We start from the raw sequence: 57,671 nt of genomic DNA, 5'->3' as shown, positions 1-57,671 counted from the left end.
AATCCGAATTCCTTCTCGTTGTGTGGGTTTTCGTAAGTGCGAATGTGGCGCAAGCATGCTGTTCGTACTACTGTGCCAATGGCGGACGTACCTTTCGGAAAGGCCGAACAATGAAGCTGGATGGCATTTCGAGTTTCGTGGCTGTCGCCGAAGAGGGCTCGATCAGCGGGGCGGCACGCACGCTCAGGCTGTCAAAATCGGTCGTGAGCGAACGTCTGGCGGAATTGGAACGCAGCCTCGGCGCTACTTTACTCCACCGTACGACACGTCGCGTTTCGGTGACGGAAGATGGCGCTGCCTTTCTCGAACGCGCCAAGCGCATCCTGCGAGAGGTCTCTGAGGCAGCGGCGGATTTGTCCGAGCGGCGTGGAACGCTGGGCGGTCCAATCCGCATTGCTGCGCCTGTTACCTTCGGGCGGATGCACCTGGGACCGGCTCTGTATCCGTTCCTGGCTGCCAATCCCGAAATTGAGATGTCGCTCGAACTCGACGATCGGCGAGTCGATATTGCATCAGACGTTTACGATGGCGTCGTGCGCCATGGGGCGATTGACGATTCGAGACTGATGGTCTGGCGTTTGGCGCCAAGCCGCCGTGTCCTGGTGGCCTCCGAGGCCTATCTGTCGGTCAACGGGATGCCTGCAACAACTACCGAACTCGCTGCCCATGAGGGTTTGTTCTACACGAACCGGGGTGTTGCGGATTGGCGTTTCCTTACGCCTGGAGGCATTGAAATCGTTCGTGCACGCATTGGATTCAGAGTGAACAACGGCGACATGCTGCGAGATGCGGCAATCGCCGGTCTCGGTATTGCACTCCTTCCGCTCTTCATCGCAGGACCGGACATTCGCGATGGGAAGCTCAAGATCGTCGATGTCGGCGTTCGGCCGGATGCGGAATTCGTCTTTCTTGCGCACCCCGAGGGTCGCCGTCCTTCGGCAAAACTGCGCGCACTGGCGGCTCACTTGAAAGCGTCGTTCGGGGACCCGCCCTATTGGGAGGATGGCGTGGGTTAAGGGACGCATCATAACGGCCCCGCGCGCCTGCGCCTCGTCAGAGAGTTATATATACTAACCCGATGAAAAGTTACGTATTGATCGTCGCGGTGGGCTAGGGTGGAATAGATCGAATATCTTCATCGATCGGCCGGTTTAACGTAAGTACGGTTGCCGGCCGGGCGCGGACAAGCTGGGTCAATACAGCTCGCCGCTGAATTGTCATGGTGATCGAAATTCCGAATGTTGAGCTGGAGTGAATCCGGCGCTTTCATGGATTTGTCAGGCCCTGAACACGCACATTATAGGTTCGTACGGTGCCACGCTGATTTTCAGCGTATGCACGTAGCGAGCCTGCAATTCCGGTTTTGATGAAGGCTTCGAACATCGTCTTCGCATCTTCAAGGACCGAAACCTGCGTCGAGAGGTAAGCCTGGTCGAACTCACTTTGTGAAGCGGTTTCTAAAGCTCTCATCTTCTCGGCATATTCGGCGCTCAGGTCCGTCGGGACCGAGGTACCATCCTTTTTAGCAGCATCGCCGAGATCGACGAGCGCTTTCTCATGGTCGCGCATGATGTCATTAGCGAACATTTTCGTCGCGTCATCCTGCGCGCTTTTAAGCGCCAGCCTGCTTGCCTCCACCTCAAACTGATTGAAGGAAGCCGCCTCGGCAGTGAAGTCCGCGGGTGATTGCGCGTTCGAGAAAGCGGGCATTAACATCGAAAGACATAGAGCGGCGCAGCAGGCATGGAATGGCTTCATGTTAAACTCTCCCTCAATGACTATTGTGGTCAGGGCGTGTGTTCTGGCTGCCCGGCAGCGCATTCCTGTCAGCAGGCCCCGCAGGTGCTTGGTCTTCCGTCTGCCCCCTGTCTGGTGAATTTGACGGTGCTGTATCCGGAGTCGTCCTGACGAAGTAGACGGCCACGATCATCGCGAGAGCCACAGCCGCGGCTCCTACCAAGGGCCATATGGTTCTATAGTTCATATCAGTCTCCGCTTCCGGTTACTTTCCGTCGTAAAGCTTATGAACCTTGCGAGCTTGTTCTTGTTGCTCCTTGGCGGATAACCTGCGCTGACGCAGCAGGACATAAACGACCACGGCGCCCAGCAGCAATGGGCCTCCAGCGACAACAACCAGCCAAAATACATCCGCCATAATCCGTCCTGTCAGTTCATGAGGTTGGTGCCACGACGAACCACTGACCAGAGCCAATGTTCCTGGAAATTTGGAAAGCAAGCAGATGGGACAAAAATCGCCTGTCGGATGAGGCGCTGAAGCAACGCTCAGACGGTGGATTTCATCGCGGAAATTTCGCCAGCCCTTTGGCCAAGATCGGTCCGGTCGGTCTGCCTGTCGGCGATCCTCCCGCTTGTTCGAGCGTGATCTCGTATAGCTGGTTGTCACGCGGGGTGGGCAATGCGGGTCCATCAAGGCGAGCCGAGCGAACGCCTTTCAGCAATCCGAGCGAAACAGGCCCAATTTCTCGAGACGGAAGCGTCCAAACCTCTATCGTCTTATCGTTCGGCACCGCAAAGTCGGCCAGTATACGGATCATCGCCCGTTCATCGCCAAAGTCCTCGACAACCGCCTGAATATCTCCAGCCTCATTGATCAAAACGGCGACGACAAGCGGCTCCGCCTTGTGAATGAGGCTGTATCCAAGACCGATGGCAAGCAACAATGCGGCGGCAATTGACGAAAGCGCAGCGATCTTCCAGCCTTTGCTGTTATTGTCATTCGCGAGCGTGGAAACAGACATGTAGCGGGTCGCAGGCTGCGAAGTCAGCCCAGATTCAATGCGATGCCACAGGTTCTCGTTGACGGTTGCCGGTGTGATAGCGGTGTCGAGGGGCAGGAAACGCTCACGGCTTGCAGCAATCGCGGCCTTGAGTTCGGAATCTCGTTCCATGGCGTCCTCGATTTCCGCGGCGGCGGTGCTTTCGGTCAAGCCCAACACATACTCGTCAGCGAGGTTCGGTATATCCTTGCGGTCGTAGATCATCCCATGCACTCCCGAAGCGTCAGAAGCCCGCGCCTGATCCAGGATTTCGCTGTGCCAAGTGGAATGCGCAGCCTTCCGGCGATCTCGCCGTGAGAATAGCCTCCAACATAGGCCATCAGAATACCGTGCCGCTTTGTCTCATCGAGCGATCCCAGGCATTCGTGCAGGCGCGATTGTGTGTCCAGACGGTGCCACGCACCCATGATCGCGTCTGCCTGTTCGGCTTCCTGAAGCGCGTCTACCTCTTCGACCGAATGTTCAAGTTTGCCATCCCGCAGGAGATTGAGCGCTCTGTTTCGAACAATGGCATAAATCCATCCGCGCGCGGAGCCACGGTCCGCACTGTATTGATAAGCGTGGGTCCATATTCGGATAAAGGCTTCCTGCACGACCTCTTCGGCAAGTTCGCGACGTCCAACGATGCGTTGCGCCACGGCGACCAACCGCCCAGCCTCCTGATCGAAAATTCGGCGTAATGCCGAACGATCACCCTTAGCGCAGGCAGCAAGCGCCTTATCCAGATCGTCCGGCCCGGAACCCATTAATATCCTTCCATGATCCAGCGGTGAAAATCGTCAGCTTTCACGAACTATACCCATCCGGCGATCAAATGGATGCATCCTGAGAATTATTTTTACGACCTGCATCCATTCGCCTCCCTTGCGGTGTCTTCAATGGTGAAGGGTCAAGCGCCGAGTGCCTGACGCCTTCTCGAATGTTGAACGCACGGGAGAAAGACATGAAGACCATCCTTTTCGCACTGACCGCCTCCGCCGCCTTTGCTGCCATGGCATCGACAGCCTTTTCGGCACCCGTTCTCGGGCTGACGAGTGACAAAACACTTGTCATGTTCGATACCGCGAAGCCCGCCGTTACAAAGACCATGGAAGTAACTGGCGTCGATAAGCTCGTCGGCATTGATTACCGCCCCGCCAACAAGACAGTGATCGGTGTTACTGCGGACCATCGTATCGTTACCATCAACCTTGAAAGCGGTGCTGCCACTGATCTCGCAAAAATGGACAAGACGCTGACGGTGACACAGGCTCCGATCGTCGTCGATTTCAATCCGGTGGCTGATCGTCTTCGTTTCATGACTGGCACCACCAACCACCGTGTCCATCCTGACACCGGTGCAGTGACGGTCGACGGCGTCCTGGCCTTCGAAGATGGTGACATGCACAAGGGCGAGACGCCGAACATTGTCGCAGCCGCCTATACCAACTCCATCGGCAAGCCTGAAAAGACCGCAATGTACAATATCGATGCGACGATTGGCGCCTTGATCCAGCAGACCAAGCCGAATGACGGCACTTTGAAAGCAATTGGCAAGCTGGGTTTCAAAGACAAGCCAGCCACCTATGCTTTTGACATTCAGGGCACGGAAGCCGGAAAGAACACTGCCTATCTCGCTGCAAACAAAATGCTTTACACCGTTAATCTCGACACCGGCAACGCTACCGAAGTAGGCGCTATCACCGGCACGGACAACGAAGTCCGCGACATCGCTGTTCTTCCCGAAATGTGACACAGGAAGACGGGCGGAGGCCGATGACCAGCAATCTGCCTCCGTCCGATTACTCTTCGAGTAATCAGGCCTCAATTGTCCTTGCGAGCTCGACCTGTCAACGGTCGAGCCGAGCCTTGCAGGTTTTTGCCGACCTCAGGACAAGATCCAGGTCTGCGGCACTCGCGATGCAATCCTCAACATGCGAGAAGTGCTGGCCATTTTTGTCGAGAGTAGCCCGAATCATGGCGCCGTTGCGATCGCCGCAATTACCAGCTGTACAAATACTTCGTATCCCCCGTTTGCTAATTGCCGCCGGCTTGCGCGCCTGGAAAGTGACGGAGCTTGGCATTCGACCTGCGGCATGGGTCAAGACCTCACTGGTGCCAGGCTCGCTTACCGCGGAGCGATATCTCCGCCGCGCGGGCTTCCTGCCGATCTGGAAGCTTTGGGTTTGGGGGTGGTGCGAATGTCACCCGCACCGTGCGAGGATCGGCTTTGAGGAAAAAGGCCTCCTTCCGTTCCGGTCGAATAAGTCCCACCCAAATTTGGGCACTAAGTCCCAATCGATGAACCCCTCCGCATAATGAGTGTTGATTGTTTGGAAGTTGTCGCTCGAGGAACTCCAGCCGGGAACGATCCGAAGAACTCGACACAAGCCAATCATGGGCGCATTTCGCGCCCGGCGTCTCGGATACGCAATCGGTCGCACAGCATCTGATTGCAGAACGTAAAGAGGATAAGATGGACCAGAGCTTACGACCTGAGCCTTACACCGTTGAGCAACTTCAACAAAAATACTCTCTGAGCATTTCGAAGGCAGTCGACATTCTGGATCACTGTAACGGAGACAGGGCCCTGATCGACAAAATGTTGAAGAGATGCCACCAGAAGCAGCTCGATGCTCATCCGAAAAGCGATACGGACGGGAGCTGCTGACGCTTACTTTTGAGACCACGTTGCTTTTTTGGTCGCGCTGAACCAGCGGGAAAGTGCGGGGTTTCTTCACATTGTTTTACGCGCGGCTCTTGTGCAACCACCACGTCAGTCGCTTTCAGACGGCGATTATTTCAGAACAAGCGGGTTCAAGACTATCCCAGGTCAGTTCTCAACCGAGCCAAACTCTGGCAGCCTGTGCAGAGATAATTGGTTCGCGTCCATTCCGGCAGGACGGCAGATATGGAGAACGGAGTGCGTACAAGAAGAAACATGCTTAAGTACCTCTTCACCTTTCCCATGGTCGGACGGCCCGTGGTTGCGTTGATCGCTGTCCAATTCTTGCAGGCCGCTGGTGTTCGGGTTGCTGTCGCTCAAGGCAATGGCGGCGGCAACGGTAACGGGAATGACGGCGGTAATGGCGGAGGAAACAACGGCGGCGGCAATGGAAACGGAAATGGCGGTAACAGCGGCGGAAACGGAAGCGCAAACGGTGGCGGCAACGGCAACGGCGGCAGCAATGATGGCGGACATGGAAATGGAGGTGGCAAAGGGAACGGAAACGAGAGCGGAAGCGGGAAAGCACCAGATCCTGGAGCAGCCGGAAATTCCGGTCAGAACCGGGCTGGCGTTCAGCAGTCTGGCCAGGCTCTCGAAGTGCGTCACGCCAATGGCATCACCGAGACTTTACGAAAAGGCCGGTATTCGATGCGCGACAATAAGGGCCGTGTCATCGTTGATCGGCTTGCGACGGTCAAGGATCGTTTAAGGTTTCAGGGCTCACGCTGAGCAGAGATACGATCTCTCCAAAGAAGTGCCGCCTCCGTGCGATTGCTGACCTTTAACTTGGCAAAAATCCTTGTCACGTGATGCTTCACCGTTTTCTCGTGGAGACCCAGTTTGCGGGCGACAAGCTTGTTGCTCATTCCGATGGCGATGAGGTCCATGACTTGCCGCTCTCTTCTGCTCAGATCCTGACGCTGCTCGACCAGTTCCGATGCGGCCTTTCTTTCAGCCAGCAACTTGGCGCCCAGTTCGGGTGGAATGTAACGCCCGCCGTCTGCGATGGTCCGCAGCATCTGTACCAGCTCACGAGAGCCGACACCTTTCAAGGCGTATCCCGCCGCGCCCGACTGGATTGCTGTCTGAAGATCATCCACGCTCTCAGATGCTGTGAGAATGAGAATTCGAATGGACGGAGACAGGCTCAATATGGATTTGATCGCCGCTAGGCCGTTGCCGGGCATCGAGATATCCAGAAGGATGATGTCCGGCGCTAATCTGGTTGCAAGGGCTAGTGCGTCGTCGGCGTTTTCTCCTTCGCCCAAGACGTCGAAACCACACTCTTTCAGGCTCTGCGATACACCCGAGCGAAACATCGGGTGATCATCAACGATGACGACCTTTATATTTTCTGTCATGGATCGCTCACATCGACGGTGTTCAGTCTCATGGTGAGGTGCGTTCCGCGTGCCGATGTCTGCACTTCGAAACGGCCTCCCAGACTTTCAATTCTTTCTTTAAGGCCTGACAACCCGATGCAATCGGGTCCAATCTCGTCGAACGAAAAACCACTGCCGCCGTCTGAAACAGTAGCGACGATCTCTGTGCCTTCCTGTCGGAGTGACACGCATTGATTTGTTGATGCTGCGTGGCGCCAACCGTTGTTCAGACCCTCCTGGACGAACCGATAAACGCAGATTTTAACGGGAACTCCGACTTGCGCGTTCACATCCTCAATTGAGGTCGTTATTCGCGTACCAGCACGGGACTGATGATGTTCAACTGCCCGACCAACAACGTCTTCGATGGGCAGATTTTCTATATCCGGCAAAACAAGGCCGCGGCAGATGTTGCGGATATCCCGGATAGCTTCATCCAGACTGGCCTTGATCGATGTCGTCTCGGATTCTCGTTCATTCCGACTTGTCTGGTCACTGACGAGCTTCTCGCTGTCCACCCGAAGTGCTGCGTAGGCGATGAGCTGTGCAGGCCCATCGTGCAGATCGGCACCGATCTTGCGCAACAGCCGCTCGTTCAAGGCCACCGTGCGCTGCGATCCTTTCTGCACGCGACGCGCCAGGTCCTCGATCTCACGCAGTTGATGCCGGATCATCCTGCTGCCCTTGAGCACAATTGTGGAAAGAACGGCGAAAAATGCAGAGGCAACCGCGATGACGACGATCCAGCTCTTCCAGCGCGCTCGCGCCAGGCTTTTTTCAAGATCCGTTGCCCGCTCATAAAACTCTGCGACGGCAACCACCTCTCCGGACCATGGCTGCAACACGGGATTATATATCTCCAGGAGGGGTTCCCCGAGCGCTCGCTCCGCGTCGCTCTCTGGGTCTCCTGCCTCTTCGAAATTTGCGACGAGCTCGCCGGCGAACGCTTTTGTCCTGTTTTCGCCAGGCGGCACGACCATGTTCATCAGCCGCTTGTCGTTCGAGTAGATAATGGTTCCGTCTTTTGTCCACAGCCGGAAGGAAACCAGTCGTCTGCCCAGTGCACCCTCTCCCAGAGTTTCATCCAGCGTTCGTTCGATGGAATCGTCGAGTTTTGTCGCGCGGGTAAGATCCGGCAGGATAGGTGCAATGATGCTGTCGACGTAAAGCGCGGTTGTCGAGCCTGCATTCCTTGTTACAGTCTCAACAATCTGATCTGTCACCAGCAATCCAATCAAAACCGTCGCACCCAACGTAACAAGACCGCCGGCGAGGAAAAACTGTTGGGCGAGTGACAATGAGCCCAAGGTCTTCGATGAAAGACGAGTGATTGTGCGACCTGACATAGTGACACGCGTGCCTGTGACTTTGCCGCCGAGGGTCAGCCCAGCGAACTTCAGACAACAGTAAATTATGATCCCGAGGACGGAAAGCGAAGCCTGAAGGCATGAAGATTTTTATTTCTGAAAATACTAATTTATTCCCCTAGGAAAAGGCCTGCCGGGAAGAAAGCCCGGCAGGCAATGCCATCAGTTGATAACCTGCACGACTTTGCGCGTGGTCGGTTCAACGATTACTCGCTGCTTGTTGACGATGGCATAAGAATATTTCGGTTCGTCCGGAACCTGATGAATGACCACAGTCGAAGGAAGCGGCTCGCCCACAACGACCTTTTCCTTCACGACAACTGTCTCGGCCGGCATCGGAGCCTCCCGAACATAGGTAACGACGCGCGGGGGCGGCGGATCGATAGCTGTGCCTGCGACGGCGCCCACGACGCCACCAACGGCTGCGCCGACCGGGCCGCCTACGATTGCCCCGGTAATCGCGCCGCCAGCGGCGCCGGTTACAGTCGATTCCTGAGCCTGAGCTCCGCCGGCGACCAGTATTGCGAACGTCAGGAAAGAAAGCTGTTTCATCTGCATGGGTGTTCCTCCTTCGGGCAGAATTTCTACAGCCAAACAATATTTTTCGATCTGCATCAGTTCCGGGCATAGGACTTTGTGCCCTGTCTGGAACACTTTCCGCGCAATTTGCTTGAAATCCCACCTGCAACCGCAGGCAAAAAGCAACACTTGCCAAGGTGGAATGATATGAAAACCCGAGTCCTCGCAATGACGGCTGCAATGATCGTCATGGGCACGTCGAGCGTTCTGCACGCGCAGACCGTCGTGATCAGCCCGGAACAGGAAGTTGTGATCCAAAAATACGTGACTGCGCACACGGTCACCTCAGTGGATGTGCCAAATGTCGATGTCGTGGTTGGCACTGCCCTTCCGGAAACGGTGGAGCTGCACAGGATTGATGCACCGGATGTCACCTACAGCTACGTCGTCGTTAACGGAAAGACCGCGATCGTCGATCCCGGCACCCGCAAGGTCATCAGGATCATGAACTAAGCCGGTAACCCGGGCGATCGATGGAGGCGAGATGTCACGTCGTCGTTCATCGATCCTGCAGGCTGTAAGATCATCTACGTTTTTACGATCTGACAGCTTTCCCGGCCACTCAGCGTTGGTCGCGGTGGCGCGACCAACAATTTGATCGGCTACCCGTGTGCCGAGCGGCACGAAATTTTCCGTCCTGCTGCTCTGGCGATATTTCGATGCTTTTTAGTGATGCGCCATGCAAAACGTTATCGTCGGCTCCCTACTGTTTCTCTGCTCATTACCCGTTGTTGGCGGTGGAATGAGGATTGCGTCCGATCTCAGGTCGCAGTCCCGGCCACCTGTCATTCTTGATGTAAATGAGGAGCCCTTGTGGACCACGCAGGTCAAGCGTGTTGATCCAAATGAGCAAGCCTATGAGCGTTTACCGGCTGACGTTGATGACGCGCTCCTCGCTTCCAATGATGTCCCGCGAAGCAAGCCATCCATAGAAGATAGCGGTCTACCGCTTGGAAAAGCGACTGAGATTGATGTTGCGGAGCACAAATCAGATGAATGGTGCTCCCGCAAATACCGGTCTTATGTGAAGGCCGATAAAAGTTACCAACCCTTCAGTGGCGGGCCACGCAGGCGCTGCGTCCCACCGATAGATCTGGTCGAGACGGAGAAGCGACCGCAAATTGCCTCGCTGAACGACGACCATGTTGCCTGGTGTATGAGCCGGTATCGGTCTTACCAGCCTGAGGACAATTCTTATCAGCCGTTTTCAGGTCCGAGGAGAAAGTGCCAATCCGGTCTAGAAACGCCAGATCAGCGCTACCGGACAACTCTACTCGCCCAACAGGTTCCCAATTAGACAGACGACCTCTGCCGTCCTCGATGGCGGCTCTTTCAGTAGGCCAGCCAGCCAAGAAATTGCCGATACTCCAACATCATTGTCTGAATTCCATTGGTTGTCTCCTTCCCCTCGCCGTTGCGTGCTGTCATGAGGGCGTATTGAGGAGGAGGGAATGCCGATGCGCCGGGCGAAGGCCACGCTGAAAGTGCTTGCTGAGCCAAATTGGCGCTGTTCGGCTACATCCTTAACTGCAGGTTCAGCGCTAAACTAGCAGGTATTTCACCGGTGAGCCCTGGTGCTGACAGTTGCAGTCGGGAGCAATGGACGGTCGGTCGAAAACTGGTTTGCCGATCATGGTTGCCCCTCATTATGGCTTCGGCTCGATGTCACTGCTCAAGCTGTGAAACCAGCGCCTGCATGGTCACACGCAGTCCGTCAGGATCGTAATTGATCTCGACGCCCCCGGTTCCCAGAAGGCCCATGCGGATCAGCTTCGATCCAAACCCTTTTGCCGACGGCAGTTCCACCGGCGGGCCGTCCTGTTCGTTCCACTCCACAACAACCATGCCATCGCCACCGACGGGCTCAACCCTCCAGGTCACGATGACCTTTCCACCGTCGCTCGACCAGGCGCCATATTTCAGGGCATTGGTGCCGAGTTCGTGCATGAGAAGGCCAAGGCTGAGCGCAGTCCGCGGCCCGATTTCAAGGTCGGAACCTGACAGACGGTAACGATCCGGAAGAGAGAGTTGTCGAAGTGCGGTATCGATCACGGTCATCATACGCGCCGATGACCAGTCGTGAGTGAGCAGTACTTCATGCGCTTTTGAAAGTGCGTGCAGTCTGCTGACAAACGCTTCGACGGGCGCTCTGTCGGTGACGGGCCGAAGGGTCTGGGTCGCAATTGCCTGAACCATCGCCATCGTGTTCTTCAGCCGATGGCTTATCTCATGGTTGAGAACCTGCTGTTCCTGTTCCGCACGTATCCGCGATATTGCTTCGCGGGTGCGATCGGCAATCGTCCGCACGAAATCCCGTTCTTCTGAAGAAAATTCGTGCGGCTTTTCGTAATGCACAAACATGACGCCGACGAAAGCGCCCCGCTCAAGAATAGGGACGTTGACGAGGACGGAGATGCCCAGCGAGTTCAAAAGCTCCGCTGACGCCGAGGTTCTTGGATCGGCCGCAACGTCAGCTATGATGACCAGTTCGCCACGCTTCAGGTCTTCAATATAGGAACCGTAATCGCGAAATTGATGCTGGCCGGCAACGGTGAACATCCCGGGCGCGCGCCAGTCCGGCAGCATCTCCACGGTCTCGGCGATCGGATCGACGATGCCATAACCGGCTCGCGTTGCCCCTTGCAGGTTTCGAGCCATGATTTCCGCTGCTGCGAAAGCGACCTCGGCGACCGAGTCGAGTTCGCGGATCTTTTCGCCCAGCTCCAGAAAAGCGAGCTGCCGGTCTTCCGACAGCTTTTGGGCTGTCGCGTTTCTCGCAACCTTGATGAAGCCGGAAAGATGGGATGAGGAGTGATTGGGCATCGGGCGTATGGTGCCGTCAAGAAACACCCGCGTCCCATCGGCGGCAAGATGCCATCGGCGATCAAGTGCAACACCGTCGCGGCCCGCCGTTTCGATCTCAAACTGCGGAATATTCGCCGCCCGATCTTCCTGTGTAAAAATTTCTTCGAACGGTCTGCCGAGCATCTGCGCTTCCGACCAGCCGAAAGTCTCCTCCGCGCCGCCGAACCAGCTGGTGATGCGTTGGTTTTCATCAAGCGTCAGGATGATGTAATCCTTGGCGCCTTCGACGATCAGTCGCAGCTTCGTCTCGCTGTTGCGTAGCGCCTCCACCGCCCGCATCCGATCGGTGACGTCAACGAAGATGATGACGAATTTATCGTTGCCAGTCGCCTGGACATAGCCGTCGAACCAGCGATTCAGGGAGCGAATCTTGCGAGTGAAACGCTTGCTTTGCCTGGTCTCCATCGCTTCGGCGACATCGGAAATCCATTCTTCCTCGAAGTCGGGGAAGACATCCCGCATTGTTCGGCCCGGGACACCATCTCCGGGCAAGCCAAGGAGAACACTCCAGGCCGGGTTGATTGTATCAAACCGCCAGTCGATGATCGATCCTTCAAGATCGCGGATCACGGAGCCGACGACGATGCCTTCTTCCAGCTGTTGAAAGAGTGTTCCCCATCGACGCTCGGAGAGGAAGGTCGCAATCTGATTGGAGACGACGCGCCCGATCCGGCTCAGCAACTCCAGCTCGCTTTCGGTCCAGTTTCGCGGCTCTCCGTCGATTGCCGCGAGCGCACCGATTACCAGGCCATCCGGCATGGTGACCGGAACACCCATGTATGAAATCACGCCGAGATCGGTGATGGCCAGATTGTCCCTGACGAGGTCGTGGAGCGTCGCATCCCCGATAATGAGGGGTATCTTGTCGCGAACCACGTGCTGGCAGAAGGAATGCGTCAGCGGCGTTTCTGCCGCCTCGGCCCATTTTTCCGGAAGGCCGAGATGGGCGATGAAGACCTGCCGGTGCTCATCAAGAATGGAAATCAGTGCCACCGGAGATTTCAGCCCGGCTTTGACAACCTCGATAATATCCTGGAATTCGGATTGGCCCTGAACATCAAGCAAACCAGAATTGCGAACGGCTTCAATGCGTTCAGATGGTGAGTTCAAGGTCAATCCCTAATCACGGATGCGTTTCACGCCGACAGAGCGGCGAGCAAACGGGGTGACAAAACGAGGCTTGGAGGCGCGGTGACGGACTGGTGCTCACCGTTCACAATGGTGTCGATGAATTCCAGCGCATTTTGCAGTCCGTTCATGGTGTAAGGTTTTTCGATCGCACCAAGGGCGCCCGCAAAATCCTCAGGAATCCGCTTCAGATTTCCGGAAACGAAGACATAGGGAATCGAACGGGACGCAAGATGACGGCCGACGTCGATACCCGTGGGACCGTCCAGCAACTGAATATCCACAAAGGCGAACTGTGGCGAGGACTTTTCGATCAAGGATAGAGCCTGCTTGCTTTCGGCGGCGACGCCGACGATCTCGTGCCCGGCCTCTTCGACCTCGCTCTCAAGCTCCATAGCCAGCAAAGCCTCGTCTTCAACAATCAAGATTTTCACGCGATATCCTTTCAGTCTTTTACAGAGAGCGTGACCCGCACGTCAGTACGGCGACCATCGACGGTCCTTACGATCGTTGCACGCAACTGCTTTAGTGACGCTTCCAGCATCTTCTTGCTGAAGGCGGCTTGTTCGCTATCCACTTCCACCGGGACAACGGTGTCAACGACCCGGATGAGGAAGTGACCGTTGAGTCGCTTCACTTCCAGATGCAGTTCACCACCGCCTTCTTTCAGTCCCCGGCCAATCGCGTCTCCAATGAGTTCGTTGATGATCAAGGCCAGAGGAGATGCCTTGGTTGCTGGAACCACGACCTCGTGAAGGTCTGTCGTGAGACTGATATCGGTCCGTTTTAAGGCACCGATCTTGTCCAGCATCAGGGTGTTGGCGAAATCCGCCACGTCGAAATGGCCAACATCCTCATCGTTCAGAAGTTTGCGCTGAACGGTGCTCAGTGCTTCGACGCGGTTCAGCACGGACATCAGTGTCCGCTCGACGACCTCGTTGTCTGTCATTCGCGCCTGGAGCTTGACGATGGAAGCGATCGTCAGAAGATTGTTTTTCACGCGGTGGTCGACCTCATGCACGAGCGCGGTTTTTGCGCGCAAGGCCTCGGTCAGATCGGCCGTTCTGAGCGCCACTTCTTCCTCGGCAATGTGCCGGGCGCGGGCGAGTTCGGCTTCCTTACTCTTGATATTGGTGAAGTCGAGCTGCGAGGCGAAAAAGTAGATCACGGCTCCGGACACGTCGCGCACCGGGCTTACGAAAAGTGCATTCCAAAATTTGGATCCATCTTTCCTGTAGTTGAGGATATCGACGGCAATGTCTTTTTGCGATGCAACGGCGTCACGAAGTTTGGTGACGGCGTCCGGATCGGTCTGTGGTCCCTGCAGGAGTCGGCAGTTGCGTCCAATTAGCTCGCCAACCTCGTAGCCGGTGAGGGTGCAGAACGCTTTGTTGCAGAAAATGATGGGATTGTCCGGCTGCCGTGGGTCCGTAATCAGCATCGGCATGCGGGTGGCCTTGAATGCGGCCGCAAACGGATCTTCTGATGCATGCGCTGACACAAGACGCTCACCGGCGTCTTTGGCGTCCTGCCGGGAGTTCTGGTTGTCGATCATTCAGCGCCCTGAGAATTGTACGCCGATGAAATGGGCCACTTCCGATTTTGTTCCAATGTCGCGGAAAAAAGAGCCCTTCTCCGATGCTCCAACGGACTCGCTTCTTATGACGCCTGCAACAAGCTGCCGGTACACAGGACCAATTGCAGGGGCGTTCCCCTGACGGGATTTGTCGCTCCAGGCCAAGACACCTGGTTTCCAAGCCAGGTTGGGGACGCCGTCACGCCATCTCAGGATGCGGGGATGCCGTCCCCTGAGCGACGAGCGGCGCAGAAGACTTAGAATGCGGGTGGGAAGCGTTAAGTCGCCGGGCAACAATATCGTGGTTGAGCCAAAGGACGGGACCCGCGGGTTCAGACGATTCGCCAAAGATCAGTTGCCCTGTTGCAGTCACAACGAGACTGCTCAGGAGATCACTAATCATCGTCTTGCCATCCCGATGCATCCGGGTGATCTCGTTTGACGTGCCGATGGTCAAATCGGCCTGTGCCTGGCTGTTTGCCATGGGCCATGCCGAAAAATCATAGAATGGACGCATGACCTCGCTGGCCTGCATGTCGGTGATCTTCCGCAAAACATCGTTCATGGTTAAGCCGTCCATGAGTAACTGCTCGCAGGCCTGCCATTGTTCGTCGGCCCATTCGCTCCCGTTTTCCTTCTTCAACGCAAGCAGCAGTGGTATCAGGGGCAGCTCGATACCGGTGAACACGTCGGACGAATTGGTCCGGATTTCAGGGCAGTTGTAGACGGTTGCCTTAATGCCTTTCGCCCAGGCATCCTCGGCGATGCCTTCGAGACGCATCTTCGCATATCCCTGGGTGTAGTTGGTATAGGTTTGCCAACGATAGCTCCCATCGATCAGGACCGCCGATCCGTGATAACCATAGGCCGTATATCGCACTTGTCCGCCCGAGGCTTCGATGCGCTCGCGGATCGCTGTGCTGAAGTCGATGAGATGGCGAAAGGTGTTTGCAGAGACGTCGTCAAAATTCTGCAGAATGAGTTTTCCCATATCGCTGTCGAGCAGCGTCTGAGAAGACATGTGGCGGGGGCCAGTTCCCTTGTAGATTCGATTGGCGACGACCAGGAATGTCTTCGCCTTCGGAATGCCGCCGGCCATTGTGTGGGCGAAGAAAACATTGCGGCCATTAGCGATCATTCCGTCCAGAGCGGTCATGACCTTTGACAGCGACGCCTTGAAACGCGCAGTGGCAATGTCTCGACATTGCTCCAGATAGTCCCAGTCGAGCCTGTCGTGTTCCCAGCTCTCAAGCGTCATCTTTGCCAGAAGATCGGTGGGCGTTGGGCCGTCTGCTGGCGCATCGAGATCGAAACCCGCCATAAGCGGTATGTTGATGATCCTACCGCCCAACTGGGCCTCCGCAGAAGACAGTTCCTCGGCGTCGAGCGGCCGCAGGGCGTTATTCTCGTCGCGCCGTCCGACGGTGATCCCCACGATCTCCATTCCAGCCCGTCTGGCTTCGTCTAGCAGGCCGGTGGCATACCCGCGACCGAACAATTCGCCGAAGAGTACGAAAACATCGCCCTTACGGAAGATCGTGTTTTCGGAAAGACGATTCAACGCAACCGGATTTTCCATACTGTCAACTCTTTGCTTCGCGTTTCGTCGAGCAGGTGCCCATACGATCTGAGCAAGACATGACCGCATAGTTCGCCGATGGGAACTCATTTTCGGTGACTGCTCATTTCAAAACGTGAAGAGCCGCGCAATCCGAAAACACCTCGGGATTACATCCGCCTTTCGCCGCGGTTGCTTCAGTACGAATTAGCGACAGCATTGCCGGCGAAGAGTTGGGAATGATACCCATATTGCCGGTTTTCTATACGCAGACAGATTTTCGCTAAGCGGTTTCAGCGCGTTATTTCTCGGCGGCCGCCAACCTGCTCTTTTCACGAGTACTCGGAAGCGCCGTCTATAAACGGCTGTCCTTGACACAATCGAATTATAGGCGACCGGCCAGTTCCCTTGCACGTTGCTCTCGATCACCTGAACCGACTTTGGCGCGGCCGTATATTCGCCTGGCGAATGATGAATGGAAAAAACATTCATTTGATAAATCAGGCGGAGGCCGGAATAATACTTTACGAGCCAACGTGGCCAAGGCGGTTCATCGCTCAAAGAAATCAATAAAAAAGGGAACGAAATGAGGAAAAGTGCGGTTTTTCTATGCTTGGCGGCCTGCGCCAGCTTTGCGGTTTCTCCGGCTATTGCGAAGGATATTAAGGTAGGATTGAGCGGCACCGTGACATCGGTTGATCCGCATTTTTATAATGCCTCTCCAAACAACAGTATCGCCATGCAGATATTCGACAGGCTGACCGAGCGGACAGCCGAAGGGCAGCTTGTCGAGGGCCTTGCAACGAAATGGGAGGCCGTTTCCGAAACCAAATGGCGTTTTACCCTTCGTGAGGGCGTAAAATGGCACGACGGAAAACCCTTCACCGCCGATGACGTTGTTTTCACGCTCAGCCGCGCTGGAAATGTTCCAAATAGCCCCGGCGGGTTCGGCGGTTTCATCAGAAATGTCGCAAGCGTCGAAACCGATGGAAATCTTGCGGTCCTCATCACCACGAAGGCACCGGCGCCTACCCTTCCGGGCGATCTTGCCAATATAGCGGTCATATCCCGGCACGTCGGGGAGGGCGCGGACACAGCAGACTACAATTCCGGAAAAGCGGCAATCGGCACCGGCGCCTTTCGCTTCTCGACTTTCAAGCAGGGCATCGAAGTTGGGCTGGAGCGCAATCCAGACTGGTGGGGCAAGAAAGTGGTCTGGGACCATGCGACCTACCGCATGATCTCCAGCGCCAGCGCGCGCACCACGGCTATTCTGGCGGGTGATGTCGACATTATCGACGCCCCCGCCGCAACCGATATCGCGCGATTCAAGTCGACAGCAAATCTTTCCTTCGTCTCCACGCCCGGTCTGCGCGTGATCTATCTGGCGCCGACGACCTCGGGAGAGAGCTGGAAAGCCAATGTAAAGGGGCCGAATGGTGAAGCGCTGGAGACAAACCCGCTTGCCGATGCACGCGTCCGCAACGCTTTGTCCGTGGCGATAAACCGTCAAGGTATCGTCGATAAGATCATGGAAGGTACAGCCACGGCATCCGGCCAGTGGCTGCCCAAAGGTGCCTTCTCCTACACCGACGACATTCAACCACCGAAGCCGGACGCGGCAAGCGCCAAGAAGATGCTGGCCGATGCTGGCTTCCCGAACGGTTTCCAGCTGACGGTTCATGTGCCGAACGACCGCTATCCCAATGCGCCTGCCGTCGTTCAGGCCGTCGCGCAGATGTGGACGCGCATTGGCGTGAAGACGAATGTGGAGGCCCTTCCATGGACCACCTTCTCTTCGCGTAAATCGGAATTCTCCATGAAGCTGCTGGGGCTCGGTAACGCCACCTATGATGCAAGCTCCATGTTGGTGAACGTTATCGGAACCGTTGATCCGAAGCGTGGACTGGGTGCTTCAAATGACAGCGGATACTCCAATCCGGCACTCGATGATCTCGTCGCGAAGGCGATGACGATTTACGACGACAAGGCTCGCGAGACGGCCCTTGTGGAGGCGGTCAAGGTTGCGGTAAATGACGGCGCCATCATACCGCTTTACCAGCAGAGCAACGCCTGGGTTACGCGCAAAGGCCTGTCCTATGCACCGCGGATCGATGAGCGTACGCTCGTGAAGGATATATCCGAATAAGTCTGCCTGACGGATCGGAATTGTTTCGATCCGTCACCGTCACCTCCTGCGCGCAGATGAGCGGCTTTTGCAAGAAGGCAAAGCCTGAAATGCGGTATATCTGACAGCGCCCGCATGTCGAAATCGGCGGGCCTGCGCCACATCATCAATGTTTTGAGGGTATCATGACCCTATGGATTATCCAGCGCCTGTTGCAAGCGATACTGGTCGCTCTAGCAATGGCCGTGATCGTGTTTGTTGGTCTTCACCTGATAGGCAGCCCGATCGAAACCCTGCTTCCGGCGGAAGCCACGCATGAAGACCGCCTGCGGCTGATCGCCGATCTCGGCCTTGATCGCCCGCTTTACGAGCAGTTCTTTCTGTTTCTGAAAGGCGTACTCCAGGGAAATCTCGGCATCAGCTATGTCTACAAGGAGCCGGCTGTCGAGCTGATCCTGTCCCGCCTGCCGGCCACGTTGGAGCTTGCCTTTGCGGCCGTCCTGCTGTCGCTCGTCTTCGGCGTGCCCCTCGGCCTCATGGCGGGTTGGAAGCCCGAGAGCCCATTTTCCCGCATGATCATGGTCGGTTCGATCTTCGGTTTCAGCCTGCCGATTTTCTGGATAGCCATTCTGCTTATCATGATATTCAGCGTGCAGCTGGGCTGGCTGCCGAGTTCCGGTCGCGGTGCAACCGAAACCCTGTTTGGCATTCCATGGTCCTTCGTCACGCTGGATGGCCTCAGGCACATGGTGCTGCCGGCAATCAGCCTTTCGCTGTTTAACATTTCCATGGTGACGCGCCTGACGGAAGCCGGTGTCCGCGAGGCCATGTCCAGCGAATATGTGCGGTTTGCCAAGGCCAAGGGCCTTTCGCCACGGCGCATACTCGGCATTCATGTCCTCAAGAATGTCATGATACCGGTCGTGACCGTCGTCGGGCTCGATATCGGCCAGACAATCGCCTTTTCTGTTGTCACTGAAACGATTTTTGCCTGGCCCGGCGTCGGGAAGATCATCATCGACAGTATCGCCGCGCTCGATCGCCCCGTGATCGTGGCCTATCTCATGCTTGTGGTCATCATGTTCGTCATCATCAATCTCGTCGTCGATGTCACCTACAGGCTGCTCGATCCGCGTATTCGACTTCAGGGAGAGTGACGTGCAAGCTATCCCCGTCTCCGCAAAATTCCGACCCGGGCTGCAATTCCTGCGGCAGTTTTCACGCTCACCGCTTGCGCTCATCGGCCTCATCCTGATCATACTTATTGCCCTTCTGGCGATCTTCGCTCCGATGTTATCGCCTCAAAACCCCTACGACCTGATGCAACTGGACATCATGGATGGCCGCATGCCGCCGGGATCGGAGGCTTCCGCTGGCTTCACCTTCGTCTTCGGCTCGGACGATCAGGGGCGCGACATGCTCTCCGCCATTCTCCACGGTCTGCGGATCAGCCTGATCGTCGGTCTCGGATCGGCGGCTATCGCCTTCGTCATCGGCACCGCTTTCGGCCTGACAGCCGCTTATGTCGGCGGCAAGGTGGAGACGGCCATGATGCGCATTGTCGATCTTCAGCTCTCCTTTCCCACGATCCTTTCGGCGCTCCTCATTCTTGCGCTGCTCGGGAAAAGCGTCGGCAACGTCGTTTTCGCCATCGTGCTCGTGGAGTGGGCGACCTATGCCCGCACCGCCCGCGGCGCCGCGCTGACCGAACTGCGCCGCGAATATGTTGAAGCGGCAAGGTCGTTGCGCCTTCCCCACCGGAATATCCTGTTTCGCCAGCTTCTGCCGAACTGTCTGTCGCCGCTGGTGGTGCTGCTGACCATGCAGGTCGCGCGCGCCATCACGCTTGAGGCGACGCTCAGCTTTCTTGGCCTTGGCGTGCCCGTTACCGAACCGTCGCTCGGGCTCCTCATTTCCAGCGGCTATGAATTCATGTTGTCGGGCACCTACTGGATCGCGCTTTTCCCCGGAATAGCGCTGCTCGTCACCATTTTTGCGATCAACCTCGTCGGCGACCGCCTGCGTCAAATGCTCGATCCGAAGGCTGCACAGAAATGACCGCCATGCTCGAAATCAAAGGTTTGAAAACCGAAGTCGTAACCGCCGAAGGCCGCGTCACCCTTATCGACGACATCAATCTCGACCTCGCGGCGGGTGAAGTTATGGGCCTTGTGGGAGAATCGGGATCGGGGAAATCGGTAACCGGCCTGTCGATCATGGGATTGATGGATAAACCAGCGCAGGTGACGGGTGGCCAGATACTTTTCAAGGGCAGGGATCTGCGGACGGTCTCTGAACGGGAGTTTCGCTCCATTCGCGGCAACCGGATTGCCATGATTTTCCAGGATCCGATGTCCACGCTCAACCCCGTGCTGCGTATCGATACGCAGATGATGGAGGTGGTGCGTGCCCATGAAAAGATCAGCAAGCAGGTGGCCCGCGAGAGGGCGCGTGATGCCTTGGGCATGGTCGGCATTCCAAGCCCTGAGGAGAGGCTGAGCGCCTATCCGCATCAATTCTCCGGCGGCATGCGACAACGAGTGGCCATCGCCATCGCACTCTTGATGTCACCGGATCTCATTATCGCCGATGAACCGACCACGGCGCTTGATGTCACCATTCAGGCGCAGATCCTTTCGATCGTGCAGAAGCTCGCGCGCGAAAAGGGAACTGCCCTCATCTGGGTGACACACGACCTCTCGGTCGTCGCTGGCCTCGCCGACCGCCTTTCGGTCATGTATGCCGGCCGCATCGCCGAACAGGGCAAGACGGCCGATCTGCTTCGACGCCCCATGCATCCCTATACAAATGGCTTGATGGCGAGCCTTCCCGCGCACAACAAACGCGGTTTCAGGCTCAAACAGATATCGGGCACGACGCCCTCCGTTGCCAATATGCCGAAAGGTTGCGCCTTTCACCCCCGCTGTTCGTCAGCCACCGAGCTCTGTCTCAGTCCACCGCAGCTTGAGCCCGTAGAAGCCCGACTTCTTCGCTGTTTTCACCCCGTCATGGAAGGAGCGCCAGCATGAGCAATCGACTGGAGGTACGTAACGTCAGCAAGCGCTTCAGCCGCAAATCCGGCCTGATCGAACGTGGCGCCGAATTCATCGGCCTGAAATCCCCCAATCCCGTCGTCCGCGCTCTGGATGATGTTAGTCTTACCGTCGCAGAAGGCGAAGTCGTCGGCATCGTCGGTGAATCCGGCTGCGGGAAGTCGACGCTCGGACGGGTGGTGGCTGGTCTGCTGCAGGCGTCAGACGGAACCGTGCTCTTTCGGGACAAGCGCCTTCAGGACATGCAGGGCGACGAGGCGGAGACGGCGCGGCTGAAGGTCCAGATGATCTTTCAGGACCCGTCCTCCTCCCTCAATCCGCGGCAGCGGGTGCGTGAGATCATTGGTGCTGCGCCACTGCATCATGGGCTGACCACGGCGCGGGAGCTGGATGACTACGTCAACCAGCAGATGGCGCGCGCCGGCCTTGATCCGTCACTGGCGTCCCGCTTCCCTCACCAGTTCAGCGGCGGGCAGCGCCAGCGTATCGGCATCGCACGCGCGCTTGCGGTTCAACCGGACATGCTGATCTGCGATGAGTCGGTCGCGGCTCTCGATGTGTCGATCCAGGCGCAGATACTCAATCTTTTTCTCGACCTCAGAGAACAGCTGGACCTGACTTATATCTTCATCAGTCACGACCTATCGGTTGTTGAGCATATCTCCGATCGCGTGGTGGTGATGTATCTCGGCCGTGTCGTGGAAGAGGCGACCGTGGAGGAATTGTTCGCCCATCCCAATCATCCCTATACCCGCGCCCTTCTTCAGGAACGACCAAGCCTCGATCCCGTGCAGCGCAGCTTTACCGCCATCGAAGGCGAAATACCAAGCCCGCTTTCACCGCCGTCAGGATGCCACTTCCACCCCCGTTGTCCGCTGGCGATGGAACGCTGTCGTGTCGAGCGGCCGGAGCTGCGTTCAGTCGGTTCGCACCACAAGAGCGCCTGTCATCTGAACGACTGACGTCGGCAAATCCAAAACCAAACCGCAAAAGGAAGAAATATGTCTGTTTCAGCACCTCTGGAACATTTGTCTGCCGAGCAAGGCCAGGAATTTCCGTCACAGGAATGGAAGCAGGTCGATAATCCTGCCAACCACGGTCTTTCCGCCGATGCTCGCTCGAAAGTCGATGCGGCTCTGGAAGCCTTGCCGACCACCTCGTTTATCGCGGTTGCCGGCGGCGAAATCCTCTATAGCTACGGTGATATTTCCGAGGTGAGCTATCTCGCCTCGACCCGCAAGAGCATCCTGTCGATGCTGATGGGCAAAGCCGTTGCCGAAGGAAAGATCGATCTTGATCTGACCATGGCAGACCTCGGCATCGATGAGGATCACGGCCTGTTGCCTATCGAAAAGACAGCGACGCTGCGGGACCTTCTGATCAGCAGTTCCGGCGTTTACCATCGGCCTGGGAGTCCCGGCAGCAATACCAAGAACATTCCAGAGCGCGGCTCCAAAAAACCCGGCACGTATTTCCATTACAACAACTGGGATTTCAACGTGCTCGGGGCCGCTTTTGAACAGTTGACCGGCCGCAGTGTCTTCAAGGCATTCGAGGAAGATTTCGCAGGCCCGATGCAAATGCAGGATTTCGACCTTTCTCGCCAGCGGATGATGGGTTACGAGGGCGCATCGCGATACCTTGCCTATCACTTCTTCCTGTCCGGGCGCGACATGGCGCGGCTGGGGCTTGCGATGGTCCGACAGGGTCGTTGGGGCGACACGCAGGTGATGCCGACCGAATGGGTTGCAGAAAGCACAAAGATCCGCGTTCCTGCGGAAAGCATGAATGAGAGCGAAAAGTCGCGGATTGCCGGCTACAGCTATCTCTGGTGGATTCCCGTGGTGACGGATGAGACGCCGGAATGGCAGGGCGCCTGTGTTGCCGCCGGCCATTTCGGGCAGTTCATCCTGTGCCTGCCAGCGCTCGACATGGTTTTCGTCAACAGGAGAGCAATCCCTGATCATCTGGCGATTGCCCGCAATGACGGCAGCTTCAAGGAAGAATTGCCGGCGGTGACCATGGAAAATTTCCTTGGCGTCGCCGATCATTTCATCCGCGCAAAGTTGACGACCGGATGATGCTGCAAGGCCGCTGATCCATCAGGGCGCGTCCCCGATGAAACAGTCGGAAATCTGCTCCCGCAGCCACTGGCTTGCCGGATCGCGCTCCTTTTCGGCAAGCCAGATCATGCTGGTCGACTGTTTTTCTTCTGCAAAGGGAGATTCCAGCAGCAACAATTCGTGCGAACGTTCGAAGAGTTTCGCAACGCTTTCCGGCATGATCGCCACAAGATCGCTGCGGGCTATGATCGCCACCGCTGCAGAAAAATGCGGCACGACGGCAACGACTCTTCGCTCAAGCCCCATGGCGTCCAGCCGCTCGTCGATCCAGCCACGACGGCTTGGCGCGGAGGTGACCTTGACGTGTCCAAGCGACAGCAGCGCATCCAGCGTCAGCGGCTTCTGCGCCGCCGGATTGGTGGCCGACATGATGCAGACGCGCCTCTCCGTAAAGAGTGAGGTGCAGCGGTAACGGGCCGGAAAATTGTCCGCCGTCATGACGGCGACATCAATCGTGCCTTCATCGAGATGCTCCTGTACGACGGGGAGGAAGTTTCGATTGTTGGCTACACCCGTGCGCGGCATGTGAATGACTTCCAGCACACAATGCTTAGCCCTCGCCTGCACACGTTCAATCAGGCGAGGCATCAGGACGACGGAGAAATAGTCGTTCATTCCGATCCTGAAGGCGCGGTGCGATGTTTCCGGTTCGAATTTGAGATGTGACAGCATCACGGTTTCGGTATCTTCGATGATACGCCGCACTGCCGGAAAAATCTCCGCGCAGAACCGCGTCATCACGAAACCACCTGACGTTTTCCGGAACAATTCATCACCCGTGATGGCACGAACGCGCTTCAGCGCATGGCTCATGGCGGGTTGGGAGAGACCGATATACTCGCCTGCTGCCGTCATGTTGCCTTTGACGACGAGGGCGTAGATGACCTTGAGTAGATTGAGATCGATGGATCCCAATGAAAATCGCTGCATGCGAACCTGCCTTAGCCTTCAAAACGTGCATGAACACAATGGCATGGACCGCGCCTGGCGAAAATAGGCGGCACCCCTTCGCTTGCGGTCTCAGGCGTTGGCTGCTTGCTGCCGCAGCTCGGCTCCTTCGAGACATGACAATGTGCCTCATGCTGGCCTCCTTGCGGATCAGTCAACGCAACACCGCCCGGCATCCCGGTTTTATTCTCTGTCCCGCACGTTTCCCAGCCACCTGAAGATCGTTGGTGCATACAGTCCGCCGGCGAGAAACGCCGCCAGCATGACCAGCGATACGCCGAGCTGGATGATGTCGAACCTGACCGTTCCATCTGCGACGAACCACCCCGTAATGATACCCGCTATCGCAAAGGGAAGACGTGCCAGGATTGGAAACCACATTTTCAGGCTCCTATTGCCAGATGATCAGGAGAGGTGCCCCGCCGCCCGCGCGAGCCAGGCACGCTCTTTGATCCTTTCAAGGCGTGGTCCGGTTCTACCACGTCATCTTCAATCCCAACTTCCCGTTCCAGGCGTACTGGTCGGCGTCGAAAGTCGTGCTGAAGTTGACGTTTCCATAGAGCGATGTGCTTTGCGATAGTCGTGTTGTGCCGCCAATCCCGATTTCGAGCCAGGTTTCCTTGAGGTCGCTTGCGAAGGCAACCGGGCCGTTGGCGGACGATATGTCCGTCTGCGCTTCCGCCGCGAATTCGTGCCACAGGCTCGCGCGGCCCCACACCGTATAAGATCTCTGGGACGTTTTATCCGTGTCGTCTGCATTCCAGGATCGCGCGAGCCGCGCTCCGATCCTGCCTGTAACCGAGTTCGACGTGTCGAAGTCGATATCGGCCGCCCCGTCGTTGAAGTCCCCCATCCGGATCGTCTGCAGCACCAGCTGTGCCTGAGGTTCGATCTGCCAGCCGTCCGCGAGATGAAAAGCACGCCCAGCCTCCAGCGATGCGGCAAGACCCACGCCATCGGCGTCCTGTTCCGGAAAGCCAATTGCCGTGCTGCGGTTCGATCTCGTATTGAAGCCGTACCAGGTTCCCTGAAGCACGCCGTCCAGATACCAGCCGTCGTCTGCCAGACGGGTCCAATATCCGCCGAGCGTGACGGCGTCGAACTGGTTGCGACCTGCGCTCCGCTCTTCGAAAATCCGGTCCTGGGTCACATCCATGATGCCATGACCGTAGGCAAGGTATAAACCCGCGCGATCGGTCAACCCGTTGGCTTCATTGGAATAAAGGTCCAATCCCGCCTGAAACGCAGCGAAGCGATAGTCGAACTCAGGCGCACCGTCATATATGCCCCGCGGATCGCCAGAGCGATGTCCCCAGTGGCCGATCGCGCGCATCCATGTACGCGGTTCGGTCGATTGCGACAGGGCATCTTCGGAGCGCTGACGTTGCTCCTCGTCACCAACGCGCTCGTGAAGCGTATCTATCATATGCCGACCGTAAATGGCCGCCATGGTGGGAATCGCCGCATAGAGCGACACCTCGGGGCGATAGTCGGGCAGAGGGTCAGGTCCGGGAGGCGTGGGATCGGGGCCGGGTGGCACAGGTGCCAGTTCCGAACGAAGATACCAGTTTTCGGCCGCAGTGCCGTCCGCCGCTCCTCTGAACAGGGAATATTCGTAAGGTCCTGCCACGACGGGTCCGGCGAGCGTAAAGGCCTGTGCACCGGTGTTGCCTCCGTTGATGGCGTCGACGAGAGAGGATACCGTTTCCGGTTGTGAGCGCTCCGCCGCCCCCTGTATTGTTCACTGACACACCGGTGCTGCCCGATGCCGTCCCGCCGTTTATGATCAACCTGTCGGAAGGAGATGTGTCATCCTCGAGATAGGCGTTAAAGCCGATACGCCCATCAATTCCGCCATATGCGCCGACCGAGAGCGTCTTGTAGCTCGGCAAAAGCAGCGGATCGGAGGATGGCGCCGAAAACTGGATCAGACTTTCGGTGTTCGACAAGGCGGTCAGGTTCGAGGATCCTGTGATGGTCCAGATGCTTCCGTTCGTCAGCGAGACATCGGAGGTGCTGCCTGTAGCCGTCGTCGCCGAACCCGTCAGGCTGCTGCGGGACGCGTCGAGATCAAGCGACCCTCCGCTTCCGACTTCTATCACTCGGCTATTGCCGATCATCGTTGAACCTGAAAGGTCGAGATCGAAGGTGCTGCCAGCACCCCATGCCAGAATGGCGGATGAATTTTCCGCTTCCACCAGCGCATTGGTAAGCGTCGCCGCGTTCGCGCCGCCCGCGCTCCAGAGCGCTCTCGCTCCGGTTCCGACCGTTCTTATGGAGCCACCTTCCATTACGACGTTGCTGCCACCGAGAAGATAAATCCCGTAGGCGGATGTGCCGGAGGTGACCACGTCCGTGTCAGTCAGTTGGATTATCGCCCCGGATGCGGTCTGAATGCCTATTGAACTACTCGAAAGCAACGAACCGTTCAGGACGAGTGTCCCTTGATCAACATATGCTCCTTGTTGTGCTGATGTCACCATGGCCCCGTTGCCGACGATAGTCGAACCCGGATTGACCCATAGTGCGAGCCGGGTATTCGTCTCGACGACACTGTCGGTCAGGGTGACCACGCCTCCTGTGAACGTCGCCACTCCGCTGCCGACGAGTACTCGCAGAGTGCCGTTCGTGAATTGGATCTCACCGCCTGTTCCCGCGATAAGCCCATAGCCGACACTTTCTGTCAGGACGTCGGTGCCTTCGGCGACAACCATACTTCCAAGTCCGGATGCGACGATGCCGTCAGCCTGGTTTCCGAACGTGTGGATCGAACTACCGTCGGTCAGGAATATCTGGCCCCCAGAAAGCGCTTGCGCACCGATCGCGCTCCCGCCCCTTGTCGTGATCGTCACGGGCGAGATGCTCTCTATTACGCCGCCGTTGCGGGCGCGAAGCGCAATGCCGTCGTCACCGCTTATGGTGCCCATGTCTATCGAGCCGCCGGTCGTCACGATTGTTCCCGGTCCGTCGGCCAGAACCTGCTGAGCCGTGACGGGTTTAGGCAGGGAGGCCGCGAAGATTATCAGAACCGTGGCGACCCATCGGCGTTGCGATGCGGATGATGAGGGCGCTACCATCGCGTTCAAGATATTCAGTTCCATCGCCAGTCCCTCACTTCCGGCATGTCCTCGCCGAACTGCTCCACGTAGGTCCGATGCTCGACCAACTTCGCCTGAAGCCTTCCAATTGTTTCGGGAGCCTTTTCCGCCAGCCCGGGTACTCTGGCGATCGCCTCCAGTGCGAGATGGAACCGATCCAGCCTGTTCAGGACGGTCATGTCGAATGGAGTCGTTGTCGTCCCTTCCTCAATGAAGCCCCTCACATGGATGTTCCGATGGTTGGTACGACGATAGGTGAGCCTGTGTATGAGATAGGGATAGCCGTGATAGGCGAATATGACGGGCTTGTCGGTTGTGAAGATCCTGTCGAACTCTTCGCTAGAAACCCCATGTGGATGTTGCTCCGGATCCTGGAGAGCGAGAAGGTCGACCACGTTGACGGTCCTGATCCTGAGCGCCGGAATTTCCCTGCGCAATATCGAGATGGCGGCAAGGGTTTCCATCGTCGGCACGTCACCGGCGCAGGCCATGACAACGTCCGGTGCTACTGAATCGTCTTCGTAGCTCGCCCAATCCCAAATACCCATTCCCGCACGGCAGTGCTCGACAGCCTCTTCCATCGACAGCCACTGGGGAGCGGGTTGTTTTCCAGCGACGATGACGTTGATCCGGTCATAGGTCTTGAGGCAATGGTCTCCCGCCCAGAGCAGCGTGTTCGCATCCGGGGGTAGATAGATTCGGACAATGTCTGCCTTCTTGTTGGCGACAAGATCGACGAAGCCGGGATCCTGATGGGAGAAGCCGTTGTGATCCTGCCGCCACACATGGGAAGTGAGCAGGTAATTGAGCGAGGAGACCGGCTTGCGCCATTCCAGCTCCCGCGAAACCTTCAGCCACTTGGCGTGCTGATTGAACATGGAATCCACGATGTGGATGAACGCCTCATAGCATGAGAAGATGCCGTGGCGGCCCGTCAGCAGATAACCCTCAAGCCAGCCCTGGCAAAGATGTTCGGACAGAACCTCCATCACTCTTCCGTCTCTGGCGAGATGGACGTCGTAGTCTTCTATCGCCTGCATCCAGACGCGCTGCGTCTCCTCGAACACGCTGCCCAGCCTGTTGCTTTCGGTCTCGTCGGGTCCGAAAACGCGGAAGTTTCGGTCGTCGGCGTTGAGCTTGATCACCTCCCGAAGGTAGTGGCCGAAAATCTCGGTCGATTGCACCTGGTTTTCGCCCCGGCGGGTGACGTCCACCGCGAAGTCACAAATAGGCCTCGTCTTCAGCTCCTTGCGCAGAAGGCCGCCATTTGCGAACGGCGTCGCGCCCATGCGTTTCAGCCCTGCGGGTGCAAGCGATCGCAGCTCGTCCTTCAGCCGCCCGGAGTCATCGAACAGATCTTCGGGATCGTAACTCCGCATCCAGTCTTCGAGGATGGCGCGATGGCCGGCATCTCCCCGGCAGTTGGCCACCGGCACCTGATGTGCGCGCCAGAAGCCCTCCACCTTCTTGCCGTCGACCTCCTTCGGTCCTGTCCAGCCCTTGGGGCTCCGGAGAACGATCATCGGCCATCGGGGAACGCCTGGAGGGTCCGCCTTGCCCCGGGCCTCCCGCTGAAGTTCCCCGATGCGGTCGAAAGCGTCGTCCAGGACGTGCGCCATCCGTTCGTGCATCGGTCCCGGCTCGTGACCTTCGACGAATACAGGTTCGTAGCCGTAGCCCTTGAAAAGGCTCGTCAGATCCTCGTCGCTGCTCCTTCCCAGAATGGTAGGATTGGCGATCTTGTAACCGTTAAGGTGGAGGATCGGCAGCACGGCGCCGTCCCGGCGCGGATTGAGGAACTTCGAGGAGTGCCATGCGGCGGCAAGGGGGCCGGTTTCCGCCTCGCCATCGCCTACCACGCAGGCCGCGATGAGGTCGGGGTTGTCAAAAACGGCCCCGAAAGCGTGGACGAGCGCATATCCCAGCTCGCCGCCTTCGTGAATGGAACCGGGGGTTTCCGGTGCAGCATGGCTTGGAATTCCTCCGGGAAACGAGAACTGCTTGAACAGCTTCCGCAAGCCTTCGGCGCTTTCCGGAACGTCCGGATAGACTTCGCTGTAAGTGCCCTCGAGATAGGTGTTGGCCACCATTCCCGGCCCGCCGTGACCGGGGCCGCAGATGTAGAGAATGTCGAGATCGCGCGCTTTTATGATCCGGTTCAGGTGGGCGTAAATGAAGTTCAGGCCGGGCGTCGTTCCCCAGTGCCCGAGCAGTCGGGGTTTGATGTGCTCGGGCTTCAGAGGCTCACGCAGAAGCGGATTGTCCATCAGATAGATCTGGCCGACGGACAGGTAATTGGCGGCGCGCCAGTAGCGATCGATCAGAGACAGCTCAGTGTGATCCGTGAGATGCGTCGAACGCTCATTCATGATCTTCTCCTTGAGATTGCTTTGCGACCAGAAGCGACACCGCTTCGTCGGCGATCGTCTGTTCCTCGTCCGTGGCAATGACGAGTGCGGCGACAGGACTTTCCGGAGTGCTGATCCTCAACTCGTTTTGCGCGTTGGCGGATTCGTCGAGCTCGACGCCGAGCCATGTCAGACGGGATACGATCCTGCGGCGGATTTCAGGTTGATTCTCGCCTATGCCGGCAGTGAAGACCAATGCATCCACCCCGCCGATCGTTGTCGCCTGTCGGGAGATTTCGCCTGCCACCCGCAGGCAAAAATGGTCCACAGCCTCCTGCGCCTGTATCGAGTGGTCGCCCACGAGCTTTCGCATGTCGCCGCTGATGCCGGATATGCCCAGAAGCCCACATTCGTGATAGAGGAACTGCTCCAGGCGGTCCGCATCGGCCTGTTCGTTGCGCAGCATGTGAAGGAAGACACCCGGATCGAGCCAGCCGGGCCGCGTCGACATCGGTATACCGTCGAGAACGGAGAACCCCATGCTCGTATCTCTGCTCAGCCCTTCAGACAGTGCGCAGACGCTTGCGCCGCTTCCAAGATGCGCCGCTATGATCTTTCCGGCTGCTGCCGTCCGGTCAAAGCCGGCGAGCTGCTCCATTACCGACTTGTACGAAATTCCATGGAAACCGTAGCGCCGGATGCCGTTGTCGTGCATCGCGCGGGGGATTGCCATTCTCGTAACGGCATCCTCCTGTGTCGAATGAAACGCGGTGTCGAATGAGGCGGTCTGCAGGATATCCGCTCGATGCCGTCCCACAGCTTTCAAGACCCGCAGAGCGGAAGGTTGATGGAGGGGAGCAAGCGGTACGAGCGCCTCGATCTGGCTGATCGCCCGGTCGTTCAGTCGCGCCGGGCCGGTGAAAATTCCGCCTCCGTGGACGATGCGGTGGGCCGCGATAGCAACCCTGCCCGAGACGACGCTTTCGACATGCTCAAGAACTTCCTGCGCCTCACGGTCGAATTCCTCCCCGGATTCACTGATTTCCTCTTCGAAGTGCCTGTCACCGAGCGAGCCGTCGAGCAGCAGCGGAGACTTGAGGAAATCGAGCTTCAGCCGACCCAGGGATTGTGCCGTTTTACCCTCCACCCTGAAGACACCGATCTTGAGCGACGACGAACCCGCGTTGAAGGTGATTAGGATGTTCTGATCCATGCCTAGATCCTTGCAATCTCGAACTCCTGTTGTCGTTCGAACAGCGACGGGTCGGTGTGGTTCCGACCGCCGCGCGGGCGAGATGGTTGTGACGGGCCCCCATGGTGGACCGCCGCGGCAACCGAGTTGCCGCGGCGGTATGCGTTATTTCGGATCGGCGACCGCCACGTAGACAACAGTGTGACCGTCGTAGCGGGGCTCGAACCAGTTTCCGTTGCAGTCACGGTAGGAAACGCCCTTGACGATGACGGTGACGCAATCGGCCGGTACGGAAGCGATCACCGTGCCAACAGCAAGGGCTGTTACCGCGTCCCATGCTGCCACCGGCCCCCAGTAGCCCGGCCAGAACGGGGCTGGCGGCGGCGGCGGTGGTGGTCCCGGTGGGCGCGGCCCGGGTGGATGTGGTCCTGGGGGTGGACCGGGCGGATGGGGCCCAGGCCCGGGGTGCGGTGTCGGAGGATGGGGATGATTGCCACCACCGCCCGCAGGATGCGGGGCGGGGTGGGGGGCCGGATGCGGCGCGGGTCGTGGACCGTGTGGAGGATGCGGCGCGACGGCGGGATGGAAACGCGGTTCGAAATGCGTTGGGGCGTTGAAGCCGCGGAAGTCGCCGCCTGGATGAAAGCCGCCGCCTCCATGGAAACCCCCATGAAAACCGCCGCCACCAAAGTTCATTCGTGGCATACGGCCGCCGAAACCGCCTCTGGCTTCTGCAATTTGTGGCGCGACCAGTGCAGTGGCGAGCAGTGCGCTGAAGAGAAGACGTGTCTTCATTGCTTTGCCTCCTCATTCAGAAACTGGATCTTCTGCGCCCCTTCGCCGGGTCGATACTGGAAAACGTCATCAGCAATGGTTGCGTTCTCCGTCCATTCGAGAACCGAAGTAATGCGCGGACGGGCCATGTCTTCGCGATCGACCAGCGATATCTTCAAAGGCAAGGGGCTGCCTTCTGTGGCAATCCAGATCTCCGCATCCTGATCGGGTCCACGAAACGCCCAGTGATCAGCCTCTTTGCCGTTCACATAGGTGTGCCCGACAAAAAATCCTTCCCTGATGATGTCGATCGGAGCGTCCGGCGTACCCCAGGAAAACAGATCGGCGAGTGGGAAGGTGAGGCTGTACTTCTGGGCGGCCTCTTCAAGGGTGTCCTTGATGGTCGCCGGCGTGGCGGTGCCGCCGATCTCAAGTTTTTGATCTGTATCCAGGACGACCTCCGTCGTCGTCGTGGCATTCAAGCTGAAGACCTGCAGGCTCTGAAGATGCTCCCCCATTTTTTTCAGAGCTTCGACCGACTCCGGCTCGATGAGGGGCTGTTGAGCGTGTCGTTCCTGTGCCATCACCGATCCGACCGATAAGAGAACCGTCGCCGAAATCAGTGCGGCGCGCGATAGTTTCAAATCGAGCATCACGTCGCCTCCCTTTCTGCCCACCTTGCGTGGACCGGTCTAGGCTAGGCGCTCAATTCGTGACGACGTAAGTACGCAACTGTAAATTCGGGCGTAAACTACGTCGGATTTGTCCGGTTTTGAGATCCAACCCGGATGTTTGTCAGGGAGCGTGGCTCCATTTCGGTTGTTTCCGCCAAAACAAGAAAGTCTCGGGAGAAATCCGTCCCCGACTGACAAGGCGGCGTTCGATAGGCGTCAGCTTGGTGCAGACGATGCGTTCTTCGCTTCCTGTGCTCGAACGGCTGAAATCGCGGCCGCTGCTTCGGCTGCACCATTATCTCCGCTTCCCACCTGAACGCTGGGGGTTGCGAATTCTATGCCGTTGGCAGTGAAAACCTCGCGAAGCAGGAGGTTTGCGCGGCGCCTGATGAAGGATTGCATGGGCGAAGGTTTCAGTGTCATCCCGAAACTCAGAACCAGACCGTAATCTCCAAACTCTTCGAGGCCCTTCATCTTCAAGGGCTCGATGAAGAGCGGACCAAGCTCTGGATCTTCCATCAGTGATGCGCCGATTTTTTTGGTGAGCTTGCGAGCTTTCTCGATATCGGTGTCGTAGCCGACAGATATCCGGAATTTCACCACTCCCCAGTCGCGGCTCATGTTCTCGACGGCACCCAGTTCGCCAAAGGGAACGGTATAGACAGGACCACGATGGTGCCTCAGCCGTACGGATCTCAAACTGAAGCCCTCGACCGTGCCCTTGTAATTTTTCGCCTGAATATATTCCCCGACCCGAAAAGCATCGTCCAGCATATAGAAGACGCCGCTGATGACGTCCTTGACCAGTGTTTGCGATCCAAATCCAAGCGCGACACCAAATATTCCGGCACCCGCGATAAGGGGCCCGATCTCGACTCCCAGTTCGGCCAGAACCATCAATGCCGTGACGACGATCACCACAACGGCAAGCGCATTGCGGAAGATTGGGAGGAGCGTCCGGAATCTCGCCCTGCGCGCAGCGTCGACCGCAGGCAATCCCGCAAGATTGCTCGATTCCGACAGCTTCCTGTCGATCCATTCCTTTGCAAGCTGCCAGGTGAGATCGGCGAGCAGAAGAACAACGACGCTTTTCAGAAGACCGTAAAAAACCGATGTGACGGTCGCATTGTCATGCCCGAGACCATCGGGGTTCATTTTCCAGACGAGGGCAAGCCAGCCGATCGCGAGTCCTACAACGATCGCACGCACGCCGCGCACGACGAGAATGCCTTTCAGGCTTGATGAGGATCGGGCAGAAGCAGCGGCAGCAATTGTGCCGGCGGCTCGCAGCAGACCTGGTAATACCAGAATGTAGACCCCCAGCCAGAACAGGCTCATGAGATCAAGGGACCAGAATATCCAGATGACAAGGAGTGCGCCGCTTCTCACGGTTTTTCCCACCCGCGAAAAACCGAATGCCGACCAGATAGCCTCTACAGCGCATAAAAGAACGAAGACTGACAGGAGGTAGGAGATCGCCCGCGTTGTGGAGGTGGGAATCCCGATTGAGGGTCCAACGAACGCGCCCGCTACCCCGAAAATGATGGCTCCCAAAAGCAGTTTGGCGCGACCCCGGAGCCTTGCTCCAGCTGCGACGTCGACGAGAACCGCCGCCAGGCGATAAATTACGAAGGCCGTGAGGTAGACCAGCAGGACGATGCGCGCAAGCGGCGGCCATTCGATGGCGAAAAAGATGATCGCCATGGTTACTGCAAAAATTGCGATCGGGGCGAACCTCGCCATCACGCCATCGGTCGCCTGGCGTCTGCTGCGATAGAGCCATTCCGCAACAAGACCGACGGCGAGGAGCCCACCGAAGATGATGAAGACCGGAGCATAGCCGTGGGAGACGGCGTCGGCCCGTGTGCGCAACGCGGCGGCGGCGATGTCCGAATGAATGCGCGGCACGGCTTTCGCAATTTCGTCAATGTGTGCACGCAGCCGCGTTTCCCACGCCGCTATTCCGTGCCCGGAAACGCTCGGCTCATTTGGTTGGGACCGCGTGCGATCATTGCTCATGAGAAGCGACTGGACATCGGGGTCCTGAAGCAGGTCGACCAGTTGATCGACTTTCTGTTGCGCGGAAACATCCGTCTGGGCCTCGGCGGCACCGCAAAGAAACAGGCCCAGAACCAGCGCAATCCACCACCTCATTCTGATGATTTCCGGATCGGAAACTGGAAATTCATGCCCGCAAAGATCTGCCAGCGCGGTGCGCCGGCGCCGTCATGCCAAACCGTGTATTGGGGTTCGATGAAGGCGTTCATGGTGATACCCTTTTCCAGGGGAATGACTTTGCCGACACCGAGGCCGACGGGAATGTAGCTCTTGCCGTTCTCGAAATTGAAATTCCATGTCGCAGAGGAACGCAGGTACCAGCCATCGGAAAGATTGACGTTCACAATCGGTTCGAAGGTGAAGAGGTTCACATCATCGCGGTCGCTTACACCTGCAAACGAGGTCTGGTATGTCACCAGGCCTGCAAGAAGGCCCCAGCTCTGCGGGGCGACCACGACGCCCGCCGCGCCAATCTGCCATTTTCCGCTTCCCAGGGACTTGTCGGTTGCAGTCGGGATAACGACGAGCGGCCCGGCACCGGTAGTGATTTCACCGTGTTTCGGGAGAATAAAAATATCCATCAGGGTCAGGTCGCCGAGACCTGTGACATAACCTCCGTCTTCATCGGGAGATGTCGCGACCGGCAGAGTGAAGCGCATAAGCTGCGGCAGCCCGCCGAGGTCAGAAGGCACCAGTCCGCGCAGAAGGAATTGGTTGGCCTTGGGATCGCCGGGGACGTCGAAAAAGCTCGGTATGAAATAGTCATGAAAATTGAGCGTGATTTTGGGGGTAAGAGGGTTGTTGGCCTCGTTGACATCTTGATGTTCCTGCGCGGCCGCGACACTTGCAAATAGTGCGAAGCCTATGGGGAGCCAACGCTTCATCATGTCCTCCAGTCCTGATCTTCCCCATCAAACCATTCCGGTAGCCCCAAGCGAAGTACGCAACAGTAAATCGCTGCGTAAACGTGTCCTCCCGCCGTAAAGATTTCCGCGTTTACGGTAACGTACTTTCCAAGCGCCACGATGATATCTAGCGTTACGCGATCACCTCGCGCGGAGGCTTTTGCGATGATGGGCAGGGAAAACGGGGTGGCTGGAACAACGAGAGATTTCGCGCGGAGAGGACTGTGGCGACTGATGTTGAAGTTGCCCGCATTACGAGGCCAGCTTCAGATCATCGCAGCACAGACCACCGATCTCAATGAACTCTTCGAAGCCTACGAAATGGCTGCCAGCGCGCTTGAAAGGTTCCGGAAAGAGGAAGACCGCACCCGCGTGCGGGAGTATGAAACAGTCTGTTCCGCCATCGAAGAGGACATAATTCAACACATCCTGCGCGGGTAAATAAGTGTATTTATAGCAATTTTGACAAATGTCATTTTTTCGCATGCTACGCAAAAAACTACATTATTAGTTCTTACTATTGCAACCATACGTTTTCGCCCACATAAAACACATGTATTTTTCAGTGACGAGTATCTATGGGGCGGACATGAGTACTGAAATACCCGATGATCAGCCGGATGAAGTGAGTCTGGAAGCGGCAAGAGAAGAATTGCACAGGCTCTTGCAGGATATCAGGTTCCGGGCCTCGGATCGTCAGAGAGAGATCCTCGTCTATCTTGCGCAGCGGCGTTTTGCCGGGCAGAGGGAAAATGTCAAGGCGTACTCGATTGCGCTCGATGTTCTAGGCAGGGGTGCCGACTTCGATGCTTCGATCGATCCTATCGTTCGTATCGAGATCAGCCGTCTAAGAACGGCGTTAGCGACATATTATTCGGTCTTTGGTGGCGAACTGGGCGTCAGTATTGACATCCCAAAAGGTAGCTACATTACGGTTTTCCCCGCGAACGCGATCAACGCTCAATTTGATGTGCAGGACGATGTTCTCGATTTCACGGCAGATACCGCCGAGCAGCCCGCAAAACGAAAATTGACGGATGACTGGAAGGCGAAGACCGTCGTGGCAGCTGCGATATGCGTAGTCGCCATCGTCGGGATATGGAAAATCTCTGAACGACCGGCTCTCACCGCAAAACCTCTTTTGAGAATAGACGTGTCGGCCGTTTCTCCAGAGCTGCAAGGCGACGCGACGATAGCACGCGATGCTCTCATGACCGCGGTGGCTCAATTCGAGAATGTCATTGTCGCGGCCACCGGATACGATGCCGTCAGCCAGGGCCGTCAATATACCCTGAAGCTCAAATATTATGGTGACAGCGACGACCGCTCAATCTGGTGGCAACTTATCGACGATGCAAACGGTAATCTTCTGAAGTCGGGTTTGGAGAAGGCTTTCCTCGAAGGGAAAGCTCCGGCGGGCGTGAAACTGGAGCTTGCCGGAGCGATTGCCCGCAAAATTGCCGCGACAGGCGGGATCGTCAACATGATTGAAGTGAGGGACGCGCCGGCGAGTGCCCTCGGCAATGTTTGCATCGCCAGGGCAGATGTTATGCTCAACGGCGGAGGAGCGCGCGACCGCGACGCGGTGATCCATTGTCTCGAACAAACGCTTGCGCTCGGGAAGCAGGATGCGGACGTTTCGTCCACCTTGGCCAAGGTCTACGCACAGTCTGCGGACACGGCCGGGAAAAGTCTCGAACTTGCAGGGAATGCAGTGTCTGCAGCGCCGCTTTCCGATCGGGCGCATTCAGCCCTCATGGCGGCGCGTTTTGCCAATGGTCGAGTGGACGCAGCGATCGATGCAGGCAACAGGGCATTGTCGCTGAACCCCAACAATTCCGATACAGCGGCGAATCTGGGCCTCGTTCTGTTTTCTGCGGGATACTGGAAAGCAGCTTCCGATCTGGCGAAGGAAGCCACTGAAATGGAGGAAACGCCGCCGCGCAACGCATCCCTGGTCCTCGCGCTCGAGGCTTACCGCAACGAAAGGTGGTCGGATTCCTCCCTCTACGCCGAGCAGACACTTGGAGCGGACCTGCTGACCAAATCGATCCGTGTCGCCGCGCTCGCGAAACTTGGGTCAGACAGCGCAAATGAGTTGCTGAAGGAGGCTGAGCAAGGCAAGCCCGACTTTGCAATTGCGTTCCGAAAGGCGGCCAACGCCGCCCGGCTGCGACCCGAACTGGTGACGGCCCTGGAGAGGGGGCTTGCCAAGGCAGGGGCCGATTTCGATACGGTCGCAAGCATTTCGCACCCGTGATTTACAGAAGCATTTACCGTTACGTACTTGCCCGCAATCGTTTCGCACGGTCTTCTTACAAAGACGGTGCGAAGTCACTGTCAGGCGGATAGGGGAAAAGGCATGAAAGTTGGGCGTCGGTTAACGTTGATGGCGGCGGGCGCCAGCTTGATCTCATCTCCCGCAGCATTTGCCGCCGAAGGGGGAGCTGGTTTCTATCTTCTTGGCTCAAAAGGGCCAGCCGCAGCCATCACGCCTCCACCTGGCGTTTATTTTCAACACGACCTCTATATGTACCGCGGCGATCTAGGCGGAGATCGGGCGCTTCCTGCAGGTGGCCGCCTTGCCCTGGGCGTAGAAGGCGATGCCATCGTCAGCGTTCCGACCATCATGTGGGTCCTGCCCGAAGAAATTGCGGGCGGTCATCTGGGACTCGGCGCAAGCCTGCCGATCGGATGGAAAAAAACCGATGCGGATCTGACAATTGCCGGCCCGCTTGGCGGTGTGGGCACGGGGGCTGTCAGTGACGCAATTTTCACCGTTGGCGATCCGATCGTGAGTGCATTTCTCGGCTGGGAGACAGGTAACTTCCACTGGCAGGTTGGAACGATGGTGAACGTTCCGATCGGCGACTACCAGAAAGGCGAAATCTCGAACATCTCCTTCAATCACTGGGGCGCTGACGTCTTTGCAGCCGCAACCTGGCTGGATCCCAATATCGGTCTCGACATTTCAGGTGTGATCGGCATGACATTTAATGCCGAGAACCCCGCAACGGACTATCGCACGGGTAACGAGTTTCATTTTGAATGGGCTGCAGTACAGCACTTCAACAAGCAGTTTGATGCCGGCCTCGTCGGGTATTACTATAACCAGGTCACCGGAGATTCCGGCGCCGGCGCACGAAGCGCATTCAAGGGCGAAGTCGCCGCGATCGGCGCCACCATCGGCTACAGCTTCATGGCCGGTGAACTGCCTGTCTCGACAAGGCTCAAATTCTTTCACGAATTCGCTGCTGAGAACCGGGCCGAGGGCAATTCGGCCATCCTGACGATATCGGTGCCGTTATCCATCGCAAAACCGGTCTCGACCGAATAAAGATTTAAGACAACTTGCAGGCGCTGCGGTGAGATGGCACAAGCCAAACCATCCTCATCACCGCACGCCGGATGCCGAAAAATGATCACCTGCTACCTGAAATATACCATCGATCCGCACAAGCTGGCCGAGTTCGAAGATTACGCCAGGCTCTGGATTCCCATCGTCAATCGCATGGGCGGCACGCACCACGGATATTTTCTGCCAAGCGAAGGTGCCAACAATATTGCGCTCGCGCTTTTCAGCTTCCCGAGCCTTGCTGCCTACGAAGATTATCGCGCACGAATGGCCGTCGATCCGGAATGCATCGCCGCCTATGAGCTGGACAAACGCAACCGCAGCATTATCAGCTTCGAGCGCAGCTTCATGCGGCCGATGTTCGGTTGAGCGCAAGCAGCCTCGTGGAACTGACCGGCTAGTTCTCGAACGAAAACACCTTCTTCCAGTCATTCTTCATATCCACCACGAGCCAGTTGCGGCGCTCGGCTTCGTTCAGCGCCCTGTCGAGCTTTCCGAAGGCTGATTGCCGATCATAGGCATATTCCCTGTCGGCATCGGTGTGATGTACGAGCATGGCAAAGCCGGGTCCTTTTGCTGCGGTCACCCAGCGCATCATTTCGTAGTCGCCGTCGGAATTTCCCGCGACAAAGATCGGTTTCTTGCCGATAAACTTGTTTATGCCTGCCGGCTTGCCCGGACCGTCATCGATGAAGTCGATTTTGGGTAGCCGCTTCAATACCGGAACATCGCCTACGATCGCGTATTGCGTTGTTATGTTGCTACCGATCACCTGTTGCGGAGGTATGCCGTAAAGCTCTTCGGTCACAGGACGCATGAATTCAACGCCGCCGCCGGAGACGATGTAGGTGGTGAAACCGTTCGAGCGCAAAAAGTCGAGAAGTTCGCGCATCGGCAGGTAGGTCATTTCCGTGTAAGGCTTGCCGGTCTTCGGGTGCTTTGCCTGCGCAAGCCAGTCCGTCACGATCTTGTTGAACTGGTCTGTCGTCATCCCCGCATGTGTGGCCATGCCGAGTTCAACGATACCTTTCTCCCCGGCTTTCGCGATCCCCTTGAGATCGCCTGACAGGATACTGGCAAACGGTTCTTTCGTTTTCCACTCCGGGTGCTGGGGCGCGAGTGTCTTCACCCGGTCGAGAGTAAAGCCAAGCTGCGTGTAAAAAGGCTGCTCCGTCCAGAGCGTGCCGTCATTGTCGAACACCGCGATCCGGTCTTGAGGGGCGACATAACCTTCACCGCCTTCGGTTGTCGTCGCTTTGACGAAGTCAACGATACGCTGTTTTGATGCCGTGTCATTCCATGAGGGGAGCACTTCCTGCGCGAAAGCCGGGGATGACAGGGTGCCCGCCGCAAGCATCCCGCAGAGGACGGTTGCGGTAAAGGCTCTGCGCGAAAGTTTGGCGTGTCTCGTCATTTTCCGTCTCCTGAAGAAGCAATCCGTTTCACGCAACGAAAGCCGACATGGCTTGTCGATGTGTCCTCCGGCTCTGCGTGTCGCGCAGCCGGCCTGTACCTGCGGCAATAGTTCGGAGCGCAAAGATGCGAGCCGCCTTTCAGCGCGCGGCGAGCAATCCTTATCTGTGGCTGCCGCGGATCGTAGCTCTGTTCCATTCCACCGCCTCGCGGATTGGCGGGTATGCAACAGGAGTGCTTTGCCGGTTCGGGGTGCCGTGTTGTCCAGTAGTCAGCCGTCCATTCCCATACATTGCCGATCATGTCATAGAGGCCGTAGGCGTTTGGGGGAAATGAGCAAACGGCGGATGTCCGCTCCTGCCCCTTTGGCTTTGTCGTATGCGTGGGGAATGTGCCTTGCCAGGTGTTGGCCATGGCTTTACCACCCGGCATCAGTTCGTCACCCCAGACATATTCCGCCTCGGATCCGCCTCTGGCGGCAAACTCCCACTCGGCTTCTGTCGGCAGTTCAAGCCCGGCCCAATCCGCGTAAGCCCTGGCGTCGGACCATGCGACATGGACGACGGGATGATCGAGCTTCCCGCGAAGATCGCTGAGCCCACCGAGTGGACGGCGCCAGTTCGCGCCGAATTTCAAATTCCACCATTGCGATATGTCGGAACCGCTTACCGATTTCGGTTGAACAAAAAGAAGGGAACCGGCACGCAGCATTTCAGGGAGCGCGCCGGGATAATTTGCGGGATCCGGCGCCTTTTCAGCCACGGTGACATGGCCGGTCGCCTTGACGAATGCCATGAATTTTCGGTTTGTCACCGGGGTCTCGTCAATCCAGAAGCCATCGACGCTGACGGGATGGGCGGGGGCTTCTTCGGGATAATGCGCATCGGAGCCCATGATGAAGGTGCCGCCGGGAACCCACCGCATCCCATCGGGTATGGTTTCTGTCACGTCTTCGAATGCAAGAACCATAAGAAGCCTCCGTTCACCCTCCGACCATCACGTCTGAAGCGGGTGAGCGGAAGTACGCAACTGTAAATGCAACGTTGTTTACGCGGCAGGCGCGTAAAGCAGCTAGCTGGACGGATTGAGTTCGGGAAGCGGAGAGTTGTTCATCTGCTTTCTTGGGCGCACCCTGGCGGATAGCGAGTTAGCCGCAATCCTCCGGTCGAAATATCCATGATGCCTAGAAAAGAGCATACGCTCGAGTTCATGAACTTCGTTCGAAAGCTCCGGAATATTCGCAACGCGATCCCGAAGGGTGCAGAAACCGTCTGAAACCGCCCATGCGTGAAGGGCGGAATAGACGGTCGGTAATTCGCCGCCAAGCACTGTTTGGCGCAGCTTGTGCAGCCGGTACCTTTCCGACCGCAAGATGGTTTTCCTGATGTCTTCAAGCCGGTTCAGTATTAGTTTGGGTAGACCACGCAACATCCAGACGAGAGATGCCAGCCCAAGCGTAATCAAAATCCGGAGAGCGATCTGCCGTCGATGTTCCGGGAGAGAACGGTGTTCGGCGACCGGCTCCGGCGCAATAGCTGCACGAAGCTTTGCTTCGGCCACAACGATGTGGACAGCTGGAAGCGCGGCGTTGGCCTTGCCGGGCCGGTCGAGATCGTACCATTCATATCGGATCTCGGGCAGCGTGAACTCGCCCTTTTTTTGGGTCGTATAGACGACTGTTTCCGTCCGCCTGCTGAGGGTTTCGCCCCGCCCCGCCGCGACGCCATCTGCAAGCTGCGCGGGCTTGGTATATTGTTTCAGTCCGGTCACCGCACCGGTATCCACTGGGGGCATGAGCATTGCCTGCGTCTGTTTTGCGGTGACAATGATCGTTCGGACGAAGGCATCACCTTCCCTGAGTTCAGCAAGGCTCTTGTCGAAAGACTGGGAGATTTCGACATCTTTCGCCGAAAACAGAGAGGGTGTGGTGTTCGCGTCGGAGACTTCGAAGCCGGTCATCGCAGTTGCCACCGTCCCCCTGGTGGGTGCGCCATCGGCTGAGTAGGTAAAGTTGATGCTGATCGGTGGAATGGAGAACGGTCCGGCGCGCTCGGGAACAATTGCATACTGGCGACGGATGCCCGCATATTGAACACCATCGATCGTCTCAACGAGGTTCTGTGCTCGCTCCTCGGGAAGCGTGACAAGCGCGTCCTCCATTTCGAACAAGGGGAGATCGGGAGGTGAGGTGAAAAAACCGGGCGCGAAGACATCCACCGTCAGCCGCAATTGCTGGCCGGGAACGATGGTGTCGGTTTTCTCGATGGCGCTCCGCGCGAACGGTTCCGCTGCAATGGCGGGCAGGGCGCTCAACGCCAGCAGGAGCGCAATGACCATCCTCACGGGCTTTTCTCCGCGGCTTCGATGGCGAATTTCCGCGCCATCAGATCGGCCGGGTTCGCCTGGATGTTCTTCATCCACATCTCGGAGGTTTCCTCGGCCATATCGAGTGTTGCAGCCTTGCCCTTCTTTCCCTTGTCATCGAATTGCACGCCATCGGGTTTCTCGTTCGGCTGATCGGGCTCCTCATTGTCCTGCTGCTGCTTGAGCAGCCGTTTGGCGAGCGCCAGATTGGCATCAGCCTCCGGCCAGCCCTTTCGCTTTTCCAGGGCATTTTCGTAGGCAGCGATCGCCTCCTCGAAACTGCCCAGATGCAGAAGTGCGTTACCCTGATTGAACCATGCCTGCGCAGTGTTGGATAAGGCGAAAGCGTTGGCAGCTTCCTTGAACTGTCCGGCACGGTAATAGGCCGTTCCTTTCCACATGGGGTCCTTGAACACCGCAGCCGCAGTTGCATAGTCGCCGCGCTCATAGGCAAGACGTCCCTGCTGGTCCGGTGTCAGCCAGATATCCTCGAAAGTTGCAGATTGTGCCGGGTCCGGAAGCACGATCCGGACTGCAACCAGCAGGACAGTAACGCGCGTCACCCAGCCCCGACGGAAGGACAGAGCGTAGAAAAAGGCGGTGGGAAGCAGAAGCCACCAACCAAGGTCGCGCCACCGCTGCCCCTCCGAAGCAGACTGCTGGCTGAAATTTGTCGCAACACGCTGAACGATCCAGCGAATGTCGGCATCGTCGTCGGTCATGGTTGCGACCGAGGCTCCGGTGTCGCTGCCGAACCTCTTCAATCCTTCAATGTCGAGTTTCGAAACGCCGCCTCCGGCAATTGCACCACCCTCCTGTGTGCCAACCGCCAGGATAATCAGATCGCTCGCGATTTCTCTGCCAGGGGAGGCGGCGGCATCTTCGATCCCGTCGGTCAAAAGGAGGATGGTTCCCGAGCCCCCGTCCTCCCGGAGCAGGCGATCGGCAAGCTGAAATGCCGCTCCCGTATCCTTGCCGGGTTTGGGCATCAGTCGTGTCGCCAGGGCATCGGTGTAGGATTCGATGAGTGCCGCGTCCTCCGTGAGCGGGACGACAAGGTGGGCCGTACCCGAATAGGCAATCACGGCGGTTCGTGCACCCGCCCGTGCAGCCAGCACATCCCGGATCTTGAGTTTCACACGTTCGATCCTGCTTGGGCTGATGTCCGTGGCGTCCATTGTCGGCGAGAGATCAACGGCGATGACCAGTGACGCCGTGTCGGAAACGAATGGCGGTGGCTCCCGCTGCCATGTGGGTCCTGCGACACCCAGCACCACCAGCATCATCACCATGCCGAGCAGCCAGACGGGGCGAAGCCGGTTTTTATGATCCGGTTCGACGATGAGGCTTTCAAGCAGGTGCGGGGCTATCATGCCTTTCCATCTGTCACGTATGTCACCGGAGCGCGATGCCATCCAGATGAGCAGAGGTGGCAGCAGAAGCGCAATCAGCCACCAGGGGCGCAGGAAGTGAAAGTCTGCGATCATGTCGCAACCCTCCGGCGTCGAAACATTCCCCTGATGCCATCGAAAGCGTACCAGCCACCGAGCAGCGTCAGCGCGGCCGCCAACGGCCAGTGAAAGAGCTCAATCCGTGGTCTCCAGGAGAGCTTTTTCTGGTCTTCGGGTGTAATCGCGTCAAGCACGCCGTAGATCGTCGCAAGATCCTGTCGGCTACCGCCAAAGAAATAGCGACCGCCTGTTTCAGACGCGATCTTTTCCAGCGTAGTGGTGTCGAGTTTATCTTCGCCCGTTGCTGCGGGGTCTCCTATCCCAATGGTATGGATGACGATCTGCTTGTTTTTCGCAATCTCCGCGGCCTTGAGCGGCGGCATGCGGCTAGCGGTGTCGTTACCGTCGGTCAGCACGATCAGGACTTTTTCCGGAACAGTCGTATTCTCGAACATTCGGATCGCCAGGCCGAGAGAGTCACCGAGGGCCGTTCGCGGCCCCGCGATACCCGGCAGCAGCCCGTCGATCATGGAGCGGACAAGGGCATGATCCATGGTGAAAGGCGCAAGCGGATAGGGGGCATCACCGAAGGCGATCAGGCCGATCCTGTCGCCGGTACGTTTTGCGACAAAATCGGATACGACGCTGCGGACGGCCTCGACCCTCGCTTGTGAGCTGCCATCAGGCCCACGGAAATCCTTCAGGTCCATCGATTGGGACAGATCAAGCGCAAGCAGAATGTCGCGCTGCGGTTCGGATTTCTCGACAGGAGGTTCCAGATATTGGGGCCGCGCGAGCGCCAATACGATCAGGCACCACGATATGGCTTCGATTACCGTCTGGACCGGGCCACGTTTGGGAATGACAGATCCTTCCGATGGATTTAAGCCCGCGGCCTCGGCCACATTGTCGAAAAACGGCAACCGTATCGATGCGGAAGTCTCCCTTCGGGCGGGCAGAATCCACCACACCAGAAGGGGGACCGGTAGCAGAACAAGAAACCAGGGCAAATCAAGTTGATACATGATGCCTCTCGATCCATCCGCGGGCTTCCTTGAACACCCTGTCGCAATCCTCGGACGAGGCAGCCGCTTGAGACGGCGCATTCCGGTATTCGGCATCATTGAGCAGATTGGCCAGATGATTTACCTGCGGGCCTTTCGCACTGTCGTTCAGAAAGCCGACAAACGCGTCTCTGGAAAGCGCGGCCACGCGATCTCGTGGCCATGCTGCCAACGCCGTTCGTTTCAACAGGCTGGCAAGCAGAAGCAGGGCACCATCGCGCCTTGTCTCATCCCGAGCGGCAAGGGCTGCTGTTTCGAGTTCGTGCAATGCTTGCCTTCGATAGGCGTTGTGCCGGTAACGCCGTGCCGCAAACAACGCCCAGCTGCACAGGAACAGCAGCAGAATTGTCAGGATCGCAGCCCAGCCCCAGGTTTGTGGAAGCCAGGAGACTGCGGGCGGGACAACGATGTCGTGCATCGTGCGCAAGGCCGTTTCAACAGCCGGATCGAGTTTCGGCGTCTCCATCAGCGTCTCCGTTGCTGCCAGGCGGATTGCTCCAGAAGCCGCCGAAGCTGGGGCGCCGTTTCCTCGGCCGCAGATATTGGCAGTATCGGCAGACCGAGTTCCCGCTGCCAGGCACGCAGTTCACGCCCGCGATCCTTTGCGAAACGTTCAAGCGCCTGACGGACAGGCCTCTGGCCGAAAATAAGCTCCGCCTGCAGTTTTCCGCCGCTGACGACAAGATCTCCTTGGGTAGGCAAATCGAGAAGGAAAGGATCGAAGATCAGAAGGCAGATGACATCGTTGCTCGCCGAGAGCCTAAGGAGTATGTCCCGCGTGATGTTATCGTGGCCGTTCAGATCGCTGACCAGAATGATCAGATGATCGTGATGTGCAACTGCAGCAACACGGTGAAGAACCTCGTTCAGAATATCGGGTGAGGGGGGACGGGCGTAACTGGCCGAAAGGGCCAGGTTCTTCTCGGCAATCCGGTCGGCAAGCGCGATGACCGCATTGCGGCTGCGATGCGGTTTGATTTCCTCGATAGCGTCATCGGAAAAGACAAAGCCGCCGACGCGGTCACCCGATCCGAGAACACGCCAGGCGCAGAGCATCGCCGTTTCCGCCGCTGTTACCGACTTCATCGAGCGGCGACTGCCAAAGAACATGTTGATGCGCTGATCGACGAGGAGGAGCGTTGGGCGCTCCTTTTCCTCACCATAAATGCGGACAACGGGTTGGCCTGTCCGCGCCGTCACGCGCCAGTCTATGGAGCGAATGTCGTCGCCGGGCAGATATTCTCGTAATTCCTCGAAAATCAGGCCGCGACCGCGCAGCGCCGACTGCATGCGACCCGCAAGCCGCTGGTGGCTTCTGGCTTTTTGGACGAAGGAAAGATCACGTGCAAGGCTTTCGAGAGCGACGAGCTCAGCTGTCGCGACGTGAACGCCGCTTGTGGCCTCGCCGTGCGACTTCATGAAACGGCTACCAGTTCTGTAATCCGGCCTATCACTTGGTCGGCGCTCGTATTGGAGGCGTGCGCATCGTAGGAGAGGATGATCCTGTGCCGGAAGACATCGTTGACGACGGCTTTCACATCGTCGGGAGTGACATAGTCGCGGCCGTCGAGCCAGGCATATGAGCGCGACACCTTGTCGAGTCCGATCACGCCCCGCGGGCTAACGCCCACCTGCAGCAACTTTGCAAGGTCCTTGTCGTATCGATCAGGATATCGCGTCGCGAAAACAAGTGCGACGATGTATTTTTCCACCGGATCGGACACCGTGACGGTGCCGATCTCTTTGCGCGCCTCGAAAACGATCTCAGGCTCAAGCCGCACCGGCGTCGCACGTTGAGCGTTTCCTTGCGCCGCGTTTTCCTCTTCACGATTGAGCCGCATGATCGCGCCTTCGGCAGCCTCATCGGGGTATCCGACTTCAACATGCATCAAAAAGCGGTCGAGCTGCGCTTCCGGAAGCGGGTAAGTTCCTTCCTGCTCGATCGGGTTCTGCGTCGCCATGACCATGAAGAGGTCAGGGAGCGGGTAGGTCTTGCCGCCGACCGTCACCTGTCGTTCCTCCATCGCCTCCAGTAGTGCCGATTGCACTTTTGCCGGTGCGCGGTTGATTTCGTCGGCGAGGATGAGATTGGCGAAGATGGGACCCTGCTGGAATTTGAACTCGCCCTTTCCGCCTTCCGAGAAGTAGATATCCGATCCGGTGATGTCTGCCGGCAGCAGATCAGGAGTAAACTGCACGCGTGACAGTTCGGAATTCAGGTTTTTGGCAAGGCTCTTGATCGCGCGTGTTTTTGCCAGACCGGGAAGCCCTTCCACCAGCAGATGGCCGTTGGCGAGGAGGCCAAGCAGCAACCGCTCCACCATTGTCTTCTGGCCAATGATGGACTGACCGATGCGCTCGCCGAGGGCGAGAATGTCGTCGCGTGCCGTCATATGAGATGTTCCATCGCGAAAAGAGAATGGCCATTGGCAGGGCGCGGAAGGCGGCCCATCGTGAAAATGGACCGCCACTCTGGTTTTATTTTTCGATGCCGCGTTCCTTGAAGGACTGATCGATCGCCTTGTCGACCTGCGCGCGAACGCCTTCGATGTTGAAGCTGGCATTGCGCTGGCTAGGCGGATACTTCACGAAGGTTTCCAGGAATTCCGCCGCTTTCAACTGGTTCCTCACCAGCAGGAAGTCATTCCGCACCAGCCAGTCATTATACTGGTCAGATACGATGTCGGCGCGCTCGTAAGGATCCATCCGCAGGTTGAACAGCTTCGGTACGCGCCAGGCCACGAGCGGTGTCTGCCAGACGGCGAAGCCACCGGGTGCAGGCTGTTCGTGGAACACAACTTTCCATTCGTCGTATCGTGTCGCGACGAGATTTCCGTCGTCATCGAAATAGAAGAACAGATTTCGTGCGCTTTTATCCGACTTACCCGTCAGGAAGTCGAGCTGGTTATAGCCGTCCAGATGGTTTTTGAAGGTCGTTGAACTTCCCTCCGGTCGCCATCCCTCAAGCAGTCTGCTTTTGACGTCTGCATCACCAGCAGCAGCCAACAAAGTCGGAAACCAGTCCAGACCCGAGAACATCTCGTTCGTGACCTGATCGGGTTTGATCTTGCCTGGCCAACGCACCATGGCCGGCACGCGGAATGCGCCTTCCCAATTTGTGTCCTTCTCCGAGCGGAACGGCGTTGTCGCTGCGTCCGGCCAAGACCACTGGTTGGGGCCGTTGTCGGTTGTGTAGACCACGATCGTATTCTCGGTAATGCCGAGATCGTCGAGCTTTTTGAGCAATTTGCCGACATCGCCATCATGCTCGACCATGCCGTCTGCGTATTCGTTATAGGGCATGCCGCTCTGGCCACGCATGGATTCACGAACGTGGGTGAAGGCGTGCATGCGTGTGGTATTCATCCAGGTGAAGAACGGTTTCCCGGCCTTTACCTGACGATCAATGAAATCAATCGCGGCCGCGGTTGTTTCGTCGTCGATTGTCTCCATTCTTTTTTTGGTGAGAGGGCCGGTGTCCTCCACCTTGCCATCAGCAGAAGCCTTGACGACGCCACGTGGTGAGTAGGCTTTGAGGAAATCAGAATCGCTCTTGGGCCAGGTTGGCGCTTCCGGCTCCTCCTCGGCATTCAGGTGATAAAGATTGCCGAAAAATTCGTCGAAACCGTGCCGTGTTGGCAAATACTCGTCCTTGTCGCCAAGGTGGTTCTTGCCGAACTGTCCCGTCGCATAACCGAGCGGTTTAAGCGCTTGGGCAATCGTTATGTCTCCAGGCTGAAGACCCACGGGCGCACCCGGCGCGCCAACCTTGCACAGGCCCGTACGAAGGCAAACCTGGCCTGTAATGAAAGTCGAACGTCCCGCGGTGCAGGAATTCTCCGCGTAATAATCGGTGAACTTCAGACCTTCCTTCGCGATGCGGTCGATGTTGGGTGTACGGTAACCCATGAGACTGTCGCTATAGGCGCTGATGTTGGTCTGCCCGACGTCGTCGCCAAAGATTACGAGAATGTTCGGTTTCGCGGTTTGCGGGGCTGTCGCTTGTTGCGCCTGTGCCGGAGACAGGAACGTGGTTGACGTCAGCGTCATGGCGACGGCGAGGGTCGCCGAAAAGAGCTTTCTGGAAACAAAGGTCGTCATAGCGCCCTCCGAGTGATGTAGTCGTACGACATTGCGGTCTCCCTTGGTTCGCGCAGGTGCGCCCTGCCGATGTGGACGGTCGTCTATCGACGCCGGGAGAGACTTGTTCTTTCGAGGGGTCTTCGGAAGTACGCAACAGTAAACGTCCGCGTAAATAGCAGTAAACAAAGGTTATTGAGTAAGCAGTTCGGCTTTTGCGTTGCTCCGCAACGTGCTTTCGATGTCCGTTGGCGCCCTGGTTTTTTGCGACTGTTCCATTACAGTCAAAGGAGCGGCGACAGCGGCTCCTGCGACATTGCCGACCGTCCGGACGGTGCCGCCGATGACGGTCGCGACGCCTTCGCCAAGGGTGATGTTGCTGTCGGTCAACGTCTGCCCCGTCATCAACCTTTGGCCGATAAGCTGGACGATCTCGGGACTTTCGGCAAACTTGCCATGGTGCAGGCCATCACCCGCATCGACTTTCGTCAGGTCGATCGCCGTAATTCCGGCTTGCTCGAGTTTGGTTCGGTAGGGTTCGCTGGAGGGATCGATCGCTCCCAACCGCGAGACATTTCCGGTTATGAAACTGGAGGCGGCAAGAGCCCTGTCGTCCTGTGAGACAAACACGGTGAATTTCGGTCTTGGCGAACCCATTTCAATAAACTGTTTGGCAAAAACCTGCGTATCGATATCCGGTGAGGCGAGAATGACGTTGCGGATCTTTGCGTTCACCCGACCGTCACGGATGCCCATCTGCCGCAGAGATTCCATCGCCAGCCACGTCCCCATCGAATGAGCAAGGATTGTGATTTCCCGGACGTTCGGGTCCGCGGCAAGAACCCGGAGCGATTGCTCGAGCGCAGTCCTTGAATAGTTCGTGCTTTCCCTATCGTATTCATAGGCCGTCAGCTGGGCGCGCGATGGCCAGGTGAAGAGCACAGGTGTCGCCTTCATGCCGCTGTCATGGACGATTTGAGCAAACCGGAAGACCGAATCCTCATATCGATTGTTGAAGCCGTGGATGAAAACGAGGGCATGTCCGCCTTCGATGTGCTGCCGGAACCAGGCCCGTCCCTGCGGTATGGTTTCGATCTGCCTGACCCTCGTCACCGCAAAATCGGTCGCGGGATTTGCCGGCAGCCGGCGCGGCCATTGTACGTCGCCGGCCTTGCGGTTCGGCGGTATCGAAACGGCGACATCGGTCAGATAAGGTTTCGGGCTGCGCTCGCCGCTAAAGAGCGTTGCCGGATCGCCGGATGGCTGCCGCGTCGTGGCAACAAGCATGTCAACCTGTGAGCTCTTCGGGGAGGTGCCTTTTACCTCGACGGGCGCCATTACGCCGTGTGGGTGGCCGCAGGACGAGAGGAGCAGGACTGCTGCAAACGCGATGATCGTCTTCATTGAGGCTCCTTGGCTGCGCGGCAAGAACACTACGGATCGACACGCGGCGCGGGAGTACGCAACCGTAAACGACGGATGATTTACGGTTGCGGAAAAGCCGTTTACCGTTGCGTACTTATTCGCGCATGATGGATGTGGTCGTCTCTCATCGACATTGAGGGGCGACCATATGCACGTCAAAGATACAATGATCCGCAGTGCGGCACAGACAGCTCCTGCGTGTCTTGCAATCCTGCTGAGTTCCGCGACCCTATTCGCCGCCGACTACAAGATGACGACGCCCCGCACACTGTTTTATTATGCGGCGACGATAAACACACCCGCCATGGCGGTTGCAATGCCAGGGGTCGGCTCTCAATACGCGGCAGCCAATCTCGACAGCGAGGGTAACCCCTTTAACGGCGGCAAGACATACGTGCTGCATGTACCGGCAAACGTTCCCGCAAAAGATTTCTGGTCGGTCGTCATTTACGACACGCAGACGAGATCAATGCTGCAGACTGACCAACCGTTCCCGAGCCTCTCCAGCGAGAAAGACCTGAAGAGAAATCCCGACGGCTCCACCGATATCGTATTTGCTCCCGAAAGGCCCGCTGACAATCCAAACTGGATTCAGACCATTCCGGGCAAATCCTGGTTCACCATTTTCCGCCTCTACGGTCCGCTTACGCCATGGTTCGATAAGACGTGGAAACTCGAGGACATCGCCGCAGCAAGGTAGCGATCGGTAGACGGCCTATTTCACCGGAGGAAAATCCTTATGAAAGCTCAGATTATTGCGGCCTTGCTGCTGTCTTCGTCCTTTATCTCGCCTGCGCTTGCCCAACAGGCAGCAACGTACAGCTTCGAAAAAGGCTATCCGGCCGCAGAAACCTCGAAAAAGGCGCGGGATGACGCAGACCTTCAGCGAGCTCTCGTCGCCTATCGCTTCTGGTATCCGACCGTTTCAGTCGAAGGAATCTTCAATGGCAACCGGGCCGTCGGCATCGACGATAATGAAGCCTATGGCGGGGCTGCGGCGGGGCCGCGTCAGGTTGGTTTCACGCTCAATTCGGACACACCCTATGGTTCCGCAACCCTCGATGTTTCGAAAGGGCCAATGGTGGTTGAATTGCCGCCCGGGGCCTATATCGGCCTCGTCAATGACCACAATCAGGGCTGGGTGCTCGACATGGGCATTCCCGGACCGGACGCGGGCAAGGGCGGCAAACATCTGATCGTCGGGCCGGACTACAAAGGCAAGATCCCCAAAGGCTATCTGGTCGGTAAAACCCCCACTTACAAGAACCTGCTCGCAGTTCGCGCGCTTCCCGTTGGCGGCGATCAGGAAAAGGCGCTGAAGGCACTGCAAGCAATCAAGATTTATCCGCTTGCCAGTCCAAAACAGCGCCTGAAATTTGTCGACACGACCAATATGGACATCGACAGCACGTCGCTGAAATGGGAGGACAATTTACAGTTCTGGCAAAAGCTGAATGAGATCATCCAGCTGGAACCGATCGTGGCGAAGTTCGAGCCGATGTATGGGCTGCTTCAAACGCTCGGCATCGAGAAGGGCAAGCCTTTCAGCCCCGACGACAGAATGAAAGCCATCCTCGAGAAGGCCGCCCGCGATGGTCGCGATCAGTTGCTGGTATCGGCATTCGATAGTGCCAGGACCGACAAGCTCGCCTGGCCTGACCGCCAATGGGAATGGGTTGGCCTCGTGCCGGGAAGCGCGCAATTTGAGACGGCGGCTGGCATTGATCTTGAAGCGCGAGACCGCTGGTTTGCTCAGGCAATCGTGACATCCCCGGCCATGTTCCGTCGAACAGCAGGAGCAGGGTCACTTTATTGGCTGGGTTCCCGCGATGCGTCGGGTGCCTGGCTGGATGGCGGAAAGACCTACAGGCTTTCGATCCCACAACCAGTGCCGGGTAAGCTTTTCTGGTCCGTCACGGCATATGATGCCCAGACACGATCTGAAGTGCAGACCGATCAAGCCAAAGCGGCGCTTCGTTCCCTGTTTGAATTGAAGGATGCGGACAAGGCTCGGGCGACCGAGCTCTACTTTGGCCCCACTGCACCGCAGGGCCACGAAGATCGCTGGATAAAGACCGTGCCCGGTCGCGGGTGGTTCGCATATATCCGCATCTATGGACCCGATGCACCCGCCTTCGATGGCAGCTGGAAACCGGCTGATTTCGAGGAGGTCAAGTGAGGGCCTTTGCCGCGACCGGCGGAAACTGCTGAACGTCCGGGTGGAATTCCATGGGATTTCCACCCGTGCCGTCGTTGAATGCGGCCCTCTTCCCCGAAAGGCCTGGGCCAGAGACTGTCACAGGTGATGAAGGGAGCGCTAAACATCATGTTTCTGGACTACCTGGCTCTGGCGATACTGGTGTTCATCGTGCTCGTGTTCATCTATGGCATCATCGCGATTCACGACATCCCCTACGAGATCGCAAAACGTCGCGACCATCCGCATCAGGATGCAATCATGGCGGCTGGATGGGTCAGCCTCTTCACGCTGCATGCCATCTGGCCGTTCCTCTGGATCTGGGCGATGGCGTATCGGCCCGGGCGCGGGTGGGGTGGCGGGGTCGATCCGCAGCTGGCCGAACGTGTCGCCAAATTGGAACAGCGCCTGGTCACGAGGAGGCCAAGCGAATGACGACGCTCCTCTGTGTGATCTACGTGGCAATCTGCATCGTCACTTTTCGCTTCCTAAGGGTTCCGTTGACGAAATGGACGGTAACCACGGCGGTCGTCGCGGGCGTTATCCTCGTTGGTGGTATCGTTGTCGTGATGAACTACAATCACCCGTTTTCAAGGGACGGACGGATTTACTTCTACGCGACGCCCATAAGCCCCGCCGTGAATGGTCAGGTCGTCGAGGTTCCGGTAACACCAAACTCCCCGGTCAGGAAAGGTGACGTTCTCTTCCGTCTTGATCCCCGGCCTTTCGAATATGGCGTAGCGCGCCGCAAGGCGGCCCTTGCTGCCGCAAAACAGACCGTTTCAGAGCAGCAGGCGGCGCTGAAGGCCGCCGATGCGTCAGTCAAGTCCGCGACAGCCAACCGCGACCAGGCAAAAGACGATTATGAGCGGCACAGAGATGCCAACAAGAATCCGCGCATGTCACCGTTTTCCACGGAGCAGGTCGATGACCTCCGAAATGCCTATCTCGCTTCGGAGGCCGCGCTGGCGACAGCGGAAGCCCAGGCTGAACAGGCGAGGCTGGCCGCCAATAACCAGATAAACGGTGTCGATACGAACGTTGTCCAGCTGGAAGCCGAACTGGCGCGAGCGGAGTTTGAACTCGAGCAGAGCGTCTACCGCGCGCCGACGGACGGGTATGCGACACAGGTATTTCTGCACCCCGGGATGATGGCAGTCTCGCTGCCACTGAAACCCGTGATGACCTTCGTTCATACGGACAGGAAGGTTTTTGCATCTTCGTTCGACCAGATTGCGTTGCAGCGTGTGAAGGAGGGTGACGAGGCCGAGATTTCCTTTGCCGGGGTACCGGGAAGGGTCTTCAGTGCGAAGGTTCAGACGGTGCTGAAGTTCATGGCGGAGGGTGAGCTCGAACCTTCGGGCACGCTCCTGACCCCCAAAGCGCCCTTTGGTTCAGGACGCGTGATAGCTGTGCTCGAACCGACCGATGACCTCTCGGCGTTCGAACTTCCGGGCGGGGCGACGGCGGAGGTCGCCATCTACACCGGACACTGGACCGAGTTCGCGCTGATCAGAAGAATTCTGCTGAGGATCCGTGCATGGGAAAATTTCCTGGTCTTTGAGCGATAACGCCAAGCTTCTTCCTCATCGCAAAGTAGCTTCGGTGGCGGGCTCGCTCATTGCATGGCGGTTTTCTGCGGGAAAAGGAACGTCACGCCCGCCTTGATGCCCCATTGAGGCCCATCGTCAGCGCCTTCTATATAGTACTTGGCACCGAGCGAAAGGCTGAGGGTCTGCTCGCCGACCTTGACGATCTGGGAGAATGACAACGACACCGGCAGGGTATAATCGCTTTCCACCCAGTCGTAATTGAAGTCCAGATTGGCGGAAATGGTCTTTCCGCCACCGATGTGCCACGCGACAAATGGCTGCAGTTCGGTCTGGCTGACGCGTGGTCTGTCGCCCGCACCGGCGACCGACCAGAGATGGCTTGCCGATAAACCCAGGCTCATTGATTTTGTCTGAAGAAGTAACAGCCCTGAAGGACCTATCGACAGTTTTCCGGTTCCGAAACGGTCGTCCGTGGCCGTCGGAAAGGAGAATTCCGGTCCAAAGGCCCATATAAGCGGTCCATGCCGCGCGGGTGTGAAGGAGAGGTTCTGACTGATATCCCCGAGCCCCAGTTTTCCCCCCGGCGTGCCGATTGGATCATTGTAGACAATCGGAAAATCTGTGTGAGAAATCATGTTCCAGTCGTCGTTCAGCGCGAAAGGTATGACCGGCTCAATATCCAGTGTTGCCGAATATGTGTCATCACCGCCCCAGCGACCGATGTCGAAATCCGAATGGACAGGGACGCTTATCATGAACGATGCAGGGTTGGAGACCTTGCGGGCCAACTCGTCGACGTCATCCTCCGCTGCCGATACCCCTGACATGGCACTCAAAAGGAAAAGCAAGGACAGACCTGCGTGCACTACTTGACCCCCGTTGACGCTTACATCCTGCTTGAGATGAAAAGGAAGGATAAGTACGCAACAGTAAACAGGGCTCTGTTTACGCTGCGAATGCTGGGAATCGGGGTCCGTCTCAGAGGGTCACCCTCGTCGAAATAGTCGTCGGGAACCGGTTGCCATGTCTGGTTACCCGTCCGGGAGGCGTGACGGGTCGATCAACCCGTCCTGATGTTGAGTACACGAAGGGCATTGAGAATGACGACCACGTCAATGACCTGCTGCAATAATGCGCCTTCAACGACTGTGAGGTAACCAAATGCAGCAGCAAGCATGCCGAGCGTCGACAATCCCATGCCGGCGACGACGCTCTGTGTGGCAATCTGCCGACACCGTCTCGAAATTCTGATGCCTTGAACCACCAGGTCAAGGCGGTCCACAAGGAGGACGGCATCCGCGGCCTCGGTTGCTGCGGCTGAGCCATGGACCCCCATTGCAAGACCGATATCCGCTGCGGCGAGGGCTGGCGCGTCATTGACGCCGTCGCCAATCATCAGAACAGGCTGTTTCCTTTTTTCTGCGTTTACGATCTCGATCTTTTGTGCCGGAGAAAGTTCCGCACGGACCTCGTCCAGGGGCAGATCCGCACTGATCATTTTTGCGACATCCTGCCGGTCGCCGGTCGCAAGGATAATGCGGTTTACGCCAATCTCCTTGAAGTTTCTGAGAACGGCACCGCTTCCGTCTCGGAGCCTGTCCGAAAAGAGCAGAATGCCACCGAAGTTGCCATCGATTGCGACCGCAGCTGCCATGGTTCCGGGGCGATCGGCGTGGGGTATGTCGATGCCAAGCTTATCGGCGATATAGGCTATTCCCCCGATCGCCACGTTTCGACCGTCGACGATGCCGGAGACACCTTCGCCAGGATTTTCGGCGACGTTCGTCGGTTGTGAGAGTTCCATGGTGCGGGCCTGGGCTGCCTGCACCAGGGCTTTTGCCGCCACATGGTTCGATGCCTGATCCAGGGATGCGGATAATCTCAGAAGCTCTGCCTCAGGGATTGCTGCATCGATCCCCGAAAGTGTTGGTGAACCTTCCGTCAGTGTTCCAGTCTTGTCGATAACGAGGATACGGATCGTTCCAAGGCCTTCCAGCACACGGGCGCCTTTTACGAGAAGTCCCAGACGCGCCACCCTGGATACGCCGGCCGTCCAGGCGATTGGAACGGCCAATATCAGCGGGCATGGGGTAGCGATGACGAGAACTGCAACCGCGCGAACGGGATCTCCGGACAGCATCCACGCTAGCGAGGCAAGCCCAATCGTCACCACCAGGAATAAAAGTGCGTAACGGTCAGCCATTCGTGCCATGGGTGCCTTGCTGCGTTGTGCGGTTTCCACCAGGCGCAAAATTCCGGCATATGTGCTATCCGCGGCGCGTGTCGTCGCGGTCATTTCGAAGAGGTCGCCGGCGTTGGCAGCGCCACTCAGAACTGTTTCACCCCTGTTCCGCGTGACTGGCAGCGGTTCGCCCGTCAGGGCAGATTCATCGAGCGTTGCGATGTCATCGCCAATTATCCCATCGACGGGGACAAGGTCGCCACGGCGTACGACGAGGACATCGCCCATGTCGATTTCCTCAATTGAAACTTCCTCGATGTGATTGCCGTTTCGCCGGTTGGCTTTCCTGGGGGCTCGCGACAGGAGGGCGGTCATCTCGCGTCTGGCGCGTCCTTCAGCTGCATGCTCAAGATATTGCCCGCCGGAATACATGAGCGCCACGACGGCCCCCGCCATGTATTCGCCAAAAACAAGCGCGCCAGTCATCGATATCATGGCGATCAGGTCGAGCCCGAGTTCACCCGCGCGGAGACTTTTCAGGATTTGAAAAACCAGAGTGACGAGAACCGGAATTGTCCCGGCGATCAGCGCGAATTTTGAGAGTCCGATAAGATTGCCGTATTGTGCCCCGACGCCTACCGCGAGCCCGAGGATTGGGAAGATTGGCAATAGCATCCGGATTATTCTTGTCGTTTCATACGGAAGCATGTGCGACCTTCTGACGATTGCTCGACATTGAACAGGTATTTTACATATATTAAAAATTGCATTCAAAAAAGATATCCACCTTAAGACTTGATATGTAGGAGTTGTCGAAAGAGCGGTTGAGCAGGATGCCAGGGGCGGAGGGCGGCAGTGACAGACCTAGCTATTTTACACGTATGCAGTCCCAATATTGGCGAAGCCCAAATATTGTCCGTGGTAAACGCCACGAAGGCCCTCTGCGGATATCTTTCCGTTTTTGTCATTGGAACATCCGCCGTTCCTCCCATCGGAGCACACGTCAGCAATGTCTCTGTTCCCTGGATGAACGAACGGCAAAGGGACCAAGCGCAGATTGATAAGACGGTGCGGGAACTCGAAGGTTTCCTGGCTGGCACGGGTATTCCCTACAATGTGGAAAGTGCCTATACGGAAGTGTTCAGCGTTGATAACGAGGTTGATCGAAGGGCGAGACTAGCCGATCTTGTCATGATCGGTGCCGATCTTCTCGGCGATCAAAACACCTTGGAGGCCGTTCTTGACGGTGCCTGGTTTCATGCCGACGTGCCTGTGCTGTTCGACCCCGCAGCATCGCTGGTTTTCGACAATCCGACTGTAATGATT

Annotated in this window: 52 protein-coding genes and 2 pseudogenes (1 of these 54 only partly in view); 21 read left to right on the top strand and 33 right to left on the bottom strand. The window is 57.5% G+C overall.

What is annotated here, in order from left to right; genetic code table 11:
- Nucleotides 1-110: 110 nt before the first annotated feature.
- A complete protein-coding gene (locus tag QE453_RS04240; RefSeq protein ID WP_309776455.1) occupies nt 111-1,016 on the top strand; it encodes a LysR substrate-binding domain-containing protein in 906 nt (301 codons plus the stop codon).
- Between the two features lie 250 nt (nt 1,017-1,266).
- Here QE453_RS04240 and QE453_RS04235 read toward each other — a convergent pair whose 3' ends face one another.
- From QE453_RS04235 to QE453_RS04220, 4 genes are all read right to left on the bottom strand, one after another.
- Nucleotides 1,267-1,758: a DUF4142 domain-containing protein gene (locus QE453_RS04235; RefSeq protein WP_006700557.1), complete on the bottom strand. Its 492-nt coding sequence runs from the start codon at nt 1,756-1,758 to the stop codon at nt 1,267-1,269.
- Between the two features lie 244 nt (nt 1,759-2,002).
- On the bottom strand, nt 2,003-2,155 hold the full coding sequence (locus QE453_RS04230) for a hypothetical protein (protein ID WP_004446089.1): 153 nt from the start codon (nt 2,153-2,155) through the stop codon (nt 2,003-2,005).
- 142 nt (nt 2,156-2,297) lie between these two features.
- Nucleotides 2,298-3,002: an anti-sigma factor domain-containing protein gene (locus QE453_RS04225; RefSeq protein ID WP_309776454.1), complete on the bottom strand. Its 705-nt coding sequence runs from the start codon at nt 3,000-3,002 to the stop codon at nt 2,298-2,300.
- Nucleotides 2,999-3,544: a sigma-70 family RNA polymerase sigma factor gene (locus QE453_RS04220; protein ID WP_309776453.1), complete on the bottom strand. Its 546-nt coding sequence runs from the start codon at nt 3,542-3,544 to the stop codon at nt 2,999-3,001. Before QE453_RS04220 ends, QE453_RS04225 begins: the two co-directional genes overlap by 4 nt.
- A 197-nt stretch (nt 3,545-3,741) precedes the next feature.
- On the opposite strand from QE453_RS04220, the gene QE453_RS04215 reads away from it, so the two are divergent.
- The 3 genes from QE453_RS04215 (at nt 3,742) to QE453_RS04205 (ending at nt 6,234) form a co-directional block, all read left to right on the top strand.
- The gene (locus QE453_RS04215) at nt 3,742-4,530 is read left to right on the top strand and encodes a DUF4394 domain-containing protein (protein WP_022563210.1); all 789 of its coding nucleotides are present in this window, start codon (nt 3,742-3,744) and stop codon (nt 4,528-4,530) included.
- 94 nt (nt 4,531-4,624) lie between these two features.
- Nucleotides 4,625-5,011 carry an aconitase family protein gene (locus QE453_RS04210; protein ID WP_353505554.1) on the top strand — a complete coding sequence of 129 codons (387 nt, stop codon included), beginning with the start codon at nt 4,625-4,627 and terminating at the stop codon, nt 5,009-5,011.
- A gap of 677 nt (nt 5,012-5,688) precedes the next feature.
- Nucleotides 5,689-6,234, top strand: a complete 546-nt coding sequence (locus QE453_RS04205) for a hypothetical protein (protein WP_309776451.1) — start codon at nt 5,689-5,691, stop codon at nt 6,232-6,234.
- Here QE453_RS04205 and QE453_RS04200 read toward each other — a convergent pair.
- The 3 genes from QE453_RS04200 to QE453_RS04190 all read right to left on the bottom strand — a co-directional run bounded on the left by QE453_RS04200 (nt 6,219) and on the right by QE453_RS04190 (nt 8,812).
- The gene (locus QE453_RS04200; protein WP_244405589.1) at nt 6,219-6,866 is read right to left on the bottom strand and encodes a response regulator transcription factor; all 648 of its coding nucleotides are present in this window, start codon (nt 6,864-6,866) and stop codon (nt 6,219-6,221) included. The two genes, QE453_RS04205 and QE453_RS04200, sit on opposite strands and share 16 nt — an antisense overlap.
- The gene (locus tag QE453_RS04195) at nt 6,863-8,233 is read right to left on the bottom strand and encodes a sensor histidine kinase (RefSeq protein ID WP_309776450.1); all 1,371 of its coding nucleotides are present in this window, start codon (nt 8,231-8,233) and stop codon (nt 6,863-6,865) included. Before QE453_RS04195 ends, QE453_RS04200 begins: the two co-directional genes overlap by 4 nt.
- A 183-nt stretch (nt 8,234-8,416) precedes the next feature.
- Nucleotides 8,417-8,812: a DUF1236 domain-containing protein gene (locus QE453_RS04190; protein ID WP_004446075.1), complete on the bottom strand. Its 396-nt coding sequence runs from the start codon at nt 8,810-8,812 to the stop codon at nt 8,417-8,419.
- Nucleotides 8,813-8,980: 168 nt separating this feature from the next.
- Between QE453_RS04190 and QE453_RS04185 the strand changes: the two genes are divergently transcribed.
- Both QE453_RS04185 and QE453_RS25225 read left to right on the top strand, forming a co-directional pair.
- On the top strand, nt 8,981-9,286 hold the full coding sequence (locus QE453_RS04185) for a DUF1236 domain-containing protein (RefSeq protein WP_034497513.1): 306 nt from the start codon (nt 8,981-8,983) through the stop codon (nt 9,284-9,286).
- Between the two features lie 226 nt (nt 9,287-9,512).
- A complete protein-coding gene (locus QE453_RS25225) occupies nt 9,513-10,130 on the top strand; it encodes a BA14K family protein (protein ID WP_112416108.1) in 618 nt (205 codons plus the stop codon).
- Nucleotides 10,131-10,498: 368 nt separating this feature from the next.
- On the opposite strand, the gene QE453_RS04180 is transcribed toward QE453_RS25225, so the two are convergent.
- The 4 genes from QE453_RS04180 to QE453_RS04165 form a co-directional block, all read right to left on the bottom strand.
- Nucleotides 10,499-12,808 (bottom strand): GAF domain-containing protein, encoded by a 2,310-nt coding sequence (locus QE453_RS04180; protein WP_244405593.1) that lies wholly within the window; start codon nt 12,806-12,808, stop codon nt 10,499-10,501.
- A 26-nt stretch (nt 12,809-12,834) separates the two neighbouring features.
- On the bottom strand, nt 12,835-13,260 hold the full coding sequence (locus tag QE453_RS04175; protein WP_004446066.1) for a response regulator: 426 nt from the start codon (nt 13,258-13,260) through the stop codon (nt 12,835-12,837).
- 11 nt (nt 13,261-13,271) lie between these two features.
- Complete coding sequence (locus QE453_RS04170) at nt 13,272-14,381, bottom strand: PAS domain-containing protein (RefSeq protein ID WP_006697873.1); 1,110 nt, start codon at nt 14,379-14,381, stop codon at nt 13,272-13,274.
- Nucleotides 14,382-14,601: 220 nt separating this feature from the next.
- Complete coding sequence (locus QE453_RS04165) at nt 14,602-15,981, bottom strand: enoyl-acyl carrier protein reductase FabMG (protein ID WP_309776926.1); 1,380 nt, start codon at nt 15,979-15,981, stop codon at nt 14,602-14,604.
- A gap of 664 nt (nt 15,982-16,645) precedes the next feature.
- Here QE453_RS04165 and QE453_RS04160 point away from each other — a divergent pair.
- From QE453_RS04160 to QE453_RS04135, 6 genes are all read left to right on the top strand, one after another.
- Nucleotides 16,646-18,109 (top strand): ABC transporter substrate-binding protein, encoded by a 1,464-nt coding sequence (locus QE453_RS04160; RefSeq protein ID WP_309776448.1) that lies wholly within the window; start codon nt 16,646-16,648, stop codon nt 18,107-18,109.
- Between the two features lie 164 nt (nt 18,110-18,273).
- Entirely contained in the window at nt 18,274-19,245 is a 972-nt protein-coding gene (locus QE453_RS04155; protein ID WP_004446060.1) for an ABC transporter permease, read from the top strand.
- A 1-nt stretch (nt 19,246) separates the two neighbouring features.
- Nucleotides 19,247-20,146, top strand: a complete 900-nt coding sequence (locus QE453_RS04150; protein ID WP_113381393.1) for an ABC transporter permease — start codon at nt 19,247-19,249, stop codon at nt 20,144-20,146.
- On the top strand, nt 20,143-21,117 hold the full coding sequence (locus tag QE453_RS04145) for an ABC transporter ATP-binding protein (protein WP_309776446.1): 975 nt from the start codon (nt 20,143-20,145) through the stop codon (nt 21,115-21,117). Before QE453_RS04150 ends, QE453_RS04145 begins: the two co-directional genes overlap by 4 nt.
- Complete coding sequence (locus QE453_RS04140; protein ID WP_309776445.1) at nt 21,114-22,103, top strand: ABC transporter ATP-binding protein; 990 nt, start codon at nt 21,114-21,116, stop codon at nt 22,101-22,103. The genes QE453_RS04145 and QE453_RS04140 overlap by 4 nt, the downstream gene beginning before the upstream one ends.
- A 39-nt stretch (nt 22,104-22,142) precedes the next feature.
- Nucleotides 22,143-23,222: a serine hydrolase gene (locus QE453_RS04135; RefSeq protein WP_309776444.1), complete on the top strand. Its 1,080-nt coding sequence runs from the start codon at nt 22,143-22,145 to the stop codon at nt 23,220-23,222.
- Nucleotides 23,223-23,243: 21 nt separating this feature from the next.
- On the opposite strand, the gene QE453_RS04130 is transcribed toward QE453_RS04135, so the two are convergent.
- The 10 genes and pseudogenes from QE453_RS04130 to QE453_RS04085 form a co-directional block, all read right to left on the bottom strand.
- The gene (locus tag QE453_RS04130; RefSeq protein ID WP_034497496.1) at nt 23,244-24,194 is read right to left on the bottom strand and encodes a LysR family transcriptional regulator; all 951 of its coding nucleotides are present in this window, start codon (nt 24,192-24,194) and stop codon (nt 23,244-23,246) included.
- Nucleotides 24,195-24,395: 201 nt separating this feature from the next.
- Nucleotides 24,396-24,593 (bottom strand): hypothetical protein, encoded by a 198-nt coding sequence (locus QE453_RS04125; RefSeq protein WP_309776443.1) that lies wholly within the window; start codon nt 24,591-24,593, stop codon nt 24,396-24,398.
- A gap of 94 nt (nt 24,594-24,687) precedes the next feature.
- Complete coding sequence (locus tag QE453_RS04120; RefSeq protein WP_309776923.1) at nt 24,688-25,893, bottom strand: autotransporter outer membrane beta-barrel domain-containing protein; 1,206 nt, start codon at nt 25,891-25,893, stop codon at nt 24,688-24,690.
- Nucleotides 25,894-25,918: 25 nt separating this feature from the next.
- A pseudogene (locus QE453_RS04115) lies at nt 25,919-26,332 on the bottom strand (autotransporter outer membrane beta-barrel domain-containing protein); the annotation flags it as partial.
- Nucleotides 26,333-27,303: 971 nt separating this feature from the next.
- Nucleotides 27,304-29,679, bottom strand: coding sequence for a phosphoketolase family protein (locus QE453_RS04110; RefSeq protein WP_309776441.1), 2,376 nt, complete (start codon nt 29,677-29,679; stop codon nt 27,304-27,306).
- Nucleotides 29,672-30,871, bottom strand: coding sequence for an acetate/propionate family kinase (locus QE453_RS04105; protein WP_244405605.1), 1,200 nt, complete (start codon nt 30,869-30,871; stop codon nt 29,672-29,674). Before QE453_RS04105 ends, QE453_RS04110 begins: the two co-directional genes overlap by 8 nt.
- Nucleotides 30,872-31,015: 144 nt before the next feature.
- On the bottom strand, nt 31,016-31,645 hold the full coding sequence (locus QE453_RS04100; protein WP_244405607.1) for a hypothetical protein: 630 nt from the start codon (nt 31,643-31,645) through the stop codon (nt 31,016-31,018).
- Nucleotides 31,642-32,277 (bottom strand): DUF2092 domain-containing protein, encoded by a 636-nt coding sequence (locus tag QE453_RS04095; protein ID WP_309776440.1) that lies wholly within the window; start codon nt 32,275-32,277, stop codon nt 31,642-31,644. The genes QE453_RS04100 and QE453_RS04095 overlap by 4 nt, the downstream gene beginning before the upstream one ends.
- Before the next feature lie 237 nt (nt 32,278-32,514).
- On the bottom strand, nt 32,515-34,452 hold the full coding sequence (locus QE453_RS04090; RefSeq protein WP_309776439.1) for a mechanosensitive ion channel family protein: 1,938 nt from the start codon (nt 34,450-34,452) through the stop codon (nt 32,515-32,517).
- Entirely contained in the window at nt 34,449-35,240 is a 792-nt protein-coding gene (locus QE453_RS04085) for a hypothetical protein (protein WP_064263746.1), read from the bottom strand. Before QE453_RS04085 ends, QE453_RS04090 begins: the two co-directional genes overlap by 4 nt.
- Nucleotides 35,241-35,426: 186 nt before the next feature.
- Here QE453_RS04085 and QE453_RS04080 point away from each other — a divergent pair, with 186 nt between their 5' ends.
- From QE453_RS04080 to QE453_RS04065, 4 genes are all read left to right on the top strand, one after another.
- Nucleotides 35,427-35,702 (top strand): hypothetical protein, encoded by a 276-nt coding sequence (locus QE453_RS04080; protein WP_309776438.1) that lies wholly within the window; start codon nt 35,427-35,429, stop codon nt 35,700-35,702.
- A 148-nt stretch (nt 35,703-35,850) separates the two neighbouring features.
- The gene (locus QE453_RS04075; RefSeq protein WP_309776437.1) at nt 35,851-37,521 is read left to right on the top strand and encodes a hypothetical protein; all 1,671 of its coding nucleotides are present in this window, start codon (nt 35,851-35,853) and stop codon (nt 37,519-37,521) included.
- A 129-nt stretch (nt 37,522-37,650) separates the two neighbouring features.
- Nucleotides 37,651-38,598 (top strand): transporter, encoded by a 948-nt coding sequence (locus tag QE453_RS04070; RefSeq protein WP_309776436.1) that lies wholly within the window; start codon nt 37,651-37,653, stop codon nt 38,596-38,598.
- Between the two features lie 81 nt (nt 38,599-38,679).
- The gene (locus QE453_RS04065) at nt 38,680-38,985 is read left to right on the top strand and encodes an NIPSNAP family protein (RefSeq protein WP_137069632.1); all 306 of its coding nucleotides are present in this window, start codon (nt 38,680-38,682) and stop codon (nt 38,983-38,985) included.
- Nucleotides 38,986-39,013: 28 nt separating this feature from the next.
- Here the strand turns inward: QE453_RS04065 and QE453_RS04060 are convergent, their stop codons facing one another.
- The 10 genes from QE453_RS04060 to QE453_RS04015 form a co-directional block, all read right to left on the bottom strand.
- Nucleotides 39,014-39,973 carry an HAD family hydrolase gene (locus QE453_RS04060; protein WP_309776922.1) on the bottom strand — a complete coding sequence of 320 codons (960 nt, stop codon included), beginning with the start codon at nt 39,971-39,973 and terminating at the stop codon, nt 39,014-39,016.
- Between the two features lie 53 nt (nt 39,974-40,026).
- Nucleotides 40,027-40,998 carry a formylglycine-generating enzyme family protein gene (locus QE453_RS04055; protein WP_309776434.1) on the bottom strand — a complete coding sequence of 324 codons (972 nt, stop codon included), beginning with the start codon at nt 40,996-40,998 and terminating at the stop codon, nt 40,027-40,029.
- 102 nt (nt 40,999-41,100) lie between these two features.
- A complete protein-coding gene (locus QE453_RS04050; protein ID WP_309776921.1) occupies nt 41,101-42,366 on the bottom strand; it encodes a BatD family protein in 1,266 nt (421 codons plus the stop codon).
- Nucleotides 42,367-42,368: 2 nt separating this feature from the next.
- A complete protein-coding gene (locus tag QE453_RS04045) occupies nt 42,369-43,880 on the bottom strand; it encodes a VWA domain-containing protein (protein WP_309776432.1) in 1,512 nt (503 codons plus the stop codon).
- Nucleotides 43,877-44,869 carry a VWA domain-containing protein gene (locus QE453_RS04040; RefSeq protein ID WP_309776431.1) on the bottom strand — a complete coding sequence of 331 codons (993 nt, stop codon included), beginning with the start codon at nt 44,867-44,869 and terminating at the stop codon, nt 43,877-43,879. The genes QE453_RS04045 and QE453_RS04040 overlap by 4 nt, the downstream gene beginning before the upstream one ends.
- Nucleotides 44,856-45,374, bottom strand: coding sequence for a DUF4381 domain-containing protein (locus tag QE453_RS04035; protein ID WP_309776430.1), 519 nt, complete (start codon nt 45,372-45,374; stop codon nt 44,856-44,858). The genes QE453_RS04040 and QE453_RS04035 overlap by 14 nt, the downstream gene beginning before the upstream one ends.
- Nucleotides 45,374-46,327, bottom strand: coding sequence for a DUF58 domain-containing protein (locus QE453_RS04030; protein WP_309776429.1), 954 nt, complete (start codon nt 46,325-46,327; stop codon nt 45,374-45,376). The genes QE453_RS04035 and QE453_RS04030 overlap by 1 nt, the downstream gene beginning before the upstream one ends.
- Complete coding sequence (locus tag QE453_RS04025; protein ID WP_309776428.1) at nt 46,324-47,301, bottom strand: MoxR family ATPase; 978 nt, start codon at nt 47,299-47,301, stop codon at nt 46,324-46,326. The genes QE453_RS04030 and QE453_RS04025 overlap by 4 nt, the downstream gene beginning before the upstream one ends.
- Nucleotides 47,302-47,386: 85 nt before the next feature.
- Nucleotides 47,387-49,009, bottom strand: coding sequence for an arylsulfatase (locus QE453_RS04020; protein WP_309776427.1), 1,623 nt, complete (start codon nt 49,007-49,009; stop codon nt 47,387-47,389).
- A 171-nt stretch (nt 49,010-49,180) separates the two neighbouring features.
- Complete coding sequence (locus tag QE453_RS04015; protein ID WP_309776425.1) at nt 49,181-50,392, bottom strand: alpha/beta hydrolase; 1,212 nt, start codon at nt 50,390-50,392, stop codon at nt 49,181-49,183.
- 283 nt (nt 50,393-50,675) lie between these two features.
- Between QE453_RS04015 and QE453_RS04010 the strand changes: the two are divergent.
- The 4 genes and pseudogenes from QE453_RS04010 to QE453_RS03995 form a co-directional block, all read left to right on the top strand.
- Nucleotides 50,676-51,113 (top strand): annotated as a pseudogene (locus QE453_RS04010) (DUF1214 domain-containing protein); the annotation flags it as partial.
- Nucleotides 51,114-51,152: 39 nt separating this feature from the next.
- Complete coding sequence (locus QE453_RS04005; protein WP_244405631.1) at nt 51,153-52,592, top strand: DUF1254 domain-containing protein; 1,440 nt, start codon at nt 51,153-51,155, stop codon at nt 52,590-52,592.
- Between the two features lie 147 nt (nt 52,593-52,739).
- On the top strand, nt 52,740-53,045 hold the full coding sequence (locus tag QE453_RS04000; RefSeq protein WP_244405633.1) for a DUF3302 domain-containing protein: 306 nt from the start codon (nt 52,740-52,742) through the stop codon (nt 53,043-53,045).
- A complete protein-coding gene (locus QE453_RS03995; protein WP_309776424.1) occupies nt 53,042-54,181 on the top strand; it encodes a biotin/lipoyl-binding protein in 1,140 nt (379 codons plus the stop codon). Before QE453_RS04000 ends, QE453_RS03995 begins: the two co-directional genes overlap by 4 nt.
- Before the next feature lie 47 nt (nt 54,182-54,228).
- Here QE453_RS03995 and QE453_RS03990 read toward each other — a convergent pair whose 3' ends face one another.
- On the bottom strand, nt 54,229-54,990 hold the full coding sequence (locus tag QE453_RS03990; protein WP_167497245.1) for a transporter: 762 nt from the start codon (nt 54,988-54,990) through the stop codon (nt 54,229-54,231).
- A 233-nt stretch (nt 54,991-55,223) separates the two neighbouring features.
- Nucleotides 55,224-57,020 carry a heavy metal translocating P-type ATPase gene (locus tag QE453_RS03985; RefSeq protein ID WP_309776422.1) on the bottom strand — a complete coding sequence of 599 codons (1,797 nt, stop codon included), beginning with the start codon at nt 57,018-57,020 and terminating at the stop codon, nt 55,224-55,226.
- 180 nt (nt 57,021-57,200) lie between these two features.
- Between QE453_RS03985 and QE453_RS03980 the strand changes: the two genes are divergently transcribed.
- Nucleotides 57,201-57,671, top strand: the 5' portion of a protein-coding gene (locus QE453_RS03980; RefSeq protein WP_162719276.1) for a universal stress protein. It continues 354 nt past the right edge of the window; 471 of the gene's 825 nt are visible here — the first part of the coding sequence; its start codon is at nt 57,201-57,203; its stop codon lies off the right edge, out of view.

The sequence above is a fragment of the Agrobacterium sp. SORGH_AS_0440 genome (assembly GCF_031453135.1).
Taxonomy (GTDB): domain Bacteria; phylum Pseudomonadota; class Alphaproteobacteria; order Rhizobiales; family Rhizobiaceae; genus Agrobacterium; species Agrobacterium pusense.
This window is presented reverse-complemented; position numbering and strand designations above follow the sequence as displayed.

Bases quoted from the DNA above. Each gene is read 5' to 3' on its own strand.
- QE453_RS04240 (WP_309776455.1), top strand. From the start codon at position 111: ATGAAGCTGGATGGCATTTCGAGTTTCGTGGCTGTCGCCGAAGAGGGC.
- QE453_RS04235 (WP_006700557.1), bottom strand. From the start codon at position 1,758: ATGAAGCCATTCCATGCCTGCTGCGCCGCTCTATGTCTTTCGATGTTA.
- QE453_RS04230 (WP_004446089.1), bottom strand. From the start codon at position 2,155: ATGGCGGATGTATTTTGGCTGGTTGTTGTCGCTGGAGGCCCATTGCTG.
- QE453_RS04225 (WP_309776454.1), bottom strand. From the start codon at position 3,002: ATGATCTACGACCGCAAGGATATACCGAACCTCGCTGACGAGTATGTG.
- QE453_RS04220 (WP_309776453.1), bottom strand. From the start codon at position 3,544: ATGGGTTCCGGGCCGGACGATCTGGATAAGGCGCTTGCTGCCTGCGCT.
- QE453_RS04215 (WP_022563210.1), top strand. From the start codon at position 3,742: ATGAAGACCATCCTTTTCGCACTGACCGCCTCCGCCGCCTTTGCTGCC.
- QE453_RS04205 (WP_309776451.1), top strand. From the start codon at position 5,689: ATGGAGAACGGAGTGCGTACAAGAAGAAACATGCTTAAGTACCTCTTC.
- QE453_RS04200 (WP_244405589.1), bottom strand. From the start codon at position 6,866: ATGACAGAAAATATAAAGGTCGTCATCGTTGATGATCACCCGATGTTT.
- QE453_RS04195 (WP_309776450.1), bottom strand. From the start codon at position 8,233: ATGTCAGGTCGCACAATCACTCGTCTTTCATCGAAGACCTTGGGCTCA.
- QE453_RS04190 (WP_004446075.1), bottom strand. From the start codon at position 8,812: ATGCAGATGAAACAGCTTTCTTTCCTGACGTTCGCAATACTGGTCGCC.
- QE453_RS04185 (WP_034497513.1), top strand. From the start codon at position 8,981: ATGAAAACCCGAGTCCTCGCAATGACGGCTGCAATGATCGTCATGGGC.
- QE453_RS25225 (WP_112416108.1), top strand. From the start codon at position 9,513: ATGCAAAACGTTATCGTCGGCTCCCTACTGTTTCTCTGCTCATTACCC.
- QE453_RS04170 (WP_006697873.1), bottom strand. From the start codon at position 14,381: ATGATCGACAACCAGAACTCCCGGCAGGACGCCAAAGACGCCGGTGAG.
- QE453_RS04165 (WP_309776926.1), bottom strand. From the start codon at position 15,981: ATGGAAAATCCGGTTGCGTTGAATCGTCTTTCCGAAAACACGATCTTC.
- QE453_RS04155 (WP_004446060.1), top strand. From the start codon at position 18,274: ATGACCCTATGGATTATCCAGCGCCTGTTGCAAGCGATACTGGTCGCT.
- QE453_RS04145 (WP_309776446.1), top strand. From the start codon at position 20,143: ATGACCGCCATGCTCGAAATCAAAGGTTTGAAAACCGAAGTCGTAACC.
- QE453_RS04140 (WP_309776445.1), top strand. From the start codon at position 21,114: ATGAGCAATCGACTGGAGGTACGTAACGTCAGCAAGCGCTTCAGCCGC.
- QE453_RS04135 (WP_309776444.1), top strand. From the start codon at position 22,143: ATGTCTGTTTCAGCACCTCTGGAACATTTGTCTGCCGAGCAAGGCCAG.
- QE453_RS04130 (WP_034497496.1), bottom strand. From the start codon at position 24,194: ATGCAGCGATTTTCATTGGGATCCATCGATCTCAATCTACTCAAGGTC.
- QE453_RS04125 (WP_309776443.1), bottom strand. From the start codon at position 24,593: ATGTGGTTTCCAATCCTGGCACGTCTTCCCTTTGCGATAGCGGGTATC.
- QE453_RS04110 (WP_309776441.1), bottom strand. From the start codon at position 29,679: ATGAATGAGCGTTCGACGCATCTCACGGATCACACTGAGCTGTCTCTG.
- QE453_RS04105 (WP_244405605.1), bottom strand. From the start codon at position 30,871: ATGGATCAGAACATCCTAATCACCTTCAACGCGGGTTCGTCGTCGCTC.
- QE453_RS04100 (WP_244405607.1), bottom strand. From the start codon at position 31,645: ATGAAGACACGTCTTCTCTTCAGCGCACTGCTCGCCACTGCACTGGTC.
- QE453_RS04095 (WP_309776440.1), bottom strand. From the start codon at position 32,277: ATGCTCGATTTGAAACTATCGCGCGCCGCACTGATTTCGGCGACGGTT.
- QE453_RS04090 (WP_309776439.1), bottom strand. From the start codon at position 34,452: ATGAGGTGGTGGATTGCGCTGGTTCTGGGCCTGTTTCTTTGCGGTGCC.
- QE453_RS04085 (WP_064263746.1), bottom strand. From the start codon at position 35,240: ATGAAGCGTTGGCTCCCCATAGGCTTCGCACTATTTGCAAGTGTCGCG.
- QE453_RS04080 (WP_309776438.1), top strand. From the start codon at position 35,427: ATGATGGGCAGGGAAAACGGGGTGGCTGGAACAACGAGAGATTTCGCG.
- QE453_RS04075 (WP_309776437.1), top strand. From the start codon at position 35,851: ATGAGTACTGAAATACCCGATGATCAGCCGGATGAAGTGAGTCTGGAA.
- QE453_RS04070 (WP_309776436.1), top strand. From the start codon at position 37,651: ATGGCGGCGGGCGCCAGCTTGATCTCATCTCCCGCAGCATTTGCCGCC.
- QE453_RS04065 (WP_137069632.1), top strand. From the start codon at position 38,680: ATGATCACCTGCTACCTGAAATATACCATCGATCCGCACAAGCTGGCC.
- QE453_RS04060 (WP_309776922.1), bottom strand. From the start codon at position 39,973: ATGCTTGCGGCGGGCACCCTGTCATCCCCGGCTTTCGCGCAGGAAGTG.
- QE453_RS04055 (WP_309776434.1), bottom strand. From the start codon at position 40,998: ATGGTTCTTGCATTCGAAGACGTGACAGAAACCATACCCGATGGGATG.
- QE453_RS04050 (WP_309776921.1), bottom strand. From the start codon at position 42,366: ATGGTCATTGCGCTCCTGCTGGCGTTGAGCGCCCTGCCCGCCATTGCA.
- QE453_RS04045 (WP_309776432.1), bottom strand. From the start codon at position 43,880: ATGATCGCAGACTTTCACTTCCTGCGCCCCTGGTGGCTGATTGCGCTT.
- QE453_RS04040 (WP_309776431.1), bottom strand. From the start codon at position 44,869: ATGTATCAACTTGATTTGCCCTGGTTTCTTGTTCTGCTACCGGTCCCC.
- QE453_RS04035 (WP_309776430.1), bottom strand. From the start codon at position 45,374: ATGGAGACGCCGAAACTCGATCCGGCTGTTGAAACGGCCTTGCGCACG.
- QE453_RS04030 (WP_309776429.1), bottom strand. From the start codon at position 46,327: ATGAAGTCGCACGGCGAGGCCACAAGCGGCGTTCACGTCGCGACAGCT.
- QE453_RS04025 (WP_309776428.1), bottom strand. From the start codon at position 47,301: ATGACGGCACGCGACGACATTCTCGCCCTCGGCGAGCGCATCGGTCAG.
- QE453_RS04020 (WP_309776427.1), bottom strand. From the start codon at position 49,009: ATGACGACCTTTGTTTCCAGAAAGCTCTTTTCGGCGACCCTCGCCGTC.
- QE453_RS04015 (WP_309776425.1), bottom strand. From the start codon at position 50,392: ATGAAGACGATCATCGCGTTTGCAGCAGTCCTGCTCCTCTCGTCCTGC.
- QE453_RS04005 (WP_244405631.1), top strand. From the start codon at position 51,153: ATGAAAGCTCAGATTATTGCGGCCTTGCTGCTGTCTTCGTCCTTTATC.
- QE453_RS04000 (WP_244405633.1), top strand. From the start codon at position 52,740: ATGTTTCTGGACTACCTGGCTCTGGCGATACTGGTGTTCATCGTGCTC.
- QE453_RS03995 (WP_309776424.1), top strand. From the start codon at position 53,042: ATGACGACGCTCCTCTGTGTGATCTACGTGGCAATCTGCATCGTCACT.
- QE453_RS03990 (WP_167497245.1), bottom strand. From the start codon at position 54,990: ATGTCAGGGGTATCGGCAGCGGAGGATGACGTCGACGAGTTGGCCCGC.
- QE453_RS03985 (WP_309776422.1), bottom strand. From the start codon at position 57,020: ATGCTATTGCCAATCTTCCCAATCCTCGGGCTCGCGGTAGGCGTCGGG.